The organism is Roseofilum halophilum BLCC-M91 (assembly GCF_030068445.1).
In the GTDB taxonomy this organism is placed as follows: Bacteria; Cyanobacteriota; Cyanobacteriia; order Cyanobacteriales; family Desertifilaceae; genus Roseofilum; species Roseofilum halophilum.
In genome coordinates this window covers 1-44,224 of the sequence record NZ_JAQPOK010000159.1, presented here as the reverse complement: position 1 = coordinate 44,224, position 44,224 = coordinate 1, and the positions used below count along the sequence as shown (strand labels likewise).

Genomic DNA, 44,224 nt, shown 5'->3' with positions numbered 1-44,224 from the left:
ATGTTATGAGGTACAGTAATCGAAATGTTCCTTGAGAGTGTTGTCCCATGAAAAGCCTGAAGAATGGGCACTCTAGCGTAAAAAATGGTTTTCCCATTACCCATTACCCATTACCCATTACCGCGCGAAGCGCTGTAAAGTTTTCATGAAGTCTTTATTTGGACAGGAATATAATCAGTGAATTAACTCGATTATGATTATTAATGCCTAACTAAGCAACTTGTTTATTTTCCTGGGCAATGAATTCATCCAGCAGTGCAAAGAATTTATGAAATCCAGCCTTTTCATCATGGCAAGATAACATAATTAGCTTCGCCCAACTGGCAGTGCTGCGAACTCCAAATTTTTCCTGAAGCCAAGGTTGAAAATTTTGATAAAAATACTCTTCTGAGGGTTCTAATTCTATTCCCATTTGCGATCGCGCAAATTCATAACCCACTAAAAACATAAAGAGATCGCTAACTGAAGGCCGACCGAGATACATTCCTGGGGCTTCTTTTATTTTGGTTAATGTATGAAATAAATTAGCCATTCTCATCTCCTAAATATTCTAATTCATCAATTAAAAATTGACCACTGGGGCACATAAAATCAGCAATCCATTGCGATCTTGGCAAGCCATATTCAGACAAATTATCAAACACCAATCCTAACACCTCTACTCCATAGTGTGTACCATTCTCAGTAATCGATTCATTCATAGTGTAGCGACGACTAATAATAAATATTTCGCTTGGGCGTTTTGTTTGCAATCTCAGGATTTTTCCGACAATACCCTGTTGCGCCAACCATGCCATCACCGCGATCGCACAGCGATCGCATTCCATTAATGGATAGGTTATGACCATTTTACCAACTTCTTGCCACACCTCCTCTGGTTCCAATTCACTGTACCTCTTAACCTTTATCCCATAAGATTACTGTATCGAGAAACCGGGCTTCTTCAAGAAACCCGGTTTCTCGCTCCCCAGCTACACCACAAACACCTCCGCCGTTACCGCATTCGCGCTAACCCCCGTCAACGATACCAGTAACTCATTGGTGGCACTGACGCGAATCTGGGTTTCTACTCCCGAACTGCCCGTGGTTTGAGTAACCGTTAAATCCCTAAACGTCAGGGGATTAACTAGGTTCAGCACCTCCTCGCCAATGGCCAAATCAGTTATAATATCAGAACCGTGACCGGTTGCCAGGACAAACCGATCCGCCCCTGCACCCGCGATGTAAACGCCGCAGTAAACATTCTAGTTGCCGGGGGGTCTCTCGGAGACAAAAAATGGACGTGGAGGAGCGCGTAAGACTTCCTTAAAGGGAGTTGCAACCGTTGAAGCGTCAACCCATCTGGAATTCAAGCCGTTATCGTTATTTGATATCGCCTGAATAGACAGGGAATCCCCACCCTTTAAGGAAGTGGAGGGTGGGGAGGAAGTAAAGATCCACTAAAATTAAAACTATCCCTACTCTCTGAAGCCAACTAAGTTCATGTACGTTTATCGCACAGATCAAGTTAAGCACAAAGCCAAACAGCATAATCTGGAGAGCCACATTAATCGATTCTGTGATGAACTGTTGCCTCAGAGTGTCGATCAAGCCCAAGCTCATTTTAAGCGCCTGTATCCTTATCTCAAGCGCAAGGTCGATCATAATTATCGCTTGATTGCTCGCATGGTGCGGGTTGAGGGGCAAATACAGGGAGAGGATGTGTTGGTGTTGTTGGATATCCTCAAACGCGGATCGAAGGACTATGAGCATTTTCTCAGAGACCGGGAAGGGTTTGGTCAACAGTATTTCGATCCGCAGATTCAACCTGGGGAGTTGGAAAGTTGGCTGTTGGGACAACAAAGTTTAGATTCGGTTCCCCATCAGATGCGACCTTTAATAGAGGAAAATCCGGATTTATTGCCTTGGTTGGAGCCTCCGGGATGGAAACGGGAGAACCAGGGGGCGTTGATTTATGAGAGTGAGATTTGGTCTACTGAGTTAAATAGTGCAGGGATGAAATCCCATGCTTCCGAGTATACCCAATTGGTGGAGGTGATTCAGGCTCGGCAACCGAGGGAACAGAGGACGGAGTGGCCGGGGGTGTTGCTCTATGGAGAAGGCGATCGCTATATTCTCTTTAGCCGTATTATCTCTTCGGATCGCTCTTTGTCGATTCTGTTTCTACTGTGTCCATTTTCCTATTATCCTACGCCAGAAGAAATCACGGCGATTGGCGATCGCACCTATCTCTATAATCAAAATGTTAATTATCTCAACGGCGATTTTAATGCCAACTCCATCACTGCTCTAGCTCGCCGAGCCTATCCCAATTATTTACTCGCCCATGAGGATTGGCTGATTATTGAGGGTTCTCCCAAGGTGAATTTAGCCCTGTCTGCGGAAGAGGAGAGCCTGCTCAACTTTGTCTCTACACCGGGCAATCACGCTCTGCCCCTATTTTTGAATGGACAAGCGGGCAGTGGCAAATCCACGCTTCTATTTTATCTGTTTGCTGACTATTGCTATCGCAAATTCTACTATTACGGCGATCGCCTGTTACCCGGCAATCCCCTCTTTCTGACCTATAATGAGCGCCTGCTCGAAGTCGCCAAAGACCGGGTACAAAAATTATTGAAATTTCATCACCGGTTTGTTTCCCAACAAACCAGCGCCGATCCGATTCCCAATATCCGTCACTTTTTTAGACCTTTCCAGCGATTCTTGCTCAATCGTTTACCCCCAGAATATACGGAATGTTTTGCCTTAGACCGCTATATTTCTTTTCATAAATTCAAGGTCTTATATCAATACTGTCCCCTACCTGTTGCCCAGCATTATTCTCCCGAACGCTGTTGGCATGTCATTCGCACGTTTATCAAGGGATATGGCTTAGAAGAAATGACCTTAGAGGACTATGAATTTGAAGTCCCGCGCAAGGAAAGAACGGTTCCTGTTCAAGAATTTAAGGATATTTATAGCATTTGGGAACATTGGTATCAAAGAAAAGCTCAAGAATCTGGATATTGGGACGACCAAGACTTGATTAAACAAGTCTTGAAACTCCCCCTAGATTTAGCCCGTTATACGGCTATTTTCTGTGATGAATCCCAGGATTTTACTCGCATTGAGCTGCAACTGATCTTGAGGCTTTCAATTTTTTCGCGCTACGATTTGGGATATCAAACTCTAGAAAACTTTCCCTTTGTGTTTGCGGGCGATCCCTTTCAAACTCTTAATCCGACAGGGTTTCGTTGGGATAGTTTTAAGGCTGCTTTCTATAGTGAAGTTGTGATTCAACTCGATCCGACGCGCCAATTAGGGCTGGAAATGAATTTCCAGGAATTAGAATGTAACTATCGATCCTATGCGCCTATTGTTAAGTTTAATAATTTGATTCAATTCTGGCGATATTTGCTGTTTAATCACCGAGATCTTAAACCGCAAAGGGTTTGGAAACAAGGGGACTTGTTGCCAGAAAAGTTTATTTTAGAAGATAATTTACCCAGAGAAACTCTTAAGGAATATATCCAAAACACGATTATTATTATTCCCTGTGAAGAAGGGGGAGAAATCGCCTATATTCAAAAAGATGAAGTGTTATCGGAAGTGGTGGAAGGATGGAGTGATGGGGAACCGCCGAAAAATGTCCTGAGTGCGATCGCCGCCAAAGGACTGGAATTTAAGCGAGTCATTCTGTATAAATTTGGCGAAGCCTGTCATCACCGGTTCTGGACGCTCCTAGAAGCCGATCATCCCGAACTGAGCATCGAGGTGGAATACTTCTTTAATAAGCTCTACGTGGCAGCGAGTCGCGCCATTGAGCGCTTATTTGTCGTCGATACCCCCTTGGGCGATCGCACCCTATGGCATCAGATTAACGATCCTCACCAAGTGGAAACCCATTGGGGACGGGTGAAAAATGCCCAGGACTGGCAACAACGGATGCAATTTTTGCAAACGGGAACCGATGAAAGTGCTAAAGATTTGCAAGAAGATGACTTACTCTCCGTTGCTCTCACCCTTCAAACCGAAGGCTTAAACGCCCAAGATCCCAAACTTCTGCGCCGAGCCAAACAATTTTATCGAACCATTGGCAACTTAGAAGAAGGGCATCTGTGTGAAGCTTGGGCGCTCAAATTTGAACAACAGTACCAAAGAGCTGGGTCAGAATTTTGGCAACTCGGAGAAGAAGAAGAAGCCTGGGATTGTTTTTGGCAAGGCTCCTGTTGGGCAGATCTGTATCAATGGTATCAGGACGTGGCCGATCGCCCAGAACTCGGCGATCGGCATAGCCTCGAACAACCCCTAATCAACTTCATGGTCTCAGACTTTAACCCAGAAGACCTACAAACCCTCACCCAAGCCCTACAGGTTTATCACCATAACCAGACCCAAGTTTTAGAGCAACATCGCTTTAGCCCCCAATGGACAACGGCGATCAAAACCTATCAGCAAAACATCGAACAAATCAGTGATGAAAACACCCTACAACCTGCCACGTGGTACAGTATGGGTGAAGTTCTACAAGCCTTATCTGATGCTGGATATCCCAGCCTACTCGCTTCAGCCGGACTCTGTTTTTACCGAGGTCAAGCCTATCAAGAAGCCGTAGATTGTTTCACCTCTGCCCAAGCCACCGGACAACGGGAATATTATCTCGCCAAAGCCCAATTGGTCGGACTACCCGAAGGCTTAGAATATCTCAAACTGGCTTCCAATAGTGGATCGTCAACCCAAGCGCTCCTCCATAGCGATTTAGAACACTTAATTTTTAAGGCTTGGGAGGAAGCGGGATCGCCCAAAGATCCTGCCTGGTTAAGGTATGTTGCTCCCATTTTAGAACACCAGAACTCTAACTATCATGCCTTTATGGCCTATCTGTATTTAGACGATACAGAAGCTCTGAATCGCTGTTTTGACCAGATTTCTGAGGGGAGAGAGCAGCGCCAAGTTATCCCCCTATGGCTACAATATTTAATCCGTCGGGAATTTTGGCCCGAACTCCCCGCCATTTTTGAGCAATGCAGTCGCGAACTGTTAACCGATGAGATCGAAAAAACTCAAATTTTGGCCTTAATTATTTATGAATTAGCCCATTCTACTCTACATCCCGATCGCCTCTCCATTTCCGATCGCCAACGCTACGAGTATCTCATTAAAGACCAGTTTCTGGCTAAACCCAACTGGCAAACCTATCTGTTGATGGAACAGGTAGGCATTGCCCTAGAAAAAATCGGCGGTTTAGGTGTTACCCTGGAGTTTTATCAAACCTTCTGTGAGGGAAATTATCCGCCAAATACCCAACAGTTTGCCCGCAGGCGCTGGTTAGCTACCAAGAAAAAACAGGAAGACTATTACACCACCAAAGGCAAAACCAATCGCCTAATCCGCATTCGCTCAGAACTTGCGCAAAAATCCCGCAGTTGGAAAATCGCCCTAGAGACGATTGCCGCTACTCCTCCTGCTCCTCCGCAACAGCGTCCCTCCCTTCCCCAACGGCAGCAAAAAAATCGCCCTCCTGCACCAGAGTTTAGCGAGACAGAGGCTGCACCTGAATCTGTTGAGCCATCCCTAGATACGCCTGCGATTGACAATCAGAATCTGCAAGAAGTGGACATTTTAGGGTTACCTGATGATGTAGAGGTGAAGTATATTAGTCATGGGGTGCAATGGTTCCGAATTCAAAACTTGGTGATCAAGATCGATCCCAGGGTGAAACAAGTTTTAATTGCCGATACCCTCAGTGGCGATCGCCTGCGGGTGGATTTAATCAACTTTAGCCTATTGTTCAAAAACATGAAACTTAAAGGCACAGGCAAGGAACCTTTAACCTTTAGCTGTTTTAATGCCAGCTATGGAGGACGCTTAGAACCTGGCGATCCTCCCCAATTATTTCTCAAAATTGCCGAGCATGAACTGTGCTTCACATTTTGATTAATGACTCCCTCGATAAAATCAGGAAACACTCAACACAATCGGAGTGTCATTCATCAAAGAAGGATTGCCAACTCTGGGTAAAGAACTATGATCCAACCAAAAACTTTATTCCTGTCCACCCTTGCCGCAGGGTTGATGCTTGCTCCGCCAGCGCTGAGTCTACCTGAAGCCTCGATCCTGGCTCAATTTAGTGGCGAAGAACAAACCCGAATTCAAGTCTATCGCCAAGCGAGTCCAGCCGTGGTTACCATTAAAGCGGGACGAGGTTCAGGTTCAGGGAGTATTGTCCGCTCTGATGGTTTGGTGTTAACCAATGAGCATGTGGTGTCGGAAGCCAGACGGGGACGGGTGGAGGTGAGAACATCCCAAGGAAATCGCTATCAAGGGTATGTGATTGGGGTCGATCGCCGCAACGATCTAGCCTTGGTTCGTTTAGATACCACTGACAGCTTACCCACGATTCCGATCGCCGATCGCCAAGGGGTACAAGTGGGTCAACAAGTCTATGCGATTGGCAGTCCCTTTGGTCTTTCCGGAACCATTACCACCGGTATCCTCAGTCGTATCGACCCGGACAACGGAGACCTACAAACCGATGCAGCGCTGAATCCCGGTAATTCAGGAGGCCCTTTACTTAACTCCCGTGGGGAACTGATTGGAGTTAATAAAGCCATTTTAAGCCGGGATGGAACCAATAGCGGTATCGGCTTTGCCACCAATGCGGCAATTGCCCGTGAGTTTATTGTAGCGAACAGCAATCAACCCGATCCCAGCTTTCCTGACGATCGCGTAGCTCGACGCGATCCGACTTTTCCTGAAGAAAATGGGAATAACCGCGATCGCTTTTCTGACCGTCCCCGTTTAGGCGTAACCGTCGATCAGGACTTAATTGTATTAGAAGTTGAACGGGGTTCTCTAGCTGCTGATATCGGCTTTCGACCCGGCGATCGTCTGTTGGCCATTAATCACCGTCGTTTGCGAGGAGTTAACGATCTGATTGGTTTTCTAGAAACCCGTCCCCGTTCCATGTTACTCACTGTGCGACGCAATCGCAGAATTGCTGAAGTCTTGATTGAATTTTAGAGCGCTACGCGCTGGTAATGGGTAATCGGTAATGGGTAATCGGTAATGGGTAATCGGCCATCTGTGTGTCGATGCTCCCTTCGACTCCGCTCAGGGAGCATCGACAAGCGTCCCCATTTCCCCATTTCTCCGTGTCTCCGTGTCCCCGTGTCTCCGTGTCTCCCCACTCCCCCATCCCCCCATCTCCAAAAGCGCTATAAAAGATTAAGGGGAAATAATTTATGGAGTAAGAGCGTGATACGGGTGATCGCCGATTGGTTAGAGAGAAAATGGGTTAATCCAGCCTATGCAGGATGGTTGCTGTCAGCTCTGATGGTCTTCTTTTTCGGGGCAGCGACTAATACCATGGTGGGATGGTTGTATGTGATTAGTGGTATTCTTGCTGCTCTGCTGTTGATGGCTGCTATTTTACCGGTGCGATCGCTACGGGGTCTAGAGATCCGTCGCCATCGTCTTCGCCCCATCAGCGCTGGCGATTGCCTCACCATTGAACTCGACATCGAAAATCGCACCAACCAACCCAAAACCCTGCTGCAAGTCCAAGACCTACTGCCCTTTGTTCTCAGTCCTCCCCAAACCGCAGCGATCGCCCATATCCAGCCTCACAGCAGCTACAAGTGGATTTACGATCAACCGACCCAAAAACGAGGAATTTATCGCTGGAGTACCTTACAGCTCAGGACAGCCGCCCCTTTAGGCTTATTTTGGTGTCGCCGTCGCCGGGAAGCACCCGCCACGGCGATCGTTTATCCCCAAGTGCTGCCCCTGCGGACTTGTCCCCTGATCGACGACTTGGGGCAAGACCAAAGCCCCAAATTTAAGCGCGACCATCAGGGCATACAAAATGCCACAGAAGGGCTAACTCGCTCCTTGCGTCCTTATCGTATTGGAGACCCCTTAAGATTGATTCACTGGCGTACCAGCGCCCGCTATGGCGACTTAAGGGTGCGGGAATTGGAAATTATGGCCGGTGGTGACGATGTGGTGATTGCCCTCGATACGGAATGGGCTTGGCATCCAGAAACCTTTGAACAAGCGGTTATTGCTGCGGCTTCCCTCTATTTCCACGCCTCCCGTCGGCAAATGAATGTTAAGCTCTGGACAGCTTATACGGGTCTGATTCAGGGCCATCAAGTGGTGTTAGAGAGCCTTGCCGGAACGGGTTTTGGGGAACCTGCCCGGAATTTACCTAATTTACCCCTAATTCTACTGACCCAAAATAGCGATCGCCTCAACCAACTCCCCCCAGGCAGTCGTTGGGTCTTTTGGCCCCCAGAAGCTGGGTCTGGTAGCCTTAAACAGGATTTTAAGGGTTTAGAGATAAACGGCGATCGGCCCCTAGAGTCCCAATTGCAACAGCCCCTGTGAGGAGATGGGGAGATAGGGAGGATCGCCTATTACCCATTACCCTTCTGCCCATTACCCCTTCCCTACAGTCTCTGTGCTACTTGCTGGAAGCGCGTGAGTTGTGCTTTCATATCTTCTTGAGTCCAAGTCGCTGCAAATTGATTAAACCCAAACGCAATTAAGGGATTAGGAATTTCAAACTCAAACCGGTTAATCAGGCGGGTTCCAGACTCTATCGGCTGACATTCCCAGCGATCGCATCCTTGAAAAAATCCCTCAAACTGCCAAACCACCAACCCCGGTTCCCGTTCAATCACCGTACTCCTAAGCGTCGGTTGAATCACCGGCATTTTAATCATAAACCGGGATTGACTCCCCTTGTCCGTACTCCACTCCCCCACCGGTTGACACTCCAACATCGGATTAAGCCATTGGTGCATTAAATCCAATTGAGTAAAACAGCGCTCCACGGTAGTTGCATTGGCCTTAATATCAATCGATTGCTCGAAAATTTGGCGAGAAGACATCTTAGGGAATAGGGGAATAACATCACTGGCTAATTATGTATTCTAGGCGATCGATCCTGTATATTCATCAGAACTTATACTTGGCAATTTGCTGTTGCAGATATTGATTGGGTTCTGTGGGATCAAAGCGACCAAATTTGAGGTCTTCATAGCGCAAAATAAGGGTGGGCGGCGTTTGACCCAATTGTTTGCTCAATTGGCGGGCTAGTCCAGTCATAAAGACTCGATCGGCGATCGCCTCATGTTGAAAATTATCATTCGTCAGCAGTCCCCAGCGCTGGAATTGGGTCGTGATCCAGTAGGAGAAGCTTTTCCATGGATAGGGGTCGAAATCGATGCGATCGGGAATATTGCGGCGTTTTCCTAAACCATCGTCAAAGTTGCCGGTTAACACGGCTTCCAGGGTCTTGGGATTGGCGTTAATGTACTCTGGGGAAGCGATCGCCTGAGCGATTTCCCTTCGATGGTAGGCTTGGCGGGCATAATTGGCACTGTCAATGATCGCCTTATTGAGGGCGCGGAAGGTACTCGGATGTTCGTCAATCCAACTTTGAGAGGCAGTGAAAGAACAGCAGGGATGACCGGGCCATAATTCCTGAGTGAGCAAATGGATAAACCCAATTCCTTGCTCAACGGCCTGTTGATTAAAGGGTTCAGCCACAATCATGGCATCAATTGTGCCGTCTCGAAGACCACTGAGCATTTGTGGAGGGGGCAACGTGACTAATTCCACGTCGCGATCGGGATGGAGTCCACCCACAGCTAGATAGTAGCGCAACAGCAGGTTGTGCATGGAATAGATAAAGGGGATGGCAATGCGAAATCCCTTGAAGTCCTTGGGCCCTTTTACGGTTTGGCGATGGCGGGAGGCTACAGTAATGGCATTGCCGTTGATGTTTTCAATACTGGCTAATTTGATGGCACTGGGAACAGAGCCGAGGCCTAAAGACATGGCTAGGGGCATGGGGGAGAGCATGTGGTAGGCATCTAGTTCTCCGGCGATCGCCGCATCGCGCACCTGAGTCCAACTGTTCATTTTGATCAGTTCCACGGTTAAGCCATATTTTTCATAAAACCCTAGGGGTTGGGCCATGATAATGGGCGTGGCACAGGTAATGGGGAGAAAGGCAATTTTGAGGTGGGTTTTCTCTAGGCGCGTGGTAGGAATATCAGAGGAAAAGGGTTCTCGACGGTTCCCAGCTCCAGTGCAGTTGCTGAGGGTGGTGACCATTGCCCCTAGGAGAAGGTGCTGTAAAAACTTACGCCGGTCAAAATGGGCCGAGGGGTAAGGTTCAATGCCACTATCTGCTAGGAGGCGATCGTGCTGGGCATCCCTGGCGCGATCGCCAAAAGCCGCAGCCATCACATTCATCGCGCCCCCCGCACTGTTGAGGAGGTCTTGCCAAACTATTTGCTGTTCCGAAGATGGGCCCCCAAGCTGCTGGGCCAGTTTCCCCTCTAACCCGGACTGAAGCAGCAATTCCTGACAATAGGGACACGACATCCCCTCGATGTGACTTTGAGTATGGAACTTGAGCATCGTATTTATTAGAGCAAAGTAACAGAGAGCCTAACTTTCTTCAATCACAGAAACCTGGCCCCCATAAGCTATTGCCTACCATAACCCATACTCATTCAAACCAGCCCATTGAGATTTTCTAAGGCCACATTGAGTTGACGCATTCCTGTACGGAGTTGACTAACCCCCAAGGCATTATTTTCTGCCGCTTCAGTAATATCATTCATCGCGATCAAAATTTGCTGCATGGCTTGGCTCTGCTCTTTGGCATTGAGAGCCAGTTGTTGATTATTGATCGCCACATTCTGCACCGCATCCTTTACACCGTCAAAAACCTCAGCCATTTCTTTACCAATTCCCACCCCTTCAGCTACCGTTTGAATCCCCACTTCCGTTGCTTGGGCAGAGGTGTCAATTTCTGTGCGAATTTCTGTAATCAGTTGATCGATCTGGGCGGCTGATTTCTTTGTGGTATCTGCCAAAGTCCGGATTTCTGCGGCAACGACGGCAAACCCTTGACCCTGTTCCCCCGCTCGTACTGCTTCAATGCTGGCATTGAGGGCCAGCATATTGGTTTGGGTGGCCAGATTTCTGACCACTTGGGTAATCTTTTCAATCTCGACTGATTTGGCCGTGAGTTGATCGCTATGCTGTCGAATCTCTCCTACTTTGGTTTGTAAATTGCCTAAACCGGTTAAGGTTTGCTCAACTGCGGCTTTCCCCTGTTCCGAGAGGGCTAAGGCTTGGTTTGCACCCAAGGCAGAGTCGTTGGTTTGTTCTTCTGCATTCCGAAAGGAGGAGTTGAGTTCATCCAGGGTGGTGGTCGTTTCGCGCACTGCACTTGCTTGTTGGGCACTATTGCGATCCTGCTCTTCAAGGGTACTGGCAATGGTTGCTGAAGTGGCCGAGATGGCGCTGGTTTCCTGATTCATCTGCTGACTAATAGCCGTGGCAATACCTATGCCTACCAGGAAGGCAATGAAGCCAGAAATTCCAGCAATTCCAAACACAAGAAGGGTTAACAGTTGCAGTGCCTGTTGCTGTTTGGCTTGTTCCTCGGCCAGCCGCTTTTGATCGTTGGCAGCAAAGGCGGCCACCAATTCTCCCAGATTTTGGGTGATGGCTTGCACTTCACCTCGTAGCCAAATTTGCTGGACTTTTTGGGGTTTACCCAATTGGAGATAGGAAATTAAGCGCCGATACAGCTCATTCATGCGATCGCCCACTTGAATAATTTCATTGAGCGTCTTTTTCTGTTGGGGATCTTGAATCAAGGCACGAATTGCCTCAGAACGGTTGTAGAGTTCGCTATCCCAGTATTCATAGCGCTTTAACTCATCAGCTCTCTGTCCCAGCAAATAACCCCGACCAGCCTTTTCCAGTTCAGCAATACTAAAGGCAAGACCTTGAACTTCCTCAATATTTTGATAAAGAATGGTGACTTTCTGGGATTTTTCCTGAACAATTCTCACTCCTTGAACATAAACTAAAATTGCGGTCAAGACTGACAAAACAACGGGAATCGAATATCCCAGTAAGATTGAGTTGCGGAGCTTCAAATGTTGGAGTAATTGGGTGGTTTTCAATGTGTTTTTTATCATAGTAAAAATTGGCAGGATGTAAATGATAGTGCTTTGCTCGATAATAGGGAAAAGAAGATTTGGGTAATGGGTAAACTAAACTACTGTTGGCTCTAGTTGCTATACAATTCCCTTTCTATAATAAAATCAATACCGATGGAGTAATGAAGAAGTGTTTGCCTTGATTGGGCTTTCTCCACGCCCCCCCCATTCCCCCATCTCCCCATTTCCCCTATAATGGTTACACTCAATACCAAATTGTTGGGAGAGGCCCCCTATGCCGAAAACCGTCGCTGATGTCATGACCAAAGATCCCTTGGTGGTTCGCCCGGATACGTCCTTGAAGGAGGCGATTCACCTGTTGGTAGAACACCGTATTAGTGGTTTGCCCGTAGTTGATGTAGAGTATAAGCTGATTGGGGTAATCTCAGAAGCGGATTTGATGTGGCAAGAAACAGGCGTGGAGCCACCGCCTTATATTATGTTGTTAGATAGTGTGATTTATTTGGAAAATCCGGCAACCTATGAGAAGGATTTGCGGAAGGCGATGGGGTTGACGGTGCGGGAGGTGATGAGCGATCGCCCGATTTCAGTCAAAGGCGATCGCTCTTTGCGCGATGCAGCCAAGGTGATGCAAAAACATAATATCCGCCGGTTGCCAGTTTTAGATGAGGCGCAGAAATTGGTGGGTATCCTCACCAGAGGGGATATTTTGCGCGATCTTGATTCTCAGGCTTAAACTTTGTTCCTGATAACCCGATTAAGAGTGTTTTAATTCTATGAGTGTAACCCCGGAATCAGTTCAGCAATTATTGGATTCGGAAAATTATGGCGATCGCCTGCGGGGGGTGAATATGTTGCGTCTGCTCGATCCAGCCGTGGCGTTCCCCAAGATTGAAGGCTTAGTCAATGATGGTAATGTGCGGGTGCGCTATGCAGCAGTGAGCCAGCTATCGACAGTGGGAGAAGCCGATCGAGAGCAAAGCTTACAGATTTTACGCGATCGCCTGGAAAACGATCCAGAAATTGATGTGAAAGCGGCTGCGGCTGACGGTATTGGGGCGTTGCACTTGACTGAAGCTTATCCCGATTTAGAACAAGCCTATGGCAACACTCAGGAATGGCTGTTGCAGATGAGTATTGTGGCAACCTTGGGAGAATTGGGCGATCCTCGTGCCTTGAGTCTGCTTCAACAAGCCCTCGACTCCTCTACAGATTTAGTCCGTGCAGCAGCCGTCAGTTCTTTGGGAGAATTGGGCAATACAGAAGCAGTGGAACTCTTATTTCCCTTAGTGGACGATCCCGATTGGCAAGTTCGCCACCGGGTTGCCCAAGCTCTGCACCGTTTGGGGGCAGAAGGAGAAGGGGTAAAGTCTGCCCTGAATCGACTGGCTCAAGATCCGGTAGAGCAAGTGGCGATCGCTGCCCAAAATACTTACAGCGCTTCGCGCGGTAATGGGTAATGGGTAATGGGTAATCGGTAATCGGTAATCGGAAAAGAGAGCCTGGCAAGATGCTCCCACTCCTTCAATTCTTTGATATTACTGGAGTGGGAGCGTCTCGCTCCCTAGATTTTTAATTATGGTGTTCAAGTAGCGGGTAGGGTATAACAGTTCACTCAGACAGGATCTCAAGAGATCATCAGGGGGCTTTTTCTCGCTGTTCGCTCTAACCACAATTCCAGATCGTCAGAGTCCGAAAACTTCAGCAGCGCAATGGATAGATCCTCTAAGTCGGATAGAGACAGTTCTTCAATTTCTTCCTGTAAATAGGGCTTAACCGCCCCAATTTTCCAAGGCAGTTGCCGCAAAATCATTGCCACTGCTTGCTCTTGCTTACCTTTTTCTCTGCCTTCTTCCATCCAATGCATAATGCTTGCCATGATTCGATCTCCGTGTTCATCTTCAATATTGAGTCATTCAGCTTAAGGAAGAACATCATCAACTGTGCAATTTCTTGCTTATCTTCACCCCCAGTTGAGTTTGGAATCGTTGACGGTTGATGGGCTGAATTCTTCCTGGTATCAGCACCTGAACTAAGTCGCGTTATTATCCATTGTCCAACATAACCTCTTTTGTCCCAAAAAGCAATTCCTTTAGATCCTCCCCATTACTCATTACTTATCACTTAGCCTCCATCCAACTCTTCCCTTGATGAATTTCTACCGCCAAAGGAATATTTAAAGAAACGACATTTTCCATCGTCTCTTTAATTTTCCCCTCCAACTCCTCCCATTCCTCTGGCGGCATTTCCAACACTAACTCATCATGAACTTGCAATAACATCCGCGCCTGATAGGGACGCAAAACTTCATCCAATTTCACCATCGCCATCTTAATCAAATCAGCACTCGAACCTTGAATGGGTGCATTCGCTGCCGCTCGCAAGAATTCCGCATCCCTTTTACTCATTTTCTTTAAACTAATCCAATCTAGTGGTTTATTTCGTAACTCCTGTAAACCAGAATGTTCAAACTCAAAATAGCGTCGTCTACCCCAAATTGTTTCCACAAACCCTTGACTAATCGCCTGTTTTTTCGTTGTTTCTAAATATTCAAACACCAGGGGATATTGGCGATTAAACCGTTCAATAAATTTCTTTCCTTCTGCCGTGCTTACCCCCGCTTCCCTAGCGAACCGTTGCGCCCCCATACCATAAACGACTCCAAAATTAATCACTTTCCCTAAACGGCGCTCTTCTGGGGTAATTTCCTGGCGATCGAACAGTAATTGAGCCGTCACTTTATGCACATCGCGATGATTTTGATAGGCATCAACCAGCGTCGGATCGCCACTTAAATGGGCTAAAATTCTTAACTCAATTTGGGAATAATCTGCCGCCACTAATATCCATCCCGATTGAGGAATAAACGCTTTTCGGATTTGGCGGGAAAATTCTGTGCGAATGGGAATATTTTGTAAATTGGGGTTAGAAGAAGATAAACGTCCCGTACTGGTAACCGCTTGGTTGAAATCTGTATGAACTCGCTGGGTTTGGGGATGCACCAATTTGGGTAGAGCATCCACATAGGTGGAGTTTAATTTATCTAAGGTGCGATATTCTAAAATTGCCTCAACTACTTTCGTTGGATGATTGGCTTGCAATTTGTCTAAGGTTGCCGCATCGGTAGAATATCCGGTTTTAATTTTGCGTCCTGTGGGTAGTTGGAGTTTATCAAATAATAAAGCGCTGACTTGCTTGGGGGAACGTAAATTAAATTCTTCACCGGCAGCTTCATAGGCTTTTTTCTCAATGGTTTTGAGTTGATCGGTTAATTGCTGGGAGAGTTTTTTTAAATAATTGCTATCGATACAAATGCCTGTCCATTCCATTTGGGCTAAAATCGGCTCTAAGGGGATTTCAATCTCTGCTAAGAGCTGTTTAAGTTGGGGGAATTGGCTCAGTTTTTTCTCAAAGATTGGGACGAGTTGGAACGTGACATAGGCATCCATGCCACAATATTTGGAAACTAGGGAAATATCGATATCGGCAATGGTTTTGCCCTTGGGAACGAGTTGTTCGTAACTTTGGGGAATGATGCCTAATTCTTGTTGGGCTAAGGCGCTGAGGCTATGATTACTGTCGGGATTTAAAACATAGCTGGTAAGCAAAGTATCCAGAACAACGCCTTGCAGATTAATGCCTTGATGTTTGAGGATTAAACGGTCAAATTTAGCGTTCTGCAAGACCTTGGGATAGGCGGTATCTTCGAGCAGGGGGCGCAGCAGTTCTAGGGTATGTTTTTTGTTTAAATTCTGTCCGTGTTTATGGTGGAGGGGGATATAGGCAACCGTGAGGGTTTGATCTTGCTGAAAACAGCATCCTAAACCGACTAATTCGGCATCTCTGGGTTCTAGTGCTGTGGTTTCTGTATCCCAAGCGACGGGAATTTGAGGATCTTGGCAGGTTTTGAGCTTTTTGATTAAATCGGTGAGTTTTTGCTCGTTGTCGATAATAAGGGGGGTAAAGGGTAACTGTTTTTTGGCTTGGGCGGCTTCGGTTTCTGCGGCTGTCCAAAAATCGAGTTTTTCATCGACAATGACTGGTTCGACTGGGGTAGGATTCCCGCCTAGTAGAAGTTGGAAATGATCGAGTTTTTGGCTAAATTGTTCTAATTCTAAGGTTTGGAATAATTGAGCTAGGGGTTGGGGTTTAAAGCCTTGCAGATGACACGCCTCTAGGCTGAGATCGAGGGGAACTTGAGCGGTGATTTGGGCGAGAAACTGGGAATGGTAGGCATGGTCTTTTCCTTCTCTGAGTTTCTTTTGTATTGCGCCTTTTATTTGATCTAGGGAGGCATAAATGCTATCTAATGTGCTATATTCTTGCAACAATTTGACGGCAGTTTTTTCACCAATGCCTTTAACTCCAGGAATGTTATCGGAGGGATCGCCGCACAGGGCTTTGTAGTCTACAATTTGGTGGGGATGAACGCCCATTTTTTCTTTGACTTGTGCTGGAGTAAATTCATTGGCTGCGGTGTCGTGTTTACGACTTCCTCCGGCTAGATACAGGACGCTGATGGCTTTTTCCGTATCGACGAGTTGAAATAAGTCGCGATCGCCGGTTAAGATCTTCACCTGATATCCGGCTTGTATGCCTTGCTCTGCTAAGGTGGCGAGGACATCATCGGCTTCATACCCGGCACAAGTAGCGATACAAACTTGGAGGGCGGCTAAAATCTGCTGTAGGTTTTGCAGATCGGGTAAAAAGTCCTCTGGTGCTTCCTTGCGGTTGGCTTTGTAGTTCACATCTGCATCATGGCGAAAGGTGGCTTCAGCGCGATCGAAGGCTATGGCTAAGGCTTGGGGATGTTCTTTTTCTAGGACTTCAAATAGGGATTTGAGGAAGCCGAAACAAACGCTTGTGGGAATGCCGCTACGGGTTTTTAGCCCTCCATTCCTGCTTTTGGCGAAGGCATAATAGGAACGGAAGGCTAAGGAATGTCCGTCGATGAGTAGTAAGAGGGGGCGGGAGGATGAAGGCAAGATCTTGTCCGGTTAGCGATCGCTTGAAACTACTCTATCTATCATAGAGGATATAATACTCAAATATCTGCAATCAGCACTGAGGGAAATTGTGAATGGTTCAAGCTCCCAGTACACCGCAAATTCTTTATCCTGACTCCGATGGCTTACCCATGGCTGAAAACACGGTTCAATATCGATGGATTGTTTACCTGGTGAGTAATTTAAGGCGCTTATTTGCCCAGCAAAAGGTATTTGTTGCTGGGGATTTACTGTGGTATCCGGTTCAGGTTGATGCACCTCCTGCTCCAGCTCAAGCGCCTGATGCCATGGTTGTTTTTGGCCGACCTCCTGGCGATCGCGGCAGTTATAAACAATGGGAAGAAGATAATATTGCTCCCCAAGTTGTGTTTGAAATTTTGTCACCGAGTAACTCCAATAGTGAGATGCTCGCAAAACAGGTATTCTATCAAAAATATGGGGTGCTGGAGATGTTTTTTTATAACCCGGAATCCCGTGATTTTTGGGGATATGTCAGGGGAGACCAAGATGAGGATTTTGTGTTAATTACTCCTCTGAATTTACCTTGGACATCTCCGCTTTTAGATATTCGCTTTGAATTATTCGCTGAGGGTTTAGCGGTGTTTTATCCCAATGGAAAACCTTTTCAAGATCCGGAGGAGGTGATGGAAGAGCGCGATCGCATTGAGCAAGAACGAAATCAGATTCAGCAAGAGCGCGATCGCATTGAGCAAGAACGAAATCAGATTGAGACAGAGCGCGATCGGGCGATCGCCAAGCTCCGAGAACTGGGAATCGATCCGAGTGAGCTTTGAGACTTCCCTAAGATATAGTATTTTCAAACAACCGGTTCAGCGAACTGCTAAAATCAGAGCTTCTAGAACTCTCAACGCTCAAATTCTCAATGAAGACAAACGGGTTAAAAACATGGATGGGTAATCTGGGGTTGGCTGCGGGAAGCGTAGTCTTTGCCCTATTGGTGGCAGAAGTGGGGTTACGCATTGCTAATATTCCGCCTCAAGCGAAACCGCAACCCCAAGCTTCGGCTTCTCCAGAACCGAACCCTTCTGTTGTAGAACCTTCTCCAACCCCATCCCCTTCACTGGCTCCAGCACCGGAGACGGTTTTACCTTCCCAGAGAAGTGCGCCCCCGAAACCTGCACCGGGAACTGCTCAACCGAACTTTTTCCAAACGGATGAGGATTTGGGATGGACTCATAGAGCAGGGATGTCGGGGTGGTGGACGGCAGAAGGGGAAGCCTATATTGAGATTAACAGTGCTGGATTGCGCGATCGCGAACATCCTCTAGAAAAAGCCCCGAATACCTTCCGCATTGCTATCTTGGGTGATTCTTTTTCTGAAGCGCTACAAGTCCCCCTAGAGCAAACCTATTGGTGGTTAATGGAACAGGGATTAAAAGAATGTCCGGCGCTCCAGGGAAAAACCGTAGAGGTGATTAATTTTGGGGTCACCAATTATGGAACCGGACAGCAGTTATTACGCTTGCGTCGGGATGTTTGGCCCTACAACCCGGATATGGTACTCTTAGCTGTATTTACAGGCAATGATATCGCTGATAATTATAAGCCCTTAGATGCTCGCAATCGTCCCTATTTTGTCTATAACAATCAGGGAGAATTAGAGCAGGATATGTCTTTTCGCAACCCGGATAAAACCCTACCGCCCTATAATTTATCTAGGGTGGATATGTTGCCAGATTGGTTGGTGGATCGTTCCCGGATTTTGCAGTTGGTGCGGAATGTGGAAAAGGATATGAAAAACCGAGAATTGGAAGCTCTGCGCCAGTATACTTATAATTATTTATATCGGGAACCAGAGGATGAAACTTGGGAAAAGGCTTGGCGAGTGACGGAGGATTTAATGGGGTTGATGCATGAGGAGGTGCAAGAGAAGGATGCAGAATTTATGGTGGTGACGTTAACGAATGAGGTGCAAGTAAATCCTAATCGAGCGTTTCGAGATGGGTTTGTGGAGAGTAATGGGATTACGGATTTGTTTTATCCAGATCATCGGATTAAGGCGTTAGGCGATCGCCTCAATTTTCCGGTGGTGACGTTAGCGCCAACCCTGCAAACCTACGCCCAGGAGAATCAGGTGTGCTTACATGGGTTTGCCAATGCGGTCGAGTGTGGGGGACATTGGAATGCCCAAGGTCATGGGATCGCCGCTCAAGTGTTAACCCCCCAAGTGTGTCAGTATCTCAGTTCAGCTCCAGGAAAGCAGGAAAAGTGAATGGCCAGCGATCGCACGACTCCATTTACTGATAACTGGGGCTATTTGAGAACCGAGTTTAACTGGCTCGATCGCATTCTTCGTTTGGCGGTGGCGAAACGACAACGGGAGAGAAAAGCGATCGATCGGGTGGCGAAAACCCCAGGCGATCGGGCTAGTAGTGATTGGTGGAAAGGGTTGGTGACCTTAGATGGAACCGTGGGACGAGATGAGATCGGCAAATTAGAAGTGTTTGCCCACAAGTCTCAGGGATTAAACTATCAGCAACAATTAGAAGAAAAAATTCAGGCTAGTCAAGAGCAAGGCATTATCTTAGGATTACCGATGCTCTGCGATCGCGCTGCTTTAAGTCTGTTTGAAAAACATCTGGTGTTAGCTAGTTTAGCCCCAGAAGTGAATCAGCGCTATTCCCGTCTTTACCAGTATTTGCAAGACGATCCCGAAAGCCATTTACCGACAGTCGATCTGATTTTACGGTTGTTTTGTCGGGGCGATCGCCAATGGAGAGATGGGAGAGTGTTGCTGACTTCTACATCAGTTTTAACTCAATTGGGTTTGGTTATATTTTGTCCGCCAGACTCGGAAACTTTTTTACATCGTCGGGTTAAACTTGCGCCAAGTTTAATTAATTATCTGTTAGCCGATCGCCCGGATGAGCAGCGCTTATCCTCCTTATTGCACCCTACCAGAGAGGCGCTGAAAATTAAATTTTACACGCCTCAAACCTCCTGGTCAGATTTGATTATCACTTCAGATTTGCGGGAAAACCTTAGATATATGGCTTACCGATATCGCCATCATCCGGGGACAGAATTGAGGGGAATTGCTCCGGGACAAATTACGGTATTTTTGGGCACTTCTGGGACGGGAAAAACCACGGCAACGGAAGCGATCGCCACGGAGGTTAACCAGGCGATCGCTCAAGTGGATCTGCAACTTTGTCCCGATCCTAGGGCTGGATTATCCGATCTTCAGGCCCTCAAGGCTCCCATTGTACTGATTAAATCGGCTCATTTGTGGTTAAAACCAGGGATGCAAAGGCCAGTTTATCGATTTTTGCGCGATCGCCAGCAGCATCTAGGCATCACCATTTTAAGCCTCGATCCTGCCTATCAAGGGTCTGTGGGGTTGCAAAAATGGCTCAGAGAAGGGGTTGTAGAGCAGATTTTAGCGTTTCCCATTCCTGGAGTAGGCGATCGTCTCCAACTCTGGAAACAAGCCTTTGCACCCCATATTCGAGTCAGTTCTAGCTTAGACTGGGAAGACCTAGCCCAGCGCTGGCAACTCACCGGGGGACAAATTCAGGCGATCGCCCATAAAGCCAGCATTTTCGCCACCCTTGAATCCCCAGAAACCCCCATTACCCTAGAGCATTTACAACGTGCCCTTTCCACCCTGCCTTCAAACTTACGGAGAAAACCCAAAAGATGACCCCCTAATCGGATAATTTGGGATTGAATTACTGAGATTTCGGACTTCCTTTGGCATTATTTAAGTGACTGGGACGTTCGGAACTCCACTGTTGGCGTAAGCGACGGATTTTTTGGCTTTCTGCTTGCACCGAATTAATCTGCGCTTGCCAATTATATTCACCCCCAATAAATACAGAGGGCAAATTCATTTGATCTCGATCTTCAAATAGACCCATCAGTACCTCACCTGAAAATAACTTTTATCCCAGTGTATCAAAAAAATTCAACTTCCGGTACTCTCGGCAAGAGGATGTGGATCGTTGTCCCTCGATCTAGGACGCTATCAATCCTAAAATTACCCCCGTATAAATCTACTATTTGTTTCACAATTGACAACCCTAATCCTGACCCCTGTTGTTCATGGATTTTGCGGTCAAATTGTTGGTAAGCACCCAATCTGGTAATTTGTTCTGCACTCATCCCTCGTCCGCGATCGCTAATCGATAAATGATAAAATTCCCCCTCAATTTCACTCAAAATAGTAATCGGGGTTCCCGCCTTTGAAAACTTAAAGGCATTGTCTAAGACTTCTTCCAAGATTTTAATAAAACTTTTCTGATCCATACCCAGATTAGCATCTTGGAGGTTAAAATTCAAATCAGAAGCGCGAGATATAGGCTGTTTTTTAGAGATGCTACGACTGACTTCTTGAATCGCCAAACTCGGATATTCAGTTGACTGTTTTTTAAGGGATTTTAATCGTTTTTCATCGAATTTAATCAACTCTAAATCCGCATATAGTAAGAAATTTACAATCAACCGATTTAGTCGTTTAGCGGAAATATTAATATTATCCAAAAGCTCCATTATCTCTGGATAATCTAAATTTGTGAATTCTTTTTGTAAGAGTTCTGAGGAGGCTAAAATCCCATTTAAGGGAGTGCGAAGTTCATGGGGTAAGGATAAAGAAATGCTATGACGAAGTTCATCGAGTTGAGTTTGTGCTTTGTCGGTTTGAAGTTTTTGTTTTTTGAATCGAGTTGTAATCGCGCTTAAGAGTTCTGTGCGCATGAAGGGTTTGGTAATATAATCATCCGCTCCTAATTCCATCCCTTGACGTTGGTCAAATTTTGTGGATTTTGCCGTGAGAAAAATAAAGGGAATGGTAGCCGTTTGAGGTTGATTTTGCAGTTCTCTGAGAACGCCATAGCCATCTAATTCTGGCATCATGACATCGCAAATAATTAAGTCTGGAAGATGGGCGATCGCCAAGTCAACCCCCCGACGACCTTGTTCTGCGCCAATGACCCAATACTGTTCTGCTTCTAACACATCAAGTATAATGTCCCGAACATCGGGATCGTCTTCAATAACCAGTATCTTTTTCATAACAGGGTTCCTCACAATGGCCAAAACTGGGTACAATCCTAGGAAACAGAGATGGGGTCAACTCACTTTGAGTATCCCCGATCGCTACCCTGAAAAACAACTGGCCATGACTCGGTGCAGCTCTTATTTCCATGGTATTACTCACCCATACTCCCTCTAAAGGGGTCAAATCTCCGAGCCAAGCTTTGGCGAAACTGCCGACTGCTCGTCCAAGGCTTAAGCCTGCGAAACGGGTTGATCGCAAGGTACGCAGGCAATATAGACGACTGTGGCGCTTCAAAGCATTCTGTTTAGGGATTTCTTTACCTGCGTCTATCCTGGGCACTTATGTATTTGCCACGGAAATTTTGATGCCAGAGGCAGAGGTGGCGCGATCGCTCTATGAGTGGGAAATGGCGGCATCGGAACCGACACCGGAACCAGAAGGCGATCGCTGGCAAGACGTGGAAAAGGCGGTTAATCGGGCGATTTCTTTAACCACAACGGCCGAAACTAAGAGCCAATGGCGGGAAGTAAAATCCTATTGGCAAGAGGCGATCGCCATCCTCGACACCCTCCCCCCCGATCATCCCCGGTTTCCCCAAATTCCCAGCCTGAAAGCAGACTATCAACAGCAACTCGACAGCGTTCTAGAAACCATCTGGGCTGACCCAACCCCCATGACCCTCAACCATGTGATTCGCGGTGACCTCTCCCCCAAATCCATTGTATATTCGGGAAACGGTCTCTTTTTTGCCCAAAATATGATGTACTCCCACACCGTCACCGTCTACGACCGGGAGTATAATCGAGTCGGTACCATTAGCGATCGCGTCGATTTAGAAGCCTTTGGTCATACAGAATATAGCGGACTCTTCCAAGGATCGCCCGTAGAAGCCGCCTTTTCCCACAACGGTAAATATGCCTGGGTTTCCAACTATCAAATGTACGGCCCCGGATTTAACCGTCCTGGGGATGATGTCTGTCATCCCGATGCCAACTTTGACCCCTCCACCCTCTATCGCATCAATACCGAAACCCTGCAAATTGAAAACGTGATTTGGGTGGGATCTGTCCCTAAATATGTGGCCACCACCCCCAATAACCGTCTCGTTTTAGTTTCCAACTGGTGTAGCTGGGACTTAAGCATCATCGACACCCAACAAAATCAAGAAATCAAGCGTATTCCCCTCGATGCCTATCCCAGGGGAATTGAAGTCGATGCCCAATCCCAATTTGCCTATGTTGCCATCATGGGGTCGGATGATATTGCCAAAGTCAACCTGAACAACTATTCCGTGGAATGGTTTAACCAAGTGGGAATCACTCCCCGGCACTTAAATTTAGACCCCTTAGAATCCTATCTCTATGTCAGTTTTAATCTAGATAACGAAGTGGGAAAACTCGACCTCAAGACGGGGGAAATTGTTAGCAAAGTCTCCACCGGAAGCGCTCCCCGCAGCATGGTGTTATCCGAAGATGGACAATTTTTATATGTCGTCAATTACAACTCCGATACCCTGAGCAAGGTTCGCACCAAGGATATGAAAGTATTACAAACCCTGCCTACAGAAGCCGCTCCCATTGGTATCACCTATGACCCCCAAACCCATCAAGTATGGGTGGCGTGTTATACGGGAAGCCTGATGATTTTTCAGGATTAGAGTGCTATCAGTCATTGGCAAGGTTGCACAGCGGAAACATTGCGTAGCTAATCCCGAATGGCGATAATTTCCGTATACTCGAACTCATTATCGCTGGGTTTCACCAGGGGATACTGTTGACCCAATCTAGAGAGGGAGTCAGCTTCACAGTTGGGTTTAGGAGAATGATAGACTAACACATACTCTTGTTGGATGCGATCGCTCATTTCCTCCTCGACTTCCCCTCTCCACTGGGTTTTGCTCACCAATACCACAAGCTGGGAAGCCAGTTGGGGCAGCGCTTTCGCCACTTGACGACGATAAATTTCATCCAAACTGCCAAAGGGAGAATCCATCACCATCGGAAACGTGCTACTATCGGGACCCAGATGCATTTGATCTTGGCTCCATTGCCTCACCCGATCCATAATTGCCCCAATAAAAGATAAACTGAGAATCTGATTTTCTCCCGTAGATGCAGCTACCGGCTGTTCAAATAACGTAGTTTTGTCAATCAAGCTTAACTCGTATTTTTCACTCAGTTGGGGAGCATAGTGAGCAAAAGAAATCTGCTGAAAAATTTCTTGCACCCGTCCTTCTAACTCTAGGCGAAACTCCGTATCTAAACGATTTTTCATTTCTTTAATGCAGGAAATTGTCTCCACCGTTACCTTAATCCGTTTTTGTGCCAACTGCTGTTTCTTCTCATTCAATTGATGCTTAGAAATTTGCTTGTCTTTTTGGGCAATATCAGCATCTAAGATCTTAATTTTCTGCTCATTGGCTCCCGTTTCTCGCTCCAACTCACTCATCCGCAATTCGGTTTGATCCAAACGCTTCTGCAAACTTTGAATATCCAAATCTGGATAATTTCTTAGCTTAGATTTAAGCGTATCAAATTGAGTTTCAATTCCCGATAACTCTTGACGCTTTTGATTCATCTCATCGCGCAACGAGTTCAGAGTCTTCCAAAATGACTCTGCCTTATTTTCCAGTTCGGACACTTCTCCCAACAACTTTAAGGCGCTTTCTTCCACATCTCCCACCCCTGACTTATTCATCCATTGTGCGACTAAAGTATAAGCCTGACTCCCTTGAACCAAATGGGTTCCACAAATACATTCTTGCTGCGCCAGCAAATCTTGGACAAACTGCTGTTTAATGCCCCTAGGTAGCTCTCCCCGATGGCGCAACTGCTCCATTAAACCCCTAAATTTTTCAATCGCTGAGGGTAAAAAAACGGTATAGGCTTGATTAGAAATTTGTTGTTTTAGCTCCGATTTAATCTGCTTGAGTCGCTGCCTTAACTCCTGTTGTTGTTTCTCTAAATCTGCTCGGCGCTGTTGCAGTTCTTCCGCTCCACTGAGGGCGCGTAACTCGTTGTTTAGCTCCTCTTTAATATGGGCATGGGAGGCCAATTCTTGGGTGATTTCGGCTTGGCGATCCCTAAAGGTTTTTCGTTTTTCCTCTAACTCGGCTTTTTGCCGTAAGAACTGTTTAGTTTGCGGATCGCCAATATTCTCTAATTCACCTTCCAAACTTTTCTGAGATTCCTTCAAATGTCGTAGGGCGCGATCGAACACTTCCACCCCTAACAATTCCTTGGTTGCTTCCGCAATCTCTCCCTTTTTTTCCTCCCGTCCCCACGACTCAATACGCTCCCCATCAAAAAAGAAATATTGATGTAAACTACTGGGCAAAATCCGCCCAATTACCTCATCTAAAGGATGAGTGGTTAACTGCCAACGGCCATCATCTCCAGATACCCACATCGAACATTCAGTTTTACCATATTCTACCGTTTTTCCTCGATTATACGCTCGGCAAAGCCGCTCTACTCGATAGCGCTGGTAATTATGTTCAAACTGCAATTCTACAGAACATTTAACCGCTTTCCCGTCCTTTCCTTCTGAGAGAGCGCGTTTATTCACTAACTGCTCTGGCGCGGCAAATGCTGCCGTAAACCGTTCATACAACACCCAAGTAAAGGCATTGAGTAGCGTTGTTTTCCCCGCGCCGTTGTTTCCATGCACGATCGTGATATTGCGATCGCCACTGGCAAATTGAACCTCTGGTGTTTGCCCATAAAATTGACGGAAGTTACACAATCTGATCGATAATACTTTCATCCTCGCTACCCTGAATCAATTAACAATTAAGAATTAACAACTAAGGCTCTCTCACTTCTTCCTTAATAATCTTCAGAATATCATCATTAATATTGCGAGGACTCGACAAATGTAACTTATCCTTTTCCATTTGCAATACCCGTTTGACTACCTGTTGCACTTCTGGAGAGGCTTGCTTCAGGGGTTCTAAAACTGCATCATGGGTTGAATGGGGGGCATTAGACTCGGTTTTATAGCCCGATTTTTTCGCGGCAAAAATCCGGGAAATGCGCTCCATAAAACCATTGGAATAACTGACACTCATAAGCACTGACCAGATCACTCTTCTCTATTGTACCCAATCTTACAGATCTAGAAGTCCGTATTCCTTCTGAAGTCCTAATAATTGCCCGCGAGCTTCCCCCGCGTTATCGGCTAAGTCTGCAAACTCCACAAATCGCTGTAACTCTTTCCTGAGTAGGTTACGCTCTACGTCCCAGGTTTGTCGATCTAAAGGGGGCGGAACCACAATCATATCAAATAGGGTAGCCCGTTTTTTATGGGGATGGGGGCGTAAAATTCGCCCGCGACGTTGGATAAATTGGCGGGGGTTGCGACTACTGGCTAGAATGACTGCGGTTTGAATGGCGGGAATATCCACACCTTCATCTAAACAGCGCATGGCAATGAGTCCTTGCAGTTCCCCTTGTTCAAACTGGTGACGCAGGGTTTCCCGTTGGGATAGGGAGGTGTTGGCGGTATAGGTATTGACTCGATAACCCAATTCTACACCCAATAATTGGGTAACGGCGGCAATTTGCCGATTTGAAGTGCTGCTTTGGGTTTCGGTTGCTCCATCGCCACAATAGAATAGGGTGTGGCTGGTGTGCAGACGAGGTTGCATAATGGCTCGCAGTTGAGCGAGTTTATGATGGGCATTGGCAATTAATCTAGACCGACGAATCAATAAGGTGGTTAATTTCTCATTTTCTTCTAATTTCTCTCCCGCAGCCAATGCCCAACCGATGCGGGTGGTTAATTTGGCATACTGATAGGCTTCATTTTCCGTTAAATGCACTAACACCGGATAATACAAATAATGGACTAGAGCGCCTTGGTTGATGGCATCTTTTAAGGTTAATTCTGGGGGGATCACGGGGCCAAAATAATTAAAAATGGCATTGGTTCCCGTCCGATCGAAAAATCGTTCTGGTGTGGCAGAAAGGGCTAACCGCAGTCGGACTTGCGCGGGTAAACTGTCTTCTAGTTTGGCTGTTCCTAGGTTATGGGCTTCATCTCCTACAATCAAGGTTTTGACAGGAAAATAGGGTAATTGGGACTGAAACCCATCTCCTAGTAATGTGGAGTTGGTGGTAATGACACAGAGGAAGGGTTGTTTCTGGGCTTGGATGTTATAGAGTTGCGTGGATAGCTTTTGTTGCCAATGGCGTACACTTTCAAAGGCTAAAATTGGTAACAGGCCAAAACCCTCGCATTCTCGCCCCCATTGTGCTACTAAATGACGGTAGGGACAAACGACAATTAGGGCTTGTAAATCAATGCATTGATAGAGTTCTGTTACAATGGCTAAAGCGGTAATGGTTTTACCACTTCCAGTGGCCATTTTCAGGGTTCCCCGTCCTTGATTAGCAAACCAATTCTTTACCGCTTGCTGTTGATAGGGGCGCAGTTGAATAGAATCGGGAAGACGGGGAAACATGAGTGGTAGAAATTTAAATTCGATCTTTGATGATTTTATTGTTTTGAACAATAGGTTAGCCAATTTTATCAGGAAAAGCCATAGTATGAGTAGGATTTCAGTGATTATTCCAGTTCTGAATGAAGTGGAGCAAATTTTGTCTACTGTGGCTAGGGTTCAGCCGGGGAAAGAGGTGGAGATTATTGTGGTGGATGGCGGCTCTACGGATGGGACGGTGGAATGCTTACAACAGGAGGGAATTAAGGTTATCGAAACGACTCCGGGACGGGGACATCAAATGAATGAGGGGGCGAGAAAGGCGGGGGGAGAGTATTTATTATTTTTACATGGAGATACTCAGTTACCTGCTGAGTATGACCGATGGGTAGGGGAGATTTTGCAGCAACCGGGGGTGGTTGCGGGGGCGTTTGAGTTGCGGATAGGGGCAGAAAATTGGGGTTATCGGGTGGTGGAATGGGGGGTGAAGTGGCGATCGCACCTTTGCCAACTTCCTTACGGAGATCAAGCGATTTTTTTATCCTGTGAAGTCTTCGAGCAGGTGGGTGGATTCCCAGAGTCACCGATTTTGGAGGATTGGCGATTAATTCAAGCCCTGAAACCGTTGGGCAAAATTGCGATCGCCCCCCTTCCCGTGGTTACCTCTGCCCGACGTTGGCAACGGTTAGGCATTTGGCGCACGACTGCCATTAATCAAGGGGTGCTAATTGCTGCTTTTTTGGGCGTGGATCTGCATCAAATTGCCCGTTGGTATCGACAGAATCAATTAAAAATTAAAAATTAAAAAACTGAGGAATCCAATGCTAATTCAGCGATCGCCTCTGGGTTTGCCAACTGAGGAGTTAAGTATAACTCACTATCGTTATCTATCGTCATATAAACAGTAAGCCTGGTTGAGTGATGAACTATCGTTGTCAAAAGAAACAGACAATGTGCAATTATTAGGATCGGGATCGGTTGCTTCTGCAAATTGCCACTCATAATGAACCGAGTCTGTCTGCAATGCGGGTTCTCCTAATTCCTGCAAAAGCTGTTCTAAAACCGCTCGATCGTTCATACCTTCTTCAAAACGGGCTGCAATCTCTTTAAACTCAGTCGCAGGAACAGGAGTGGTAATATCAACAGCGACACAGCGAGGATTGTTGTCTTCACAGTCCCTAATCTCATCAACATTCAAATTATCCAACTGGTCGTCAGAAAACCTGGCAGAGAGGAAATTGCCATGCTCATCTCTCCACAAATAGTAGGAATAAAGATCGTTTATTTTCCCCGGACGACCGACAATTGTAGCGACTTCGGCGTAGCTCATTCCGGGATTGATTTGCTCGTTATAGCTTTCTACACGATCGCTCAGAGGCGTTTCTTCCACTTTGGGAATTGATTCGTTAGTACAGTCATAATCTAATTTATGTATCTCGCTTAAACCTGTTTCAGAGAGTTGTTGCAGGCGATCGCGATATTCTGCCAAGGTATTCTGACTGTTAGGATAATCTGAGATTACATCGTCGAGGATCGCGATCGCGCTGTCCCAATCTTCCAGACAAATCGCCTGATTGAGTTGGTCAGTGGTGTCGTCAAATTGACTTGGCGCTTCCTGACAACCCAGGAGTCCTAAGATTAAAATTCCCGTAAGGTACGGTTTCCAGTTCATCATTGCGTTTTTAGTAATTGATAGTTTTTCTAGCTATAATCGCGAAAAAGCTGATCCCGCACATTTTACAGAACTTCGCGCTGGAGTGCGGTGAAGATTTCGGATAGGGGAGCAGTGGAGATCATAACGCTGGGATAGACTGCGGTTCCCCAACGGGGGTGAATAATGGCAGCACAGTCCCCATTTTTTTCCATGGGATATCCTAGAGCAGCATGAACGGCAGGAACATCGCTATGGTGAAGGGTTCCGGGAGAAGATCGGCGAGGATATCCGGTGCGCGGATCGAAGGCATCGGTGACATAACCGCGATCGCCTAATGAGTCTGCCACTAAGTCCGACCATCGGATAAAATTTTCCCAAAGTATTTGTTTTTCGGCTTCGACTTCTGGAGAAATTTCAGTTAAGGACATCTGCGCTTGTTGCAGGAAAATAATTACCGATACAGGATCTTTTTGCCAACTGGGTAATAACTCCTGAAGATGTTCCTGAATATAAGCGCTTGGGGGATGAATGGAGATTTCTACCCCAAAGGTTTGGTTGTTGCGTGTTACCGTTAGGGTGTGAGAAGGGTTCATGGGGAAATGAGTGAATATATTTTTTAGAACTCAATATCAAGTCCGGTGAATTACAATACGTCATTGCGTTAGCGAAGCTTGCGCGAAGCGCAAACGGAACGCAGTGGAGTGAAGCAATCTCTGCAATCTCGCTAGTCTTGGCGTTTCCGCTTCGCGGACATGAAAGCGAAGTTTGCGTGTTTCCGCTTCGCGGACATGAAAGCGAAGCTTGCGTGAAACGCGAAACGCGAAACGTAAAGCGCGAATGCTTCCCGGAGGTCGCAATGACAACTGATTCACCGGACATCATATCAAACAAGGTTTTCCGGTAGAACGACGGGGATCTCGGCACTAAGAAATCCAGAAGCATCACGAGTTACGATAGCATCAAGGTAATACCCTACAGCACACACATACTGAACTGCGTCTTCAAAATCTTCAAAATTCAACTGAAGAGCTTGTTCGAGTGTATCTGAATTGACAGGACAAATATTGAGATCTGATAGAACTTGTGCGATCGCATCTTGAGCCACTTCTCGTCCTGCTTTCTTACGGACAATGTAGTAAATATTTGTTATTGTTGTTGCTGCAATAAAACCCTCAATTTCTCCAGCATCAACGCGCTCAAATAATCTTGCTGCATGTTCCACAAAGGGTTCTCGTCCTTGCAAGAAATCAAGTACAACGTTAGTATCAATAAGAATTCGCATTACTTATATTTTTCAGTTAAATAATCTATGTAATCCTCTTTAGCATTACTTTCTTCTGTAGCTGCTGCAATTCCTCGCAACCGAGACAGGTTGCCCTTTTTTCGTTTGGGATAGGTTTCTCGTTTGAGAGAGTCTAAAAGAGTTTGGACTAACTGCCAGCGATCGCCAGTGGATAGTTGTAGGGCTTGCGTTTGTAATTCTTGTAAAGTCATGTTGGGATTGCTGGTAATACGGTCTAATTTCATGAGAGTACCCAAAAAACGGTGTAAACTTAGGGTGATTATAGCTCAGAGAGCGATCGCCCCATAAGCTATTACCCTGAAGGCGAGCAGAGCAAGCCTTAAAAAGGTAGATTTTCTTACTCATTACTCATTACTCATTACTCAAGACAAGGAATCGGGCTATAAAATACTCTTGAAAAATGCCAAGGTGTCTTTGAGAGCCACAATAAAGCAATCGATTTCTGCAACAGTATTGTAGAAATAGAGGCTGGCTCTGGCGGTGGAATTGACCCCTAAAATTCGGTGTAAGGGTTGGGTGCAATGGTGGCCGGTACGAATGGCTACACCAGCCTGATCCAGCAGGGAAGTAATATCATTGACGTGAATCTCGCCTGTGGTAAAGGTTGCTAGAGCCGATCTAACCTTGTTTTCGCTGGGTTTTGGCCCGTAAATCCTGACTTCAGGAATTTGTAAGAGTTGCTCGAATAAATAACGGGTTAACTCCACTTCATAGGCGTGGATTTTGTCTAATCCAATACCGGTCAAATAATCGACGGCACTGCCCAGGGCGATCGCCTCGGCAATAGCAGGAGTTCCCGCTTCAAATTTGTGGGGCAGTTCGGCATAGGTAGCGCGATCCAGAAAGACTTCCGCAATCATTTCCCCGCCCCCTAAAAACGGCGGCATAGATTCGAGTAACTCCAACTTTCCATACAGAAAACCAATGCCAGTAGGGCCGCACATTTTATGCCCAGAAGCCACTAACCAATCACAATCAATTGCCTGAACATCTAACTTCAAATGGGGGGCACTTTGGCAAGCATCAATTAACACTTTTGCGCCCACTTTATGGGCTTCTTGTGCAATCTCGGCTACGGGATTAATACAGCCCAAAGTATTAGAAGCATGGACAACTGCAACTAATTTGGTTTGGGGACTGAGCAAGGACTTAAACTGCTCAAAATCAAACTCTTCCGTGTCCGTTAACTCCACAAACTTTAAGACTGCGCCGGTTTTCTGGGCAATCATTTGCCAGGGGACTAAATTACTATGATGCTCCATCACCGAAGTAATAATTTCATCCCCTGGCTTTAACGTATTTAAGCCCCAAGCATAGGCAACGAGATTAACCGCTTCACTCGCATTCCGGGTAAAGACGATTTCATTACGCGATCGCGCATTCACAAATCCCGCTACCTTATCCCTAGCGCCTTCATAGGCTTCCGTAGCGCGACAACTGAGTAAATGAACCCCCCGATGCACATTGGCATTATCCCGTTGATAATAGTTTTGTAACGTTTCTAAAACCACTTTCGGTTTTTGGGACGTGGCTGCATTATCAAAATAAACTAATGGTTTTTCATGAACTTGCTGATCCAGAATGGGAAAATCCTCTCGGACAAGGGCAGCTAGGGGTTTGGGCTGGGTAAACGTCATCATAGGGTTATGAATAGGAATAGAGATTGATTGGCGAAGGGTGGGGAGATCTCGATCCCCCTAAATCCCCCTTTTTAAGGGGGACTTTTTTTATTGATTTCCCCCCTTAGAAAGGGGGGATAGGGGGAATCAAAAATCAGTACGGCACGAGAGACACTGAGCCAATTTACCTTGCAAGGAAGTCAGAGGAATGCGAGCTAAAATCTCATTGGCAAACGCATCAATTAAGAGATGGCGACTGGCTTCTTTCGATAATCCTCGACTTTGTAAATAGAAAACCTCTTCCTCTTCCAATTGACTCACCGTTGCCCCATGGGAGCATTTGACATTATCAGCCGTAATTTGGAGTTGGGGTTTGGTGTCTACTTTCGCTTTGTCTGACAAAACCAAACTGCGATTAAGCTGTTGGGCGTTGGTTAACTGAGCGGCTTTGGGTACAAAGACTTTACCATTAAATATCCCATGGGCTTTTTGATCCACAATGCATTTATGCAGTTGATTGCTACTGCCATTGGGATACAAATGATTAACGCTACTATGGGTATCGGAGCATTGTTGACCGGTGATTTCTGTTAAGCCATTGAGAGTGGTTTGGGTTCCTTCTCCCTGGTGAATCACATCAATATTATGACGGGATAAACCGGCTCCTAAACTAATGGTATTGAGGGTATATCGACTGTCGCGGTTTTGAGTTATTGCGGTTTTGCTGATATGGATGGTTTGCTGTCCTTCCTGCTGAATGCGAGTATGGTTAACTTGGGCATTGTCTTCTAACCAAACCTCGCTCACCGCATTACTAAAATAGGGGGTAACTCCGGGAGCGGCGGGACAACTGCTGATGGTAACGTACTGCTCAACTACGGTAACGGAACTATTGGCTCCGGCAACCACTAACGTCCGAGGACTGGCGATCGCCGCTTCCCGATCCTCCACCGACAAAAACAGCACATGAATCGGCGTTTCTACAACTTGATTTTGCGGTATCCACACCAGCGCCCCATCTTGTAAACTGGCGCTATTGAGGGCGGTAAAGACCTCTTGATTACCGGGTTGTTTGCCCAAATAGGGATTAAGTTTTGCTTCTGGAACGGCTGCCGATAACAGATAGGTTACAGTGTCTAAATTCACCCCAGAGAGATCGGAGAGTTCGGGAGAATATACCCCATTCACCAAAACCAGGCGACTGTGTTCTGCTTCTGGCAAGATAAAGGGCGTAATATCTATAAACGCTTCACTCGGAACAGTTGCGGGTTGAAACTCCACACCCAACAGGCGAGAAATATCCGTAAACCGCCATTCCTCATCCTGGGAGCTGGGGAATTGGAGTTCCGAGGCGATCGCCGCCCCATGTTCCCGCACTGCTTGAATTAAAGACACCAGCGCTGGATCGAGTTCCGGTTTATCAAACCCTAGGCGGGTGTTCAGAAGCTGTTGCACCGCTTGAAACCGGGGATTTTCCCGATTCAGTTCGGTAGGGGCTAAAGCCCCAATTGAAAGCGTACTCATCCTACTTCACCCCCTGTAATTCTTCCTCTAGAATCCAGTCATATCCCCTAGATTCGAGTTCTAAAGCTAACTCCTTACCGCCCGTGCGTAAAATCCGGCCATCCGCCATCACATGCACATAATCAGGCACAATATAATTCAACAACCGTTGATAGTGGGTAATCATCAACACCGCATTATCCGGGCGCCTCAACTGATTCACCCCATTGGACACAATTTTCAGGGCATCAATATCCAAACCCGAATCCGTTTCATCTAAAATCGCCAACGTCGGTTCTAGAAGAGCCATTTGCAAAATCTCATTCCGCTTTTTCTCCCCTCCAGAAAACCCTTCATTCACACTGCGGTCTAAAAACGACGCATTCATTTTTACCAGGTCTAACTTCTCTTCCACCAAGTCTTGGAAATCAAACGTATCCAACTCTTCCAAACCTTGTTTTTTGCGCTTGGAATTATAGGCAACGCGCAAAAAGTCTAAATTGCTCACGCCCGGAATTTCCAACGGATACTGGAACGCCAAAAACACCCCAGAAGTCGCCCGGTCTTCCGGCTCCATCTCCAATAAATTCTCACCCTGATACATCACCTCGCCACCCGTGACTTCATAGGCAGGATGGCCGGCAAGAATCTTAGAAAGCGTACTTTTTCCAGAGCCATTGGGCCCCATAATGGCATGGATTTCCCCCGCCTTAATGTCCAGGTTTAACCCTTTCAGAATTGATTGACCCGCCACATTAGCGGTGAGGTTGCGTACTGATAAAATACTCATGCTTAACCGACTGTTCCTTCTAATTTCAAACTCAACAATTTGTCTGCTTCTACTGCAAATTCCATGGGCAACTGATTAAACACATCCTTACAGAAGCCACTAATCATCATCGAAACGGCATCTTCGGCGGAAATTCCCCGTTGAGAAAAGTAAAAAAGTTGGTCTTCCCCAATTTTAGAAGTCGAGGCTTCATGCTCTACTTTTCCGGAATTATTCTGCACTTGGATATAGGGGAAGGTATTGGCTTCCGCATTATCCCCAATCAGCATGGAATCACATTGGGAATAGTTTCTCGCCCCTTCTGCCTTGGCGTTAACTTTGACCAAACCGCGATAACTGTTGGCAGAATTACCGGCAGAAATCCCCTTAGAAATAATCCGGCTGCGGGTGTTTTTGCCCACATGAACCATCTTGGTTCCGGTGTCGGCTTGCTGCTTATTATTCGTCAGAGCAACGGAGTAAAATTCACCGACGGAATTATCGCCGACTAACACACAACTGGGATATTTCCAAGTAATCGCTGAACCGGTTTCTACCTGAGTCCAGGAAATCTTAGAATTGACTCCTTTACACAAGCCGCGCTTAGTCACGAAGTTATAAATTCCGCCTTTGCCGTTTTCGTCGCCAGCGTACCAGTTTTGCACGGTGGAATATTTAATATCGGCGTTGTCTAAAGCGACTAATTCCACGACGGCCGCGTGCAGTTGATTGGTGTCGTACATGGGAGCAGTACAACCTTCCAGGTAGGAGACTTGGGAGCCTTCCTCGGCCACAATTAAGGTGCGCTCAAATTGCCCGGTATCGCCACTGTTAATCCGGAAATAGGTGGACAGTTCCATGGGGCATTGAGTATTTTTGGGGATATACACGAAGGAACCATCACTAAATACGGCGCTGTTGAGAGCGGCAAAGTAGTTATCGCCGACGGGAACGACACTACCGAGGTATTTTTCCACCAGTTCGGGATAGTCATGGACGGCTTCGGAAATGGAGCAGAAAATGACTCCTTCTTCTGCTAGTTTTTCCCGGAAAGTCGTGGCAATAGAAACGCTATCAAATACGGCATCGACGGCAACGTTAGAGAGCCGTTTTTGTTCGGAAAGGGGAATTCCCAGTTTGTCGAAGGTTTCTAGCAGAGCGGGGTCAACTTCATCCAGGCTTTTCTTTTTGTCTTGTTGTTTGGGCGCTGAGTAGTAGCTGATGTTTTGGTAGTCGATGGGGGGATATTGAAGATGGGGCCAGTTGGGTTCTTTCATTTCTAGCCATCGACGGTAGGCTTTGAGACGAAAGTTGAGCATGAATTCCGGTTCGTTTTTCTTGGCGGAAATCAGCCGTACTACGTCTTCGCTTAAGCCGTTGGGGATTTTGTCGGTTTCAATGTCGGTGATGAAACCGTATTTGTAGGGTTGGTTGACTAGGGTTTTAACGCTCGTAGACATGGTTGGTGTTCTCTACTAACTGGTGGGATAAGGCTGGGTATACAGGGCAAAGGGCTGCTATGGGAGAGATTTGTAAATGCTCAAACTGTTGTAAAACTAAGACTTTTGCCTTTTGCCTTTTGCCTAGCGCGTTGATGAGCTTAGGATGTGGTTACGGAGTCGGTCGTACCTCGAATTTGATCGATGCTGATGGCTCTTTCTGTGCCGACGAAGGGGTTATCTTCGGTGAGGAAGAGCATACAGTGGCATTCTTTGCGCTCGCGCATGGGGACGCAAGGGCAGTTCCAGTAGGCGGCTTTGGCTTCGGCTTCTTTGTCTTCGTAGTGACGACAGGGACACAGGGGAGCGCCGAGTTCGTCTTTGTGTTTGGCGAGTCCTTCGATGACAACGGCCGTAATGCTTAAATCGGAACAAAAGTAAGTGCCGGTGTTTTCAGCATATTTTTCGGAAAATTTCCGCATCGCTTCTAGACTGCCTTCTGTGGCTTGCTGGGGTTGGGATGATAGGCTCATGGGCAAATTCTTAATGAATGAACAGAATTAAACGAGTATAATGGGTTTAAACAACTTGCATGTTGCTTTAGTATGATTTTAGCGTAGTTTAGCAACAAGTTTGTTGTCAAATCCCAATTTTGGGATTGTGTATACCCTGTAGTGGTGATTAAGTTTTGTGAAGATCATGGGAACAGCTCACCAAATTTCGACGAAACAGACCATTCTGGAGTACCTACTCAAGGATGGCCGAGCGACAGCTTTGGGGTTAGCTGAGGCTTTGGGGGTGAGTCCCCAGGCGATTCGGCGACACCTGAAGGACTTGGAGGGGGAGGAGTTGATTGAGTATGAGGTTGTGCATGGGGATAAGGATGGACAGACTTCGATGGGACGGCCCCAACATTGGTATTCCCTGAGTCGGAAGGGGCGCGATCGCTTCGGGAATAATCACGGTGAGTTTGCTGTGGCTCTTCTGGATACTTTAGCGGAAACTGTGGGCAAAGACCAAGTGGGGTCGATTTTACAGAAACAATGGCAGCGTAAAGCGCAAGTTTACCGCGATCGCCTCAGAAGTGGCACGATCGCCGAACGGGTGGAAAAGCTGGTGCAACTGCGACAGGAAGAAGGCTATATGGCCCAATGGTATGCCGTAGAACCGGATGCCCAGAACTCGACTGGATCGACCGGATTTATGTTAACCGAACATCATTGTGCGATCGCCGATGTGGCCGAATCGTTTCCGACGGTTTGTGGCCATGAACTGGAGATGTTTTCGGATCTGTTTCCGGATTGTGAGGTGGAACGCACCCATTGGATTATTGATGGAGAACATCGCTGTGGTTATTTAATCGCACCGGTCATGAATCGGGCGGAGTCTGCTTAAGTTTGGGCGATCGCCCCTTTCCATTTTTAATTTTTAATTTTTAATTGATTATGACTTCCCGTTTACCGGTAGAATTTCTCACCGAAGAAGAAGCCATGGTGGTTGATTCAGCCTTATTATCCTCGGCTGATAAGTTTTCCACGCGACTGGCGATTTATGCCTGTCGCGCTCTCAAAGAGATTAGTCTAGAAACCGCTCAACCCCCAGAGACAATTTCTGAGGAGGCGATCGCCCATTGGGTGAAACACGACTCCCACATTCAGCAGGCGATCGATCTCGATGAGAGCTTTATTAATTTTTTTGCCCGTCTGGTGAGTTCAGCGCGGGTTCCCCTAGAGAAAATTACCCAGGAAACCCAAGTGCAGATAACGGATCTGAAGGTGATGGATATTGTGGACTGGTTTGAAAAAGACCGCCGCATTGAAGTTTAATATCAATGAACAATACTCATTACTCATTCCCCAGAGCTAAACCGAGGGTCTTCAAACAGGGCGATCGCCTCTTCTAAGGGAACGGGTCGTGAAAAGAAATACCCCTGACCGTAAGTACAGCCAAAGGATTTGAGCGCTTGTAGATGTTCATCGGTTTCTATGCCTTCAGCAACGACGGTCATTCCCAAGGTTTTGGATAAATTGACAATGGCTTGACAAATACTACAGCTTTTATTGTTGGACTCAACATTCATTCCTTGAACAAAGGACTTATCAATTTTTAGGGTATTGAGATTATATTCATTCAGATACTGTAAACTGGAATATCCTGTACCAAAATCATCCAGAACCAAAGGAAATCCTAAAGCATGGCATTGCTGCACCCAGGCGATCGCTCGTTCGCTGTCAAATAAAGTTCGCTCTAAAATTTCTAGCTTCACTTGCTGATAATCGAGTCTATATTTCTCTGCACAATCGAGTAGAAATTCCAAAAAATTTGGCTCTTCAATTTGGCGACTGGCAATATTAAAACTCATGCTCACGGGGTGGTTAACCCGTTTTTGAATTTTCGTGAGTGCTTCTAATCCGGTTTGGATCACCCATTGGCCAATGGGCACAATTAAAGAGGTCGATTCTGCCAAGGGAATAAACTCATCTGGGCGCACAAACCCCCGTTTGGGACTCTGCCAGCGAATTAAAGCTTCAAACCCGGTGATGCTTTGGGTTTCTAAATCAATGATAGGTTGATAAACCAGTTTGAATTGTTGCTCATCTAAGGCAGTCCGTAGCTCATTTTCCATGCGAATCAAATCCACCGCTTCGGTGAGTCGAAACGAAATATCTTTTTGGGGATTGATGTCAGGATAGAGTTTCTCTAGAAAAAACTTAGGTGCTAAGGCTTTACCCCGCGATCGGAAATTTTGCGTTTCTGAGCGAAAATAGCGCATCACCATTAACAGCAACATTCGCAACAGAGGATCAGCCTCTTGAATGCGGCGATTAACCTGTTCTTTGGTGACCAAGGTTAATCTAACATCGGTTAAAGCAGTAGCAGAAGCCGATCGCGGTTGACCATCAATTAAGGCAATTTCGCCAAACATTGAACCAGGATTGAGGTGATTGAGAATTTGACGTTTGTCTTCTACCTGAGTCCAAATCTCGACCTGCCCTTCTTCAATAATATAGGCGAAGTCTCCGCGATCGCCTTCATAGAAGATCGACTCTCCCGCCTGTACCCGGCGCGTTTGAAGCCGTTCGTAGAGTTTGGACTTCACCCTAAAAATCATGATGCTCCCCAAGTATAGATCTGAGTTTGCTGGCAGCTATCATAATTATAGTTGGCTGTTGACTCAAATGATGAAGCGAAACATTGGGATTGTTCTGGCGACTTATTACCCGAATTTGGAGTATTTGCGAAAACAAATCCAGTCTTTGCAGGGGCAAACTTGGCAAGATTGGGTTGGTTATGTGGTTGATGATGGCTCATCTCAAGATTGCCAAATCCAGATTCAGGAAATGATTGCTGAAGATCCGCGTTTTCAGTTCTATCCGTACTCGGACAATAGGGGATCGTATCGTAACTTTGAGCGGGGATTACAGTTATGCGTAGACGATCCGAGTTTGGGGGCGATCGCCTGTTGCGATCAGGATGATATTTGGTTACCCGATAAATTAGAGCGTCAATGGCAGGCTTTAGAGTCCCAATCAGCCCTCTTAGTCCATTCTGACCTAGAGCTGATCGACGCACAAGACCAAACCCGCCATCGGAGCGCTTGGCAGTTTGAGAAAAGAGCGCCCCAAAACCTCAGCCCCCAACTGCTGCTGCTCCGCAACACTCTTACGGGATGTACGATCATGTTTCGTCCCCAACTGCTCTGGCTGCTGTTGCCTTTTCCTGCCCGAAATGGGGGCGACTGGTATCATGATTGGTGGATTGCGCTGATTGCTTCCCATCAGGGCAAAATCGCCCATATTCCCTATCCCCTGGTGCGATACCGCATCCATGAGACGAATACGGTGGGAGTGGTGGAAAATGCGGGGACTCTTTCCCAGGAAGCGATCGCCGCATGGCAGAACCTGGGAAAAATGACGGGAAGAAGCTACATCACCCATTGTAATTTGAATCAGGCTGTGTGCGATCGCCTCAGCCTCACCCAAGATGTGGCGAATAATCCCTTCGGCGATCGCCCCCTCAATTTCGGCTTGCCCATCCTAAAACTGGGCTGGCGCAGTTGGCAAGCCGGTTATGGTTCCCAGGGAATCGCCCTGCGAGTTTTTGTCCATAAATGCCGCAAAGATGTTAAAAGATTATTAAGCAGGGGCGGGCCTAGCCTTCCAAAGGACTCTCAATAACCGGTTTATGGTGGATTACCTGATTATAGGAGCGCAAAAAAGTGGGACAACATCCCTCTATCATCATCTGATTGAACATCCAGGAATCAGTGCAGCGACGGAAAAGGAACTCCATTTCTTTAGCTTACACTTCGACCGGGGAATTTCCTGGTATGAAGGCCAATTTCCCCAACCGGGAATCAAAGGGGAAGCGAGTCCCTACTATCTCTATCATCCCTCGGTTCCCCAACGGATTCAGCAATGGTATCCGGATGTGAAGCTAATTGTGTTATTGCGCGATCCGGTAAAACGGGCCATTTCCCATTACTATCATGAACGGCGATGGGGATTTGAATCTTTAGACTTAGAAGCGGCGATCGCCAGTGAACCCCAGCGACTGCAAGGAGAAGTGGAAAAAATCCAAGCCAACTCTTTTTACCATAGCTTTAACCATCGCCATTACAGTTATTTAGACCGGGGACTATACCTGGATCAACTCCTCCGTTGGTACGAGTATTTCCCCCCGGAACAGTTCTTAATTTTACTAGCTGAGGACTTTTACCGCCATCCCCAGGCGATCGTCAATCAAGTCTATGAATTCCTGCAATTACCGCCCTACGATCTCAAAGAAACCCCCGTTTATGATGCGGGAGACTACCCCGACGTTTCCCCCCAACTCTATCAACAGCTCGCCGACTACTTTACCCCTCACAACCAGCGTTTATCTGCTTATCTTCGTCAACCCTTACCTTGGACTATGACTAAACCATCCAGCCCCATTGACTATGAAGGCGCTTGGGATCAATACGCCCAAACTTGGACATCTACCGATCCAGACTATCAACATATTGGCGATGAGTGGATCGGCAAACAAGCCGGAGCAGCGTCTTCCCTCTCTGAATACGAACAGCTTATCGAAACCCATTTAATCGCACCTTACATCGAATCCGGCGATCGCGTCCTCGAAATAGGCATAGGTGGGGGTAAAACCGCCGCCCTATTATTGAAATATTGTCAAGAATTAATCTGTGCCGACATTTCCGCCCAAATGCTCAAAGCCACCCAAGAAAGACTAGGCAGCGATCGAACTTCTTATATCAAACTGAATGGACTTACCCTAGAAGGCATTCAACCCGCCAGCATTGATGTCTGTTTCTGTTACGATACCATGGTTCACATCGAACCGCGAGACATTTACAATTATCTCGTCCAAATTCCCCCACTTTTGCGCGGAAGAAGGCTCTGTTTATTCCACCATAGTAACATCCTCTCCCCCCTTGGATGGGAAAAATTCCTCAACGATTATCCCCATAATCTCCTCGGAAAACGAGATGGAACCGCCTTCTCCATCATGACTATTGAAATTATGGAAAAATTCCTCACCACCTTGGGCTATGAAATCTTAGAACAAAATACGGAATTAGTTCCCAGAGATTGTATTTGGATCTGTCGCGCTCCTGAACAAAATGAGAGCAATTTTCGCTCTATATGAAACATACGATCCCCCCTTACCCCCCTTAGACAAGGGGTAAAATAAAGTAGTAGGGTGCGTTAGCGACAGCGTAACGCACCTTACCGTCGTGACTCTATCTGTCTAACCCTTTACTAAAACCCATGAAAATCCTATTTTTACACCCAAACTTTCCCGCCCAATTCCGTCATTTAGCCCATGTCTTTGGCAGCAACCCCAACAATCAAGTCGTGTTCATCACCAAAAATGAACGCCCAGAATGGGTAATTGCCGGAGTGCGAAAAGTTCTCTTTAGTCCCAGTCGAGAACCAAGACCCGAAACCCATCACTATGTTCGCCCTTTTGAGAGCGCCGTTTTATATGGTCAAAGTGTATATCGAGTCGCCGAACAACTGAGAGCAGAAGGGTTTATTCCCGATATCATGTACGGTCATTCCGGATGGGGCCCGACCTTATTCTTAAAAGAAGTTTTCCCTGAAACTCCCCTAATATGTTACTACGAATGGTTTTATCACGCCAGGGGAACCGATGCCGACTTTGATCCCTCAGAACCCCTTTCTGCCGATGATTTATGTCGGATTCGGGTTAAAAACGCTTCGATTTTACAAGACTTATATAACTGTGATTGGGGCGTGTGCCCAACCCAGTGGCAAAAGTCCCAATTTCCCCCAGAATTTCAAAGTAAATTATCCGTTATTTTTGATGGAATTGATACCGATTATTTCCAGCCTAATCCGGGCGCAAAACTAAAATTTACTGGTGAAGGATTTAGCAAAAAAATCGATCCCCTAGATTTATCCGGAGTCGATGAAATTGTCACCTATGCCACCAGGGGAATGGAACCCTATCGCGGCTTTCCCCAGTTCATGGAATCGATTATTTATCTTCAGGAACAGCGCCCCAATTGTCATGTGGTAATTGTGGGAGAAGACCGGGTTTGTTATGGTAAATCTTTGCCCAATGGCAAGACCTATAAACAGGCCATGTTAGAGCGTCTAAACAACTTGGATATGTCACGGGTACATTTTACCGGCCCTTTGCCCTATGGACTCTATTTACAAGTGCTACAAGCCTCTACGGTGCGAGTCTATTTAACCCGACCTTTTGTGCTGTCTTGGTCGATGATGGAATCCTTAGCCACAGGCTGTTTAATCGTTGGTTCCGATACGGCTCCGGTACGGGAGATGATCCAGGATGGCGAGAATGGTTTGTTGGTGGATTTTTTCTCCCCGAAAGAGATTGCTAAACGGGTGGGTGAGGCTTTAGATAATCCGGAGAAAATGGCTCCTTTGCGGCAAAAGGCGAGGGAGTTAATTGTGGAGAAATATGCCCTGAAGGATTTATTACCTAAGCATATTCAAATTGTGGAAAATGTGGCTAAGGGTAATTTGCCCAATGCCAATGGAGATGGATTTACTCCGCAGATGAAGGCGTATATGCAAAATGGCAATCCGAAATCCTCGAAGGGTAAGAAGAAGAAATCTAAGGGGTTTGCTCTGCCGTAGTCAATTCAAAACCCTAATTAAGTAGGGGCGGGTTTACAGATGTTTGTCAACCCGCCCCCTATGAGCGAGAGGCTTTCATTCCTTGATATTAAAGGTTTTAGGAGTGGGAGCATCTTGCTCCCTACGGCACACAACAGCGAGCTGTAATAATCCTTATTTTAACATCGAGGAAACTTACCCTTTTTGTTATATCATTAAGGTTTATGCTGACTGTAGTTTGTCATGAATCATCCTTCTCCTGCTGAATTTTCTACTGCCGATCGCCTGGGCTGTTTGTCTGCTGAAGAAACTGATGCGTTTTTGCAAAGTGTGCAAGGGCAAATGGTGGCTGAAGCGTTTGATAGGGGCGATCGCCAAGTTTTGCAGCAGATGGTCGAATGCTTGGGCGATTCTAGGGGAATGGTGCGCCTCAGTTTTGCGGAAACCATAGGAAAAATTGGCACACCTGCCACCCCGGTATTATTAGAAGCCCTGCGAAATCATGCCGATCCGGTGGTGCGACGAGCAGCCGCCAAAACCTTAACCCTAATTGCCGATCCCACTGCCGTTCCCACCTTGGTGGACGCTCTGCTCAATGATGAGGATATGGTGGTTAAAGGCTCTTCTGTGGGCGCTTTAGCCAGAACCGGAGAAGTAGCGGTTCCGGCTCTGTTGGAGATTTTAGCCGATGCCAACCATCCCGAAAATTATAAGGGATTAGTCGGTTGGGCGTTGGCATTTATTGGCTCGGAAGCCAAGGATCTCATCTATGAGCAAATAGCTTCTGATTCCCCAGAAGTCCGCGCAGCAGTGGTGGAAGTGATGATGCAGGTGGTGCAAGAAAATCGCGATAATTATCGTGACAACGATCGCGAACTCGAATTATTATTACAGTGCTTAAACGATCCCGCTTCCATCGTGCGCTGTGAAGCAGCAACCGCCTTAGGCAATTTGAAATATACCAACGCCATTCCCCAATTATTAGAACTCCTACAACATTCCGACATAGAAAGCCGTAAAAGTGCCGCCCTATCCTTAATGAAAATTGGCGATTTGACCGTGATAGACTCCCTACAAACTGCCTTAACCCAAGAGAGCGAACCCTCTGTTGCCCAAGTCATTAAACTAGCAATGACTAAACTGGAAAATAGCGCCTCAGAAGAGGATGATTGGGACAATTAATAATTATATCAAATCCGCTTGAATACCATAATTAAAAATGTAGGGAGCAAGATGCTCCCACTCCAGTCAGATTAAAGAATTCGAGGAGTGCGGGCATCTTGCCCGCTAGTTTAACTCCAGTAATATCAAATAATTGAGGGAGTGCGGGCATCTTGCCCGCTAGTTTAACTCATTTTCATGTCCGCTTGCGGAAACCGGA

39 protein-coding genes and 1 pseudogene are annotated in these 44,224 nt (G+C 46.6%); 17 read left to right on the top strand and 23 right to left on the bottom strand.

The features are described 5' to 3' along the window. Positions 1-211: 211 nt before the first annotated feature. The 3 genes from PJF56_RS20525 to PJF56_RS20515 form a co-directional block, all read right to left on the bottom strand. A complete protein-coding gene (locus PJF56_RS20525; RefSeq protein ID WP_283764582.1) occupies positions 212-532 on the bottom strand; it encodes a hypothetical protein in 321 nt (106 codons plus the stop codon). Next, positions 525-884 carry a papain fold toxin domain-containing protein gene (locus tag PJF56_RS20520; RefSeq protein ID WP_283764581.1) on the bottom strand — a complete coding sequence of 120 codons (360 nt, stop codon included), beginning with the start codon at positions 882-884 and terminating at the stop codon, positions 525-527. Before PJF56_RS20520 ends, PJF56_RS20525 begins: the two co-directional genes overlap by 8 nt. A gap of 87 nt (positions 885-971) precedes the next feature. After that, on the bottom strand, positions 972-1,157 hold the full coding sequence (locus tag PJF56_RS20515; RefSeq protein WP_283764580.1) for a hypothetical protein: 186 nt from the start codon (positions 1,155-1,157) through the stop codon (positions 972-974). Between the two features lie 60 nt (positions 1,158-1,217). Between PJF56_RS20515 and PJF56_RS22285 the strand changes: the two are divergent. The 4 genes and pseudogenes from PJF56_RS22285 to PJF56_RS20500 all read left to right on the top strand — a co-directional run. Beyond that, positions 1,218-1,380 (top strand): annotated as a pseudogene (locus PJF56_RS22285) (RNA-guided endonuclease TnpB family protein); the annotation flags it as partial. Positions 1,381-1,482: 102 nt separating this feature from the next. Continuing rightward, the gene (locus PJF56_RS20510; protein WP_283764579.1) at positions 1,483-5,916 is read left to right on the top strand and encodes a DEAD/DEAH box helicase; all 4,434 of its coding nucleotides are present in this window, start codon (positions 1,483-1,485) and stop codon (positions 5,914-5,916) included. A gap of 90 nt (positions 5,917-6,006) precedes the next feature. Then, positions 6,007-7,002 (top strand): S1C family serine protease, encoded by a 996-nt coding sequence (locus tag PJF56_RS20505; RefSeq protein WP_283764578.1) that lies wholly within the window; start codon positions 6,007-6,009, stop codon positions 7,000-7,002. A gap of 234 nt (positions 7,003-7,236) precedes the next feature. Beyond that, positions 7,237-8,370: a DUF58 domain-containing protein gene (locus tag PJF56_RS20500; protein ID WP_283764577.1), complete on the top strand. Its 1,134-nt coding sequence runs from the start codon at positions 7,237-7,239 to the stop codon at positions 8,368-8,370. A 62-nt stretch (positions 8,371-8,432) separates the two neighbouring features. Here the strand turns inward: PJF56_RS20500 and PJF56_RS20495 are convergent, their stop codons facing one another. The 3 genes from PJF56_RS20495 to PJF56_RS20485 all read right to left on the bottom strand — a co-directional run bounded on the left by PJF56_RS20495 (position 8,433) and on the right by PJF56_RS20485 (position 11,996). Beyond that, positions 8,433-8,876, bottom strand: coding sequence for an SRPBCC family protein (locus PJF56_RS20495; RefSeq protein WP_283764576.1), 444 nt, complete (start codon positions 8,874-8,876; stop codon positions 8,433-8,435). A gap of 67 nt (positions 8,877-8,943) precedes the next feature. Continuing rightward, positions 8,944-10,416, bottom strand: coding sequence for an ABC transporter substrate-binding protein (locus tag PJF56_RS20490; RefSeq protein WP_283764575.1), 1,473 nt, complete (start codon positions 10,414-10,416; stop codon positions 8,944-8,946). 95 nt (positions 10,417-10,511) lie between these two features. Continuing rightward, positions 10,512-11,996 carry a methyl-accepting chemotaxis protein gene (locus PJF56_RS20485; protein ID WP_283764574.1) on the bottom strand — a complete coding sequence of 495 codons (1,485 nt, stop codon included), beginning with the start codon at positions 11,994-11,996 and terminating at the stop codon, positions 10,512-10,514. Positions 11,997-12,252: 256 nt separating this feature from the next. Here PJF56_RS20485 and PJF56_RS20480 point away from each other — a divergent pair, with 256 nt between their 5' ends. Continuing rightward, complete coding sequence (locus PJF56_RS20480; protein ID WP_283764573.1) at positions 12,253-12,714, top strand: CBS domain-containing protein; 462 nt, start codon at positions 12,253-12,255, stop codon at positions 12,712-12,714. A gap of 40 nt (positions 12,715-12,754) precedes the next feature. Then, the gene (gene nblB, locus PJF56_RS20475; protein WP_283764572.1) at positions 12,755-13,438 is read left to right on the top strand and encodes a phycobilisome degradation protein NblB; all 684 of its coding nucleotides are present in this window, start codon (positions 12,755-12,757) and stop codon (positions 13,436-13,438) included. 167 nt (positions 13,439-13,605) lie between these two features. Here nblB and PJF56_RS20470 read toward each other — a convergent pair whose 3' ends face one another. Continuing rightward, positions 13,606-13,857 carry a DUF4351 domain-containing protein gene (locus PJF56_RS20470; RefSeq protein WP_283764571.1) on the bottom strand — a complete coding sequence of 84 codons (252 nt, stop codon included), beginning with the start codon at positions 13,855-13,857 and terminating at the stop codon, positions 13,606-13,608. 241 nt (positions 13,858-14,098) lie between these two features. Further along, positions 14,099-16,963 (bottom strand): DNA polymerase I, encoded by a 2,865-nt coding sequence (gene polA / locus PJF56_RS20465; protein WP_283764570.1) that lies wholly within the window; start codon positions 16,961-16,963, stop codon positions 14,099-14,101. Positions 16,964-17,058: 95 nt separating this feature from the next. Here polA and PJF56_RS20460 point away from each other — a divergent pair, with 95 nt between their 5' ends. The 3 genes from PJF56_RS20460 (at position 17,059) to PJF56_RS20450 (ending at position 20,648) form a co-directional block, all read left to right on the top strand. Then, on the top strand, positions 17,059-17,778 hold the full coding sequence (locus PJF56_RS20460) for a Uma2 family endonuclease (protein WP_283764569.1): 720 nt from the start codon (positions 17,059-17,061) through the stop codon (positions 17,776-17,778). Between the two features lie 89 nt (positions 17,779-17,867). Then, on the top strand, positions 17,868-19,217 hold the full coding sequence (locus PJF56_RS20455) for an SGNH/GDSL hydrolase family protein (RefSeq protein ID WP_283764568.1): 1,350 nt from the start codon (positions 17,868-17,870) through the stop codon (positions 19,215-19,217). Further along, positions 19,218-20,648, top strand: coding sequence for an ATP-binding protein (locus PJF56_RS20450; protein ID WP_283764567.1), 1,431 nt, complete (start codon positions 19,218-19,220; stop codon positions 20,646-20,648). 28 nt (positions 20,649-20,676) lie between these two features. On the opposite strand, the gene PJF56_RS20445 is transcribed toward PJF56_RS20450, so the two are convergent. Continuing rightward, positions 20,677-20,865, bottom strand: coding sequence for a hypothetical protein (locus PJF56_RS20445; RefSeq protein ID WP_283764566.1), 189 nt, complete (start codon positions 20,863-20,865; stop codon positions 20,677-20,679). Positions 20,866-20,902: 37 nt separating this feature from the next. Continuing rightward, entirely contained in the window at positions 20,903-22,018 is a 1,116-nt protein-coding gene (locus PJF56_RS20440) for a hybrid sensor histidine kinase/response regulator (RefSeq protein WP_283764565.1), read from the bottom strand. 131 nt (positions 22,019-22,149) lie between these two features. Between PJF56_RS20440 and PJF56_RS20435 the strand changes: the two genes are divergently transcribed. Further along, positions 22,150-23,661 carry a YncE family protein gene (locus PJF56_RS20435; RefSeq protein ID WP_283764564.1) on the top strand — a complete coding sequence of 504 codons (1,512 nt, stop codon included), beginning with the start codon at positions 22,150-22,152 and terminating at the stop codon, positions 23,659-23,661. Positions 23,662-23,708: 47 nt separating this feature from the next. Here PJF56_RS20435 and PJF56_RS20430 read toward each other — a convergent pair whose 3' ends face one another. Genes PJF56_RS20430 through PJF56_RS20420 form a run of 3 tightly spaced genes read right to left on the bottom strand, consistent with a single transcriptional unit; the run spans position 23,709 to position 27,468 of the window. Next, positions 23,709-25,769, bottom strand: a complete 2,061-nt coding sequence (locus PJF56_RS20430) for an AAA family ATPase (protein WP_283764563.1) — start codon at positions 25,767-25,769, stop codon at positions 23,709-23,711. Between the two features lie 40 nt (positions 25,770-25,809). After that, a complete protein-coding gene (locus PJF56_RS20425; RefSeq protein WP_283764562.1) occupies positions 25,810-26,073 on the bottom strand; it encodes a hypothetical protein in 264 nt (87 codons plus the stop codon). 39 nt (positions 26,074-26,112) lie between these two features. Then, complete coding sequence (locus tag PJF56_RS20420) at positions 26,113-27,468, bottom strand: DNA phosphorothioation system restriction enzyme (RefSeq protein ID WP_283764561.1); 1,356 nt, start codon at positions 27,466-27,468, stop codon at positions 26,113-26,115. Between the two features lie 85 nt (positions 27,469-27,553). Between PJF56_RS20420 and PJF56_RS20415 the strand changes: the two genes are divergently transcribed. Next, positions 27,554-28,249 (top strand): TIGR04283 family arsenosugar biosynthesis glycosyltransferase, encoded by a 696-nt coding sequence (locus PJF56_RS20415; protein ID WP_283764560.1) that lies wholly within the window; start codon positions 27,554-27,556, stop codon positions 28,247-28,249. A gap of 78 nt (positions 28,250-28,327) precedes the next feature. Here the strand turns inward: PJF56_RS20415 and PJF56_RS20410 are convergent, their stop codons facing one another. The 9 genes from PJF56_RS20410 to PJF56_RS20370 form a co-directional block, all read right to left on the bottom strand. Next, positions 28,328-29,116 carry a tetratricopeptide repeat protein gene (locus PJF56_RS20410; protein ID WP_283764559.1) on the bottom strand — a complete coding sequence of 263 codons (789 nt, stop codon included), beginning with the start codon at positions 29,114-29,116 and terminating at the stop codon, positions 28,328-28,330. Positions 29,117-29,181: 65 nt separating this feature from the next. Then, positions 29,182-29,691, bottom strand: coding sequence for a methylmalonic aciduria and homocystinuria type D protein (locus tag PJF56_RS20405; protein ID WP_283764558.1), 510 nt, complete (start codon positions 29,689-29,691; stop codon positions 29,182-29,184). A 290-nt stretch (positions 29,692-29,981) separates the two neighbouring features. After that, positions 29,982-30,380 carry a type II toxin-antitoxin system VapC family toxin gene (locus PJF56_RS20400; RefSeq protein WP_283764557.1) on the bottom strand — a complete coding sequence of 133 codons (399 nt, stop codon included), beginning with the start codon at positions 30,378-30,380 and terminating at the stop codon, positions 29,982-29,984. Next, the gene (locus tag PJF56_RS20395) at positions 30,380-30,625 is read right to left on the bottom strand and encodes a hypothetical protein (protein ID WP_283764556.1); all 246 of its coding nucleotides are present in this window, start codon (positions 30,623-30,625) and stop codon (positions 30,380-30,382) included. Before PJF56_RS20395 ends, PJF56_RS20400 begins: the two co-directional genes overlap by 1 nt. Positions 30,626-30,781: 156 nt before the next feature. After that, positions 30,782-32,038 carry a SufS family cysteine desulfurase gene (locus PJF56_RS20390; protein ID WP_283764583.1) on the bottom strand — a complete coding sequence of 419 codons (1,257 nt, stop codon included), beginning with the start codon at positions 32,036-32,038 and terminating at the stop codon, positions 30,782-30,784. A gap of 129 nt (positions 32,039-32,167) precedes the next feature. Next, positions 32,168-33,544 (bottom strand): Fe-S cluster assembly protein SufD, encoded by a 1,377-nt coding sequence (sufD, locus tag PJF56_RS20385; protein WP_283764555.1) that lies wholly within the window; start codon positions 33,542-33,544, stop codon positions 32,168-32,170. A gap of 1 nt (position 33,545) precedes the next feature. After that, positions 33,546-34,313: a Fe-S cluster assembly ATPase SufC gene (gene sufC / locus PJF56_RS20380; protein WP_283764554.1), complete on the bottom strand. Its 768-nt coding sequence runs from the start codon at positions 34,311-34,313 to the stop codon at positions 33,546-33,548. Positions 34,314-34,315: 2 nt separating this feature from the next. Beyond that, positions 34,316-35,752, bottom strand: a complete 1,437-nt coding sequence (sufB, locus tag PJF56_RS20375; RefSeq protein WP_283764553.1) for a Fe-S cluster assembly protein SufB — start codon at positions 35,750-35,752, stop codon at positions 34,316-34,318. Between the two features lie 140 nt (positions 35,753-35,892). Next, on the bottom strand, positions 35,893-36,264 hold the full coding sequence (locus PJF56_RS20370) for a ferredoxin-thioredoxin reductase catalytic domain-containing protein (protein ID WP_283764552.1): 372 nt from the start codon (positions 36,262-36,264) through the stop codon (positions 35,893-35,895). Between the two features lie 166 nt (positions 36,265-36,430). Between PJF56_RS20370 and sufR the strand changes: the two genes are divergently transcribed. Continuing rightward, a complete protein-coding gene (gene sufR, locus PJF56_RS20365) occupies positions 36,431-37,126 on the top strand; it encodes an iron-sulfur cluster biosynthesis transcriptional regulator SufR (RefSeq protein WP_283764551.1) in 696 nt (231 codons plus the stop codon). A 50-nt stretch (positions 37,127-37,176) separates the two neighbouring features. Further along, positions 37,177-37,557, top strand: a complete 381-nt coding sequence (locus tag PJF56_RS20360; protein ID WP_283764550.1) for a hypothetical protein — start codon at positions 37,177-37,179, stop codon at positions 37,555-37,557. Between the two features lie 23 nt (positions 37,558-37,580). Here PJF56_RS20360 and PJF56_RS20355 read toward each other — a convergent pair whose 3' ends face one another. Beyond that, on the bottom strand, positions 37,581-38,843 hold the full coding sequence (locus tag PJF56_RS20355) for an EAL domain-containing protein (protein ID WP_283764549.1): 1,263 nt from the start codon (positions 38,841-38,843) through the stop codon (positions 37,581-37,583). A gap of 70 nt (positions 38,844-38,913) precedes the next feature. Between PJF56_RS20355 and PJF56_RS20350 the strand changes: the two genes are divergently transcribed. From PJF56_RS20350 to PJF56_RS20335, 4 genes are all read left to right on the top strand, one after another. Continuing rightward, a complete protein-coding gene (locus PJF56_RS20350) occupies positions 38,914-39,909 on the top strand; it encodes a glycosyltransferase family 2 protein (protein ID WP_283764548.1) in 996 nt (331 codons plus the stop codon). A 7-nt stretch (positions 39,910-39,916) separates the two neighbouring features. Further along, positions 39,917-41,380 (top strand): sulfotransferase domain-containing protein, encoded by a 1,464-nt coding sequence (locus PJF56_RS20345; protein ID WP_283764547.1) that lies wholly within the window; start codon positions 39,917-39,919, stop codon positions 41,378-41,380. A gap of 122 nt (positions 41,381-41,502) precedes the next feature. Beyond that, complete coding sequence (locus tag PJF56_RS20340; RefSeq protein ID WP_283764546.1) at positions 41,503-42,864, top strand: glycosyltransferase family 4 protein; 1,362 nt, start codon at positions 41,503-41,505, stop codon at positions 42,862-42,864. Positions 42,865-43,086: 222 nt separating this feature from the next. Further along, on the top strand, positions 43,087-44,025 hold the full coding sequence (locus PJF56_RS20335; RefSeq protein ID WP_283764545.1) for a HEAT repeat domain-containing protein: 939 nt from the start codon (positions 43,087-43,089) through the stop codon (positions 44,023-44,025). The last annotated feature ends 199 nt before the right edge of the window (positions 44,026-44,224 follow it).

Coding starts and splice junctions, on each gene's coding strand:
- PJF56_RS20470 (WP_283764571.1), bottom strand. CDS start 13,857: ATGGCAAGCATTATGCATTGGATGGAAGAAGGCAGAGAAAAAGGTAAG.
- PJF56_RS20420 (WP_283764561.1), bottom strand. CDS start 27,468: ATGTTTCCCCGTCTTCCCGATTCTATTCAACTGCGCCCCTATCAACAG.
- PJF56_RS20430 (WP_283764563.1), bottom strand. CDS start 25,769: ATGAAAGTATTATCGATCAGATTGTGTAACTTCCGTCAATTTTATGGG.
- nblB (WP_283764572.1), top strand. CDS start 12,755: ATGAGTGTAACCCCGGAATCAGTTCAGCAATTATTGGATTCGGAAAAT.
- PJF56_RS20355 (WP_283764549.1), bottom strand. CDS start 38,843: ATGATTTTTAGGGTGAAGTCCAAACTCTACGAACGGCTTCAAACGCGC.
- PJF56_RS20435 (WP_283764564.1), top strand. CDS start 22,150: ATGGTATTACTCACCCATACTCCCTCTAAAGGGGTCAAATCTCCGAGC.
- PJF56_RS20350 (WP_283764548.1), top strand. CDS start 38,914: ATGAAGCGAAACATTGGGATTGTTCTGGCGACTTATTACCCGAATTTG.
- PJF56_RS20395 (WP_283764556.1), bottom strand. CDS start 30,625: ATGAAATTAGACCGTATTACCAGCAATCCCAACATGACTTTACAAGAA.
- PJF56_RS20400 (WP_283764557.1), bottom strand. CDS start 30,380: ATGCGAATTCTTATTGATACTAACGTTGTACTTGATTTCTTGCAAGGA.
- sufD (WP_283764555.1), bottom strand. CDS start 33,544: ATGAGTACGCTTTCAATTGGGGCTTTAGCCCCTACCGAACTGAATCGG.
- PJF56_RS20335 (WP_283764545.1), top strand. CDS start 43,087: ATGAATCATCCTTCTCCTGCTGAATTTTCTACTGCCGATCGCCTGGGC.
- PJF56_RS20410 (WP_283764559.1), bottom strand. CDS start 29,116: ATGAACTGGAAACCGTACCTTACGGGAATTTTAATCTTAGGACTCCTG.
- PJF56_RS20510 (WP_283764579.1), top strand. CDS start 1,483: ATGTACGTTTATCGCACAGATCAAGTTAAGCACAAAGCCAAACAGCAT.
- PJF56_RS20415 (WP_283764560.1), top strand. CDS start 27,554: ATGAGTAGGATTTCAGTGATTATTCCAGTTCTGAATGAAGTGGAGCAA.
- PJF56_RS20525 (WP_283764582.1), bottom strand. CDS start 532: ATGGCTAATTTATTTCATACATTAACCAAAATAAAAGAAGCCCCAGGA.
- PJF56_RS20495 (WP_283764576.1), bottom strand. CDS start 8,876: ATGTCTTCTCGCCAAATTTTCGAGCAATCGATTGATATTAAGGCCAAT.
- sufR (WP_283764551.1), top strand. CDS start 36,431: ATGGGAACAGCTCACCAAATTTCGACGAAACAGACCATTCTGGAGTAC.
- PJF56_RS20370 (WP_283764552.1), bottom strand. CDS start 36,264: ATGAGCCTATCATCCCAACCCCAGCAAGCCACAGAAGGCAGTCTAGAA.
- PJF56_RS20390 (WP_283764583.1), bottom strand. CDS start 32,038: ATGACGTTTACCCAGCCCAAACCCCTAGCTGCCCTTGTCCGAGAGGAT.
- PJF56_RS20460 (WP_283764569.1), top strand. CDS start 17,059: ATGGTTCAAGCTCCCAGTACACCGCAAATTCTTTATCCTGACTCCGAT.
- PJF56_RS20440 (WP_283764565.1), bottom strand. CDS start 22,018: ATGAAAAAGATACTGGTTATTGAAGACGATCCCGATGTTCGGGACATT.
- PJF56_RS20480 (WP_283764573.1), top strand. CDS start 12,253: ATGCCGAAAACCGTCGCTGATGTCATGACCAAAGATCCCTTGGTGGTT.
- PJF56_RS20405 (WP_283764558.1), bottom strand. CDS start 29,691: ATGAACCCTTCTCACACCCTAACGGTAACACGCAACAACCAAACCTTT.
- PJF56_RS20450 (WP_283764567.1), top strand. CDS start 19,218: ATGGCCAGCGATCGCACGACTCCATTTACTGATAACTGGGGCTATTTG.
- PJF56_RS20455 (WP_283764568.1), top strand. CDS start 17,868: ATGAAGACAAACGGGTTAAAAACATGGATGGGTAATCTGGGGTTGGCT.
- PJF56_RS20340 (WP_283764546.1), top strand. CDS start 41,503: ATGAAAATCCTATTTTTACACCCAAACTTTCCCGCCCAATTCCGTCAT.
- PJF56_RS20360 (WP_283764550.1), top strand. CDS start 37,177: ATGACTTCCCGTTTACCGGTAGAATTTCTCACCGAAGAAGAAGCCATG.
- PJF56_RS20425 (WP_283764562.1), bottom strand. CDS start 26,073: ATGAGTGTCAGTTATTCCAATGGTTTTATGGAGCGCATTTCCCGGATT.
- PJF56_RS20485 (WP_283764574.1), bottom strand. CDS start 11,996: ATGATAAAAAACACATTGAAAACCACCCAATTACTCCAACATTTGAAG.
- PJF56_RS20345 (WP_283764547.1), top strand. CDS start 39,917: ATGGTGGATTACCTGATTATAGGAGCGCAAAAAAGTGGGACAACATCC.
- sufC (WP_283764554.1), bottom strand. CDS start 34,313: ATGAGTATTTTATCAGTACGCAACCTCACCGCTAATGTGGCGGGTCAA.
- PJF56_RS20490 (WP_283764575.1), bottom strand. CDS start 10,416: ATGCTCAAGTTCCATACTCAAAGTCACATCGAGGGGATGTCGTGTCCC.
- sufB (WP_283764553.1), bottom strand. CDS start 35,752: ATGTCTACGAGCGTTAAAACCCTAGTCAACCAACCCTACAAATACGGT.
- PJF56_RS20445 (WP_283764566.1), bottom strand. CDS start 20,865: ATGGGTCTATTTGAAGATCGAGATCAAATGAATTTGCCCTCTGTATTT.
- PJF56_RS20505 (WP_283764578.1), top strand. CDS start 6,007: ATGATCCAACCAAAAACTTTATTCCTGTCCACCCTTGCCGCAGGGTTG.